Below are 56,201 nucleotides of genomic sequence, written 5' to 3' on the forward strand. Positions count from 1 at the left end.
CTGTCCCATACGCAGACGCGCCGCCGGGCGAGCGGCGGCACCGGGCGGCGGGTCAGTGCTGGGCGTAGCCCTCCAGGAACTTCCCGATCCGCGTCACCGCGTCCGCCAGGTCCTTCTTCGCCGGGAGGGTCACGATCCGGAAGTGGTCGGGCTCCGGCCAGTTGAAGCCTGTGCCGTGCACGATCATGATCTTCTCGGAGCGCAGCAGGTCAAGGACCATCTGCCGGTCGTCCTTGATCTTGTAGACCGAGGGGTCGAGCCGGGGGAACGCGTACAGCGCGCCCTTGGGCTTGACGCAGGACACCCCGGGGATGCGGGTCAGCAGCTCGTACGCCGTGTCGCGCTGCTCCAGCAGCCGGCCGCCGGGCAGCACCAGGTCGTTGATGGACTGGCGGCCGCCGAGGGCCGCGGCCACCGCGTGCTGGGCGGGCATGTTGGCGCACAGCCGCATGTTGGCGAGGATCGTCAGGCCCTCCAGATAGCTGGAGGCGTGGGCCTTGGGGCCGCAGATCGCGAGCCAGCCGCTGCGGTAGCCCGCGACCCGGTAGGCCTTGGAGAGCCCGTTGAAGGTCAGGGTCAGCAGGTCGGGGGCGACGGCCGCGGTGGGGGTGTGGGTCGCGCCGTCGTAGAGGATCTTGTCGTAGATCTCGTCGGAGCAGACGACCAGGTTGTGGCGGCGGGCGATCTCGGTGAGGCCGCGCAGCATCTCCTCGTCGTACACCGCGCCCGTGGGGTTGTTGGGGTTGATGATGACGAGGGCCTTGGTGCGGTCGGTGACCTTGCGCTCGATGTCGGCCAGGTCGGGCAGCCAGTCGGACTGCTCGTCGCAGCGGTAGTGCACGGCGGTGCCGCCGGAGAGCGAGACCGCGGCGGTCCACAGCGGGTAGTCGGGGGAGGGGACCAGGACCTCGTCCCCGTCGTCGAGCAGGCCCTGCATCGCCATCTGGATCAGCTCGGAGACGCCGTTGCCCAGGTAGACGTCCTCGACGTCCAGGTCGATGCCCTTGGTCTGGTAGTGCTGCATCACCGCGCGCCGGGCGGACAGCAGCCCCTTGGCGTCGCCGTAGCCGTGGGCGCCGCCGAGGTTGCGCAGCATGTCCTCCAGGATCTCCGGCGGGCACTCGAAGCCGAAGGTCGCCGGGTTGCCGGTGTTGAGCTTGAGGATGCGGTGACCGGCAGCCTCCAGCCGCATCGCCTCCTCGAGTACCGGGCCCCGGATCTCGTAGCCGACGTTGGCGAGCTTCGCGGACTGGATCACCTGCATGTCGGCCACCTTACGGGGGCGCAACCGGGACCGCTCGGTGTTCTTCGCCACGTGGACGGTGTAAGGGGGCGTCTTCGGGCGGACGGGACATGTCCGCGCGCCGGGTAACGAGTCTGTTTCCGGGGTGAATTTCCGCGTCCGGAGGGTTGGCCCGGGCGGGGCGGCTGGCTATCGTTCACGCACTTCAACGAATCGTTCCGCTGAACGAATAGCGGAGAAGGGTGGCCGGCCCATGCCTGACACCTCACCCCGACACGCCCCGGGGGCGGCGGCGATACCGCGCCGGTCGGTGCTCGCCGCCGCGGCCGCGGGCGGCGCCGCGCTCGGCGCGTCATGGCTGCTCACCGGCTGCTCCGGCGCGGCCTCCGCCTCCCCCGCCGACGCCCTCCCCAGCGGCGCCCCCGCCGGCCGCCCCGACCGCGGCGGCACCCTGCGCATCGCCCGGCCGCCCGCCTCCGACGCCGAGACCCTCGACCCGGCCAGCTCCCTGTCCGCGTACGAATACCTGGGCGCCCTCTACAACCGGCTGGTGCGGATCGGCCCCGACGGCACCCTCGTCCCCGACCTCGCCGAGTCCTGGGAGCCCGACAAGGAGGCCCGCACCTGGACCTTCCGGCTGCGCCGCGGCGTCACCTTCCACGACGGCCGCGCCTTCACCTCCGCCGACGCCGCCTACACCCTGCGCCACATCCTCGACCCGAAGACCGGCTCCCCGCAGGCCGGCGTGCTCGCCCCGCTGGTCGATCCCGAGCGGCTGCGCACCCCGGACCCGCACACCCTGGTCGTCCCGCTGAAGAGCCCGAACGCCGAGTTCCCGAGCCTGCTGACCAACTACAACTGCTACGTCGTCCCCGACGGCAGCGCCGCCTCCATCGGCCGCACCGGCATCGGCACCGGTCCCTTCAAGCTGGTCTCCTTCACCGCCGCCGGGCCCGGCCGGATCGCCGCGTGCGAGGACCACTGGGCCGGCCGCCCCGTCCTGGACGCGATCGACTTCTACTCCGTCGCCAACATGCAGGCCCGCTCCAACGCCCTGCTGGCCGGCCAGGTCGATCTGCTCTCCCAGACCAACCTGGACTTCGCCACCGCCCGCGTGGTCGCCAACTCCGACCGGGCCACCCTCGCCCGGGTCAGGAACGCCCAGTGGTACGTGCTGCCGATGCTCACCACCGAGAAGCCCTTCACGGACGTGCGGGTGCGGCAGGCCATGAAGCTCGCCTACGACCCCGAGCACGTGCTGAAGGTCGCCCTCCAGGGCGCGGGCACCGCCGGCTGGGACAACCCCGTGCCGCCCGGCACCCCCGGACACCTCGCCGCCCACCCGGCGCACGACCCCGAAAAGGCCCGCCACCTGCTGAAGCGCGCGGGGTACGAGCGGCTCGCGGTCGACCTCTACACCTCCGCCTACGACCCGATCTTCACGCCGATGGCCCTCGCCTACCAGGAGTCCGCCCGGCGGGCCGGCATCCGGATCCGGGTCAGGACGGCGGCCGCCGACTCGTACTACACCCAGATCTGGATGAAGAAGCCGCTGATGGCCACCTACTGGTACACCGGCCGCCCCGTCGACCAGCTCCTCAACCAGGTCTTCCGGGGCGGCTCCTCGTACAACGAGACCGCCTGGGCGGACAAGGACTTCGACGCGGCTCTGGACCGGGCCCGCCGGGAGACCGACGACGGGCGGCGCCGCGAGCTGTACCAGGAGGCGCAGCGCGCTGTGGTCGAGCGGGGCGGGGCGATCACCCCCATGTTCGCCGACCGGCTCGTCGGCATCTCCCGCAAGGTGCGCGGCTACGCCGAGCACGGCTTCGAGTTCGACTACCTCGGCATCGGGCTGAAGGGGGCGTGAGGGGCGTGCTCTCCTTCCTGCTGCGCCGCGTCGTGGCCGCCCTCGGCACGCTGGTGCTCTCCTCCGTCCTGGTCTTCCTGGCCGTCCAGTCCCTGCCCGGCGACGTCGCCACCCAGGTGCTCGGCAAGGACGCCACCCCCTCGGCCGTCGCCGCGCTGCGCGACAAGCTCCACCTGGACCGGCCCGCCTGGGAGCGTTACGCCGAGTGGGTGAACGGCGCGCTCCACGGCGACTTCGGCACCTCCCTGGTGAGCGGCAAGCCGGTGGGCGGCGAGGTCGGCCAGTACCTCGGCAACTCCGCGCTGATCGCCCTCGTCACCGTCCTGTTCGCGGTCACCGGCTCGCTCGTGCTGGGCGTCCTCGCCGGCCTCTACCGCGACCGCTGGCCCGACCACCTCATCTCCACCGTCAGCCTGATCGGCATGAGCGTCCCCGAGTTCGTGGTGGCCACCGTGCTGGTGCTGCTCTTCTCCATCGCCGTGCCCGTCCTGCCCGCCGTCGTGCTCTACGGGCCCGAGGCGACCGTCGGCCAACTGCTCCCCGCCGTCTGGCTGCCCGCCGCCTCGCTCGCGATCGTGATGGCCGCGTACATCGTGCGGATGGCCCGTACCTCGGTCATCGACGTCATGGCCGGCGAGTACGTCACCACCGCCCGGCTCAAGGGCCTGTCCACCTGGCGCGTGGTCACCCGGCACGCCCTGCCCAGCGCCCTGCTGCCCACCCTCCACGTCATCGCGCTCAACGTGGCGTGGCTGGTCGGCGGCGTGGCCGTCGTCGAGAACGTCTTCAACTACCCCGGCATCGGCAAGCTGATGCTCTCCTCCGTGCAGAACCGCGACCTGCCCGTCATCCAGGCCATCGCGCTGATCAGCGCCGTCGTCTACGTCTGCTGCAACCTGGCCGCAGACCTCGGCGCCATGGCCCTCAACCCCAAGCTCAGGACCCGAGGAGGGCGGACCCGATGAGCACCCTGGAGATCCCCGACGCTGCCGTTCCGGTCGAACCGCCCGCCGTCCGGCCGGGCTTCGCCGCCCGCACCTGGCGCACCGTACGCTCCTCCCGCGCCGCGGCCATCGGCCTCGCCATCGTCGCCGTGCACGTCCTGATCGCGCTGCTCGCACCCGTGCTCACCCCGTACGCGCCCACCGTCGGCGACGCCTCCCACGCCCTGCTCGGCCCCGGCGCCGACCACTGGGCCGGCACCGACAGCTACGGCCGCGACGTGCTGGCCCGCGTGCTGTACGGCGGGCGGTACGCGCTCGGCGTCTCGGTCGCCGCCACCGTGCTGACCCTCGCGCTGGGCACCGTGCTCGGCTGCGCGGCCGCGCTGCGCGGCGGCTGGCTGGACGACGTGCTGATGCGGGTCCTGGACGCCGTGCTGGCCATCCCCTCGATCCTCGCCCTGCTGGTCGTCGTCACCGCGCTCGGCACCGGGCCCGCGGTCATCGTGCTCGCCGTCGCCGTCGTCTACGTCCCGCAGGTCGTGCGGGTCGTGCGCGGCGCCGCGCTGGCCGTCGTGCCCGCCGACTACGTCACCGCCGCCCGCGCCCGCGGCGAGGGCACCTGGTCGATCCTGCGGCGCGAGGTGCTGCCCAACATCACCGACGTGGTGTGCGTGGAGTTCGCGATGCGCGCCTCGTGGGTGGTGCTGCTGATCAGCTCCCTGTCGTTCCTCGGCTTCGGCGCCAACCCGCCCACCCCCGACTGGGGGCTGATGGTCGCCGAGAACCGCACCGCCATCACCGTCGTGCCCATGGCGAGCCTGGCGCCCATCATCGCCCTGGCCACGCTCGTGGTCGGGCTCAACCTCGCGGCCGACGGCCTGTCCAAGGCGTGGGGCGTGGACCGGATCCGGGAGGGCTCCTGATGACCGCCATCGTCTCCGTGGCGGGGCTGTCCGTCGCCTACCGCTCAGGCGGCCGGGACGTGCCCGTCGTCCACGAGGTCGGCTTCGAGCTGCGCCCCGGCCACACCCTCGCCCTGGTCGGCGAGTCCGGCAGCGGCAAGTCGACCGTCGCCGCGACCCTGCTCGGGCATCTGCGGCACGGGTCGCGGATCACCGCGGGCACCGTGCGCGTCGACGGCGCGGACGTCTTCGCGCTGCCGCCCCGGGAGCTGCGGCGGCTGCGCGGCGGCACGGTCGCCATGGTCGCGCAGAACGCCGGACACGCGCTCACCCCCTCCATGCGGGTCGGGCGGCAGATCGCCGAGGCGCTGCGCGGCGACGCGGCGGCCGGCCCCGCCGCCGTCACCGACCTCCTCGACCAGGTGCGCCTGCCGCGCCCCGCCGAACTCGCCCGCCGCTACCCGCACGAGCTCTCCGGCGGACAGCAGCAGCGCGTCGCCATCGCCATGGCCATCGCCGCCCGCCCCAAGGTACTCGTCCTCGACGAGCCCACCACCGGCCTCGACGTCATCACCCAGCGCGGCGTCCTGGACCTGCTCGCCGCGCTGCGCGAGGAACTCGGCCTCGCCGCCGTCCTGGTCAGCCACGACCTGGGCGTCGTCGCCCACATGGCCGACGAGGTCACGGTGTTGCGCGCCGGGCGGGTCGTCGAGACCGCCCCCACCCGCCGCCTGTTCACCGCGCCCGCCGACCCCTACACCCGGCGGCTGCTGGCCAGCGTGCCCCGGCTGTCCGACGCCGGGCTCGCCGTCGTCGCCGACGACGGCAGCCGCGAGATCCGGCCCAGGGCCCAGGTGCCCGCCGACGCCCCCGAGGCCGTCGCCGTCCGCGACGTCACCATCGACTACGGGGCCAGCCGCGCCGTCCACGGCGTGTCGTTCCGGGTGCGGCGCGGCGAGGTGCTGGCGCTGGTCGGCGAGTCGGGCAGCGGCAAGTCCACGCTCGCCTGGTCGCTGGCGGGCCTCCGGGCGCCCTCGGGCGGCACGATGACCGCGACCGGCGCCGAGGGGGGTTCCGGCGGGGGCGCCGGGGTCGACGGCGACCTGGCCCGCCCGGCGCGCAAGCGGCCGCTCGCCCTGCGCCGGAAGGTCCAGCTCGTCTTCCAGAACGCCGACACCTCTCTCAACCCCCGGCGTTCGGTGGGCGACGCGGTACGGCGGCCCCTGCGCTTCTTCGGCACGGTCGGCTCCCGCACCGAGGCCGCCGCCCGCGCGCGGCGGCTCATCGCCGACGTACGCCTCGACCCGGCCTTCGCCGACCGGCTGCCCGCCCAGCTCTCGGGCGGGCAGCGGCAGCGGATCGGGATCGCCCGGGCGCTGGCCGGCGAACCGGACGTGCTCATCGCCGACGAGATCACCACCGCCCTCGACGTCTCCGTCCAGGCCGAGGTGCTGCGCCTGCTGGACGACCTGCGCCGGGACCGGGAGCTGGCCTGCCTGTTCATCAGCCACGACCTGGCCGTGGTGCGCGGCATCGCCGACCGGGTCGTGGTGCTGCGGCACGGCGTGGTGGTCGAGGAGGGCCCCACCGAGGCGGTCTTCGCGGCCCCCGGCCACCCGTACACCCGCCGGCTCATGGCCGCCGCGCTGGAGCCCGGCCCGGACCCCGGCCCCGACCCGGACCCCGGACCCGGACCCCGGTCCCGACCCAGACCCCGGCCCCGACCCGGATCCCGGCCCCGACCCGGACCCCGGTCCCGACCCGGACCCCGGTCCCGAGGCGGAGCCGCCCGGGGCGGCCGACGACTGGCAGGACGCGGCCGAGCCGCACGACACCTGGACCGACCTGGGCGGCGGCCACCGCGTCCGCCGCTGGAGCCCACGAGTGAGGAGCGTCAACCCGTGAGGTACCGCGAGCGGTTCGACCGCGAGGTGCGGGTGGAGGACGTCTGGATCCCCACCCGCGACGGGACCCGGCTGCACGCGCGGATCTGGCGCCCCGCCGACGCCACCGCCGACCCCGTGCCCGCCCTGCTGGAGTACCTGCCGTACCGCAAGGGCGACTGGACCGCCCCGCGCGACGCCCAGCGCCACCCCTGGTACGCCGGGCACGGCTACGCCTCCGTACGGGTCGATCTGCGCGGCAGCGGGGACTCCGAGGGCGTGATGCTCGACGAGTACACCGAGACCGAACTCGCCGACGGCGTCGACGTCGTGGAGTGGCTGGCCGCCCAGCCGTGGTGCACGGGCAAGGTCGGCATGTTCGGCATCTCCTGGGGCGGGTTCAACTCCCTCCAGATCGCCGCCCTGCGCCCCGGGCCGCTGAAGGCGATCGTCACCGTCTGCTCCACCGACGACCGCTACGACAACGACGTCCACTACACCGGCGGCGCCGTCCTCGGCATCGACATGCTCGCCTGGGCCGGCACCATGCTCGCCTTCACCGCCCGCCCGCCGGACCCGGCCACCGTGGGCGAGGACCGCTGGCTGCCCATGTGGCGGCAGCGGCTCGGGGCGCTGGAGCCGTATCTGCACACCTGGCTCGCCCACCAGGAGCGGGACGACTACTGGCGGCACGGCAGCGTCTGCGAGGACTACGGCGCCATCGACGCGGCGGTCCTCGCGGTCGGCGGCTGGGCCGACCCGTACCGGGACACCGTGCTGCGGCTGGTCGAGCACCTCGACGCGCCCGTACGGGGGCTGATCGGGCCCTGGTCGCACCAGTACCCCGACCGGGGCCTGCCGCCGGGCCCCGCGATCGGCTTCCTCCAGGAGACGCTGCGCTGGTGGGACCACTGGCTCAAGGGCGTGGACACCGGGGTCATGGCGGACCCCGCCCTGCGCTCCTGGATCAACGACCCCGTGCCCCCCGCGACCCACCACACGACCATGCCCGGCCGCTGGGTCACCGACGACGCCTGGCCCTCCCCGGCCGTGACCTGGGACGAGCGGCCGCTGGGCGGCCCCGGCGCGGGGCCCGCGGTGGTCCGCTCCCCGCTGCACACCGGCGTCGACGCGGGCCGCTTCTTCCCCTTCGGCAACGCCACCGACCTGCCGCCCGACCAGCGCGAGGAGGACGGCCGCTCGGTCTGCTTCGACTCCGCGCCGCTGACCGGGCGCGTGGAGATCCTCGGCCGCCCCCGGGTCCGGCTGCGCCTCGACAGCGCCACCCCCCGCGGCCACGTCATCGCGCGCGTCTGCGACGTCGCCCCCGACGGCTCCTCCACGCTGGTCAGCCGGGGCGTGCTCAACCTGCTGTCCCGGCACGGCCGGGACCGGGCCGTGGAGTGGCGGCCCGGCACGTACGAGGACGTCGAGGTCGAACTGACCGCCACCGGCTACGCCTTCCCGCCCGGCCACCGCGTCCGCGTCGCCCTGTCCGACCAGTACTGGCCGTGGGTGTGGCCGCACGGCGAGCGCGGCGCCCTGACCGTCCTGCCCGCCGACAGCGCCCTGCTGCTGCCCGTACGGGACCCCGGCGCCGACGCCGGCCGCCCGCCGGTCGCCTTCGAGGAGCCGGAACAGGCCCCGCCGCTCCCCGTGACCAGCGAGCCGCCCGCCAGGCCCCGGCCCGAACGGATCGTGCGGCACGACGTGGCCACGGGCGAGTGGACCCTGGAGGTGGACCCCAACTACGGCGGCTCCCGCACCTACCCGGACGGCCTGCGCTACGGGGAGAGCGCCCTGGAGACGTACCGGATCCGCGGCACCGACCCGCTGTCGGCCGTGGCAAGCTCCCAGTGGACCATCCGGCTGCGGCGCGGCGACTGGGACGCCACCGTGGTGACCACCACCGAACTCCGCGCCACCGCCACGGAGTTCATCATGGACAGCGGCCTCGAAGCACGGGCGAACGGAGAGACAGTGGCCAAGCGCACCTGGCACCACACCACCCCCAGGACCTCGGCATGACGACGTCCGTGCCCGACCGGCCCGGCCGCCGGCCCAAGGCGCCCCGCAGGGCCGTCGCCGCCTCCGAACGCACCCGGCAGCCCACCGAGGTGCGCCGCCGGCTGATCGTGGAGGCCGCCGTCCCGCTCATCGTCGAACGCGGCTCGGCGGCGGTCGGCGTGCGCGACGTGGCGGCCGCGGCGGGCGTCTCGGTCGGCACCGTCACCTACCACTTCGACAGCGTCCAGGAAGTCCTCTCCGAGGCGATGGTGCTGCACATCGAGCGCTACTACGCGGCACTCAGCGAGGCCGCCGACCGGGCCACCAGCGGCGCCGAGGGCCTGCGGCTGCTCATCGACGCCCTGTTCACCGACGACACCGACCGGCACTGGCGCATGTGGTTCGACTACTGGCACGCGGGCGACCGCGACCAGGCCTTCGCCCGCGGCCAGGCCGAGCGCTACGCCAGCTGGCACGGCGAGATCCGCTCCCTCGTCGAACGCGGCGTCGCCGAGGGCGACTTCCGCACCGTCGACCCGGCCGACTTCGCCGTCCGCTTCGCCGCCCTCGCCGACGGCCTGGCCCTGCAACGGCTGCGCCAGGCCCCGCCGCTGACCACCGAGGCCGCCCGCGCCCACCTCTACCGGCTGGTGGAGGTGGAGCTGGAGGCGGCGGCGACGGGCTGACGCCGCACCGAGCGCCCGGCCAGGACGTCCGTGCGCCGCCCGTCCTCGATGACGAAACGGCCGTCGATGAGGACGTGCGGGACCCCCGTCGGCAGGGTGCGCGGCGCCTCGAAGGTGGAGCCCGCGGCGACCGTGTCCGGGTCGAAGAGGACCAGGTCGGCGCGGTATCCCTCGCGGACCAGGCCCCGGTCGGGGAGGCGGAGACGGGCCGCGGGCCGCGCGGTGAGGTGGGCCACGCACTCCTCCAGCGACAGCACGCCCAGCTCGCGGACGTAGCGGCCCAGGTAGTGGGGGAAGGTCCCGTACGCGCGCGGGTGCGGCTTGGCGCCCTGGAGGAGGCCGTCGCTGCCGCCGGTGTGCACCGGGTGCTTCATGATCGCCCGCACGTTGTCCTCGTGCCCCACGTGCTGAAGGATCGTCGAGCCGAGCCGGTCCTCCAGCAGCAGCCGGCGCGCGGTGTCCCACGGCGCCTCGCCGCGCTCGCGCGCCGACCGGGCGACCGTCTTGCCGACGTACGGGGCCAGGGCCGGATCGGCGACCCCGGAGATCTCGATGGTGTCCCACTCGATGGGCACGCCATGGCAGCCGTCCGCGCCCTCCACCTCCATGACGTGCCGGATCCGCTCGGCGGTCGGCTCGTCCCGCAGCCGCTCCAGGACGGCATCGGGCCCGCCCTCGGCGGCCCAGCTCGGCAGCATCGCGGCGAGCGTGGTGGAGCCGGGGAGATAGGGGTAGGTGTCCAGGGTGATGTCGGCGCCCTCCGCCAGCGCCCGGTCGAGCAGCGCCAGCAGCTCGGGCGCCCGGCCCTTGTTCACGCCGAAGTTCATGGTCGCGTGCGCCAGGTGCAGCGCGCAGCCCGCCTCGCGGGTGAGGGCCACCATCTCCTCGTACGCCCGGAGGGCGCCCGCGCCGTACGAGCGGTGGTGCGGGCAGTAGTACCCGCCGTACGCCGCGACGACGCGGCACAGCTCGGTCAGCTCGGCGTCGGACGCGTACATCCCGGGCGTGTACGTCAGCCCCGACGACAGCCCCACCGCCCCCTCCTCGAGACCCTCCGCGACCAGCCGCTTCATCCGCTCGACCTCGTCCGGGGCGGCCTCCCGGTCCGCCCAGCCGACCGCGAGCATCCGGACGGTGCCCTGGGGGATGAGGTACGCGGCGTTGACCGCGATGCCCTGCCCGTCGAAGCCGTGGTCGAGGCGGTCCAGATACCCGCCCACGGTGCGCCAGTCGAAGTCGATGTCGGAGCCGTCGCCGTTCCAGCCGGTGATGGCCGTGCGGATCTCGGCGAGGGTGCGGTCGTCGACAGGCGCGTACGACAGCCCGTCCTGGCCGATCACCTCCAGGGTCACCCCCTGCGCGACCTTGGCCGAGTGGTCGGGGTCGCGCAGCAGGGCGAGGTCGCTGTGCGCGTGCATGTCGATGAACCCGGGCGCCAGCGCGAGCCCGTCGGCCTCCACCACCCGCCGCCCCGCCGGCCGCGGGCCGGCCCCCTCCGGCACGATGGCGGCGATCCGCCCGCCGTCGATGCCGACGTCCGCCCGGTAGCGGTCGCCGCCGCTGCCGTCGACGACCCGCGCGTCGCGGATGACCAGGTCCATGTGCGCTGCCTCTCGCTCAGTGGTCTCGGAAGCCTCGGCGGTCTCAGAGCCTCGGCGGTCTCAGAGCCTCAGTGGTCTCATCAGTGGTCTCAGAAGAACGTGCGGATGTAGTCCGTGACCGTGCCGTCCGCCTCGGCCACGGGGATCAGCTGCCACTTGTCGAAGCTCGTGCACGGGTGGGAGAGGCCGAGGCCCACCCAGTCGCCGACCTCGAGCCGCGTGCCCTCCGCGACCGCCAGCCAGGCGTGCTGGTCGGACAGCCCGGTGACGGTGAGTCCGGTGGCGGGGCGCTCGGTGCCGTCGAGGGAGCGGATGACCTGCGCTTCGGGGAGGTCGAGGTCGTACGCCGCGTCGCGCTTGCCCGCGTTGAGGAACGCCTGGCCCGGTTCGGGGCGGGAGACGACCTGGGCCCACAGGCGGAAGGCGGGGCGCAGGGTGCCCTCCTCGGGGACGCGGTTGAAGGGGGTGACCTCGCGGTAGCGGCCGTCGTCGTGGGAGACGTACGCGCCGGAGCGCAGCAGCTTCAGCACCGGGCCGGACAGCTCGGGCAGCTCTTCGAAGACGTCCGCGACCGCGTCGAACCACGCGCTGCCGCCCGCGCTGACCACGATCTCGTCCGCTTCCGCGAACCGGCCCTCCCGGTCGAAGGCGACGGCCAGCGCGATGAGCCGGCGCAGCCACGCCCGGACCCGCTCGCCGTCCGGCTCCGGCACCTCGCCCTCGTAGCCGGCGACGCCGACGAGGCGCAGGGTCCCGGTGGCCGCGACCGCGTCGGCGACGGCCGCGCAGTCGGCTTCCGTACGGGCGCCGGTCCGCGCGCCGGGCCCGGCGCCGAGTTCGACGACCACGTCGACCGGGCGGCGGGCGCCCGCCTCCCGCAGGGCCGCGTCCATCAGCTCGACGCCGCGCGGGGAGTCGACGTACGCGAGGAAGCGGAAGTCGGGGTCGGCGTCCAGCTCCCCGGCGAGCCAGTGGAGGGCGGCGGCGTCCACGACCTCGTTGGCGAGGAAGATCCGCTGGATGCCGAAGGCGCGGTACAGGCGCACCTGGGTGGGCACGGCGGCGGTGATGCCCCAGGCGCCACGGTCGAGTTGGCGCTCGAAGAGCTGGGGGGCGAGGGAGGTCTTGCCGTGCGGGGCGAAGGCCAGGCCGTGGGCGGCGGCGTAGCGCTCCAGGGCGGCGAGGTTGTGCTCCAGGGCCTCGGCGGACAGCACCAGCACGGGGGTGGTGAACCCGCCGGTGAACAGGGAGCGGCGCTCGGCCGCCAGCTCGCCGACCGTACGGCCTTCGGCGCTCGGGGGCAGGCCCTTGAAGCGGTGGTCGACGCGCTCGCGGGCGAGGCGGGCGACGGGGGAGTCGGGCGTGGCGGGCGTGGCGGCGGCGGGGTCGGCGGCCGTTTCGGCGGGGCGGTCGGCGGTGGGGCGGTCGGCGGCGGAGTCGGCGGCCATGGAGCCTCCCATGAGCATCGGGGTTGCAGCATGTGCAACGTTCATTGCGTATAACGCTTAGCGCTGTCTAACATCCCGCCAAGCACCCGGTCAACGGTGTGCGCCACACCCCCGACGCCCCAGCGAGGAGCGAGTACGTCGTGTCCGCAGCCCCCCATGCCGACGACGCCCGAGACGTCGACGTCGTGTGCCTCGGCGAGTCGATGGTCACCTTCGTGCCCTCCCGTCCCGGCCGCCTCGCCGACGTACCGGCGTTCTCTCGCGGGATCGGCGGCGCGGAGTCCAACGTCGCGTGCACACTCGCGCGGGTCGGACACACCGCCCGGTGGATCAGCCGGGTCGGCGCGGACGGCTTCGGCGACCACCTCGTCGCGGAGATCGCCGCCGCCGGCGTGGACGTCTCGTACGTGCGGCGCGACCCGGACCGCCCCACCGGCGTCTACTTCCGTACGGCGGGGGAGCGGGCGCTCGGCGAGACGGACGGAGGGGACGGCAGAGGCGAAGGGGGCGGAGAGGGCGAAGGGGGCGGAGAGGAGCTGTCCGAGGTCGTCTACTACCGGGCCGGGTCCGCCGCCGCGGCCATGTCCCCGGACCTGGTGCCCCGGGAACAGACCTGGTCGGGCCGCGTCCTCCACCTCACCGGGATCACCGCCGCCCTCTCCGACGGCTGCCGAGCCCTGCTGCGGGAGCTCACCACCCGCGCGCCCGGCCGTCCCCTCGTCTCGTTCGACGTCAACTACCGCACCGCCCTGTGGCGCGGCGGCGGCGCGGGGCGCCTGCTGGACCTCGCCCGCGGCTGCGACCTGGTCTTCGTCGGCGAGGACGAGGCCGGGGCCGCCTGGGGGCTGCGCGGCGCGGCGGCGATCCGGGCAGCCCTGCCCGAGCCCGAGGTGCTGGTCGTGAAGCAGGGGAGCGCGGGCGCCACCGCGTACGCCCGGCGGCCCGCCGGCGGCGACGAGGTCACCTGCGAACCGGCCCCCCGGGTCGAGGTGGTCGCGGCCGTGGGCGCGGGGGACGCCTTCGCCGCCGGGTTCCTGTCCGGCACCCTGCGCGGCCTGCCCGTCGCGGAGCGGCTGCGCCACGGCCACCTGATGGCGGCCGCCGCCCTCACCGTCCCCGGCGACCTGGGCGCCCCGCCCGCGCGCGAGCACGCCGACGGGCTGGTCGCGCTCGACGCCGGGGCGTGGGGCACACTGCGACTCGCCCCCGGCTGGACGGACGCCGGACCCGTGAGCGCGGAGGTAGCCACCCCATGAGCCAGACCGTCGACCGAGCGCTGACCATCCTGCCGCTGCTGGCGGAGGGCCCGGCCAACCTGGAGCAGGTGGCCACCCGGCTGGGCGTGCACAAGACGACCGCGCTGCGGCTGCTGCGCACCCTCCACGAGCACGGCATGGTCTACCGCCAGCAGGACCAGCGCTACCGGCTCGGGGCGCGCCTCTTCGCGCTCGCGCAGCAGGCCGTGGAGAACCTGGACGTGCGCGAGATCGCCCACCCGTACCTCGTCGAGCTCAACGAGCGCTGCGGGCACACCGTCCACCTCGCCGTGTACGAGGAGAACGAGGTGCTCTACATCGACAAGGTGGAGAGCCGCTACCCGGTCCGGATGTACTCGCGGATCGGCAAACCCGTGGCGATCACCGTGGCCGCGGTCGCCAAGGTGCTGCTGGCCGACCTGCCGGAGGCGGAGCGGCGCGCGGTCGCCGAGAAGCTGCGCTACCCCGCCTACACCCCGCGCTCCACCCCGAACGCCGCGGCCTTCCTCAAGGAGCTGGCGATCGTGCGGGAGCAGGGCTGGGCCACCGACCTCGGCGGCCACGAGGAGTCGATCAACTGCGTCGGGGCACCCATCCGGGGAGCGGACGGGCGGGTGGTCGCGGCCTGTTCGGTCTCCGCGCCGAACGTCGTGGTCAGCGCCGGGGAACTCCTCGCGCTGCTGCCCGAGGTGCGGCGCACGGCGGACGCGATCAGCCACGAGTACTCCGGTGGCGGCCCGCTCGGCGAACGGGCCGCCACCGCACCGGACCCCGTCGAACCCCATCCGGAACCAACCGACAGCCGAACCGAGGAAAGCACCCCATGAGCGAGAAGCTTCAGAAGACCGCGATCACCCCGGACACTCACACCACGCCGCCCGCCAAGTTCTCGCACGGCGTCAGGAAGGGCAACATCCTCCAGGTCGCCGGGCAGGTCGGCTTCGGCCCCGCGGTCCCGGGCCAGGCGCCCGCCCCCGTCGGGCCCGGCCTGCGCGAGCAGACGCTCCAGACGCTGCGCAATGTGCAGGCCGTCCTGGAGAAGGGCGGGGCGAGCTGGGAGGACGTGGTGATGGTGCGCGTCTACCTCACCGACACCGGCCACTTCGCCGAATTCAACGAGATCTACAACGAGTTCTTCGCGGACCTGAAGGAGGCCCCGGCGGCCCGGACCACCGTCTACGTCGGCCTTCCGGCCGGTCTGCTGGTCGAGATCGACGCGCTCGCCGTCCTCGGCTGACACCCCCGGCACGCGCCACACCTCGTACGGCGCCCGCCGCGCCGTACGAGCCGCGGCGGGCGGGACACCCCCGGCCCCGCCCGCCGCACTCCACCCTCCCCTCCCCTTCCCCTCCCCCTCCCTCCCTCGCCCCTTCGCACAGTCGTCGGACACAGCGCTCTGAACCCCCGCCGCCATCCCCGTTCCCCCCGCGCACGCGGCCCCCCGCCGTGCGGCGCCACCCCCTACCCGGAAACCGGAGTTCCCCATGCTGCTCGCGGCCGCCCCCGCTGCCGAGACCCCACCCCACACCGGTGGTCTACTCGCGATCATCGACGGCACCGCCGGTCTGCTGACCGTCGCCGCCCTCGGCATCGCGCTGCTGCTCTTCCTCATCATCAAGGCCCGGCTGCAGCCCTTCGTGGCCCTGCTGGCCGTGTCCATCGCGGTGGGCCTGGCCGCCGGCCTGTCGGTCACCGAACTCTTCGGCACGGTCCAGCGGTCCGACGCCGTCTCGCTCATCGAGTCCGGCATGGGCGGCATCCTCGGCCACATAGCCATCATCATCGGCCTGGGCACCATGCTCGGCGCGATCCTCGAAGTCTCCGGCGGCGCCGAGGCGTTGAGTTCCCGGCTGCTCGGTCTCTTCGGCGAGCGGCGGGCGCCGCTCGCGATGGGCCTGACCGGCCTGATCTTCGGCATACCCGTCTTCTTCGACGTCGGCATCTTCGTCCTGGCGCCGATCGTCTACGCGGCGGCCAAGCGCAGCGGCAAGTCGATCGTGCTGTACGCGATGCCGCTGCTGGCCGGCCTGTCCATGACCCACGCCTTCCTGCCCCCGCACCCCGGCCCGGTGGCCGCGGCCGGACTGCTCCACGTCGACCTGGGCTGGGTCATCCTGATGGGCATCCTCGTCGGCGTCCCCTCCGTGCTCGCCGCCTGGGCGTACGCCGCGTGGATCGGCAACCGCCTCTTCGTCCCCGTGCCGCAGGACATGGTCGAGGCGGCCGAGGAGGCCAAGCAGGCCGTCGCCGCCGAACAGCGCGCGGCGGGCACCACCCCGGCGGAGCGGCCGGTGCCGGTCGGCACCGTCCTCGCCATCATCGGCACCCCGCTGGTCCTCATCCTCTGCGCGACGTTCTCCTCCATCGCCCTGGACCCCAGCACCGGCCGCTCGGTGATCGAGTTCTTCGGCCACCCCTTCGTGGCGCTGACCATCGCCCTGCTGCTCGCCTACTACCTGCTGGGCATCCGCCGCGGCTGGTCCCGCAAGTCCCTGGAGACCGTCTCCACCGCCTCCCTCAAGCCGATCGGCAACATCCTGCTGGTCGTCGGCGCGGGCGGGGTCTTCGGCGCCGTCCTCAAGGGCAGCGGGGTGGCCCAGGCGCTCGCCGACGCCTTCGACAGCGCGGGCCTTCCGGTCATCCTGCTGGCCTGGCTGATCTCGGTGGTGCTGCGCGTCGCACAGGGCTCGGCGACGGTCGCGATCGTCACCACGGCGGGCATCGTCTCCCCGATGCTGACCGAGGGCCACTACTCGCAGGCGCACCTGGCGCTCGTCATCATGGCCATCTCGGCGGGCTCGATCTTCGCCTCGCACGTCAACGACGGCGGCTTCTGGATGGTCGCCAAGTACTTCGGCATCTCGGAGCGCGACACGCTCAAGTCGTGGACGGTGCTGGAGTCGGTGCTGTCGGTGGCGGGTTTCGTGGTCGCGGGGCTGCTGAGCCTGGTCATCTAGGTCACATCCGCCAACTGGCCGTCCGGGGAGGGCAAGTCGGCGTACGGGGCGGTGGACCGGCCGCTTCCGCGCGGCCGGTCCAGCGTGCGCGCCGCCCTACCAGGCCACGTAGGCGAGGTGCACGATTCTCGCGTTCAGGTCGCACCACACGGTGGAGACCTGGCCCGTCTGGACGATGTTCCCGTCGTGTCGGTACTCGTATCCGTTGTCCCACCGCTTGCATGTGACGGCGACGTTGAACTTGTCGTCCCAACTGTTGCCGAAGCACTGGAGCGAGGCGCCCGCGTGGCCGCCGCTGCCCGTCATGTACGTCGGCGCGTTGCACGTCCAGATGCCCTGGGCGGAGGCGGAGGCGGGGGCGGCTGCCAGGAACAGCCCGCCCGTCGTGATGCCGAGCGATGCCACGACCGTCGCGGCACGTCGTTTGATGGACATGCAGATACCTCTCTTTTCCGTGCGCGTCTGAGGAATTGCACGCCCAGTGTGGCGCCGGAACGAGGGTGCGGCTTCGCACTCCGTGCGCAGTTGCTTGTGTTTCAGCGCAGAGGGCAGTTATCCGGCATCCGCCATCCGCCATCCGCCATCGGTCGTCCGTCATCTGTCAGATGGCGATGCGGTCTTCCATTTCTGAGCGTCGCCTTCATCGCATTCGCTCGTCTGCAGTTGATAGCCTTTCTCCAAAGGGGAGTCGGTGTCTTTCAGGCAGAGACGTGTCTTCATGTTGTGCAGAGTGGAATTCTCGCCGGAAATATCCCACCGTTGATAATCGCCTTCATTGCATGAAAACGTGTAGACCTGGCCGGATTCGTTACTCTCCAAGCAGAGGTCAGTCGTCACGTCACGCAGTTCGAACTCTTCCTCGGAGATCTTCCACTTCCCCTCCTCGCTCCCATTGTCGGAGCAGTCGCTCAAGTGCGGGCCACCGGAGCCGCTGCCGCTCAAGCAGCGATCAGACGCCACATTGCGCAGAACGGAACTGTCGCCGGAGACGGTCCACTTCTGGCGATCGCTGCTGTCGCATTCGATCGTGCGCAACGTGCCGTCGTCGCCGCCGTCCAGGCAGCGATCGGTCGCCGCATTGCGCAGTACGGACTTGTTGGATATGTTCCACTTCTGCTGATCGGTGCGATCGCATGTGGACATACTCAGCTCACCGGCATCGTCGCTGCCCATGCACATATCGCCTGCTGCATCGCGCAGACTGAACGCCTTCCCGGACGCAGTCCATTTCTGGTAACCGCCACCATTGCAATCGAATGCGTAAGCTTCTTCGTCGCCGTTACTGTCCAGGCAACGTCCGGTCGCCGCGTTGGTGAATGTTTTTACGGTCGAGTCTAATGCTTTTGGGGGTGCCGCGGCCTTCGCCGGGGGTTCGCGGGGGACGTCTTTCCCTGTGAGGACTCCTCCGACGGGGTTTTCTGCGGTGTACTGCTCTGTGAGGCGTGCGACGGGGAGGCGCCGTCGTTCTTGTCGTCGCCTCGGTTCGGGAGCCAGATGAGGGCGACGGCGACGGCGATCGCGACGACGGCGAGCGCCGCAATGCCCGTTACCAGTCGGCGCTTCCGGGGATTCCCCGGCCGCCCCCCGGATTGCGGGTCGTAGACGGTTCTCGGGGGTATGGACGGCGAGGCGGGCGTCGCGGAAGGCGTCGCGGAAGGCGTCTGGGCCGACTGGGTCGACGGCTGAGGTTGCATGGGCAAGGAAGGCCGGGGGTAGCCATCCGGCGGTCGGAAGCACCTCGGTCAGGCCGAGCTTGGCTCCGGCCTGTCGGCAGAGGGCCACCACCTCGGCGGGCGTGGGCCGCGCCGCGGGGTCCTTCGCCAGGCAGCGGCTGATGACGGGCCGTATCTCCGCCGGGCAGGCGGAGAGATCGGGCACTTCGCGATCGATGCGGTAGAGCACGGCGGGGCCCGGCCCGTCGCCGAAGGGGTGGACACCGGTCGCGGCGACGTACCCGGTCAGGCCGAGCGCGAAGACGTCGATGGCCGGGGTCACCGGAGTGGTACCCCTGAGCTGTTCCGGAGACATGTACAAGGGGGTGCCGATACGCATGTCGGTGCCGGTCAGCGGAGTGGCCTCGGCGGCCCGCGCGATCCCGAAGTCGATGACGTCGGGGCCGTCCGGCGCCAGGATGACATTCCCCGGCTTGAGATCCCGGTGGGTGACCTGCACCGCGTGGATGGCCTCCAGTGCGTGGGCCACGCCCGCGATCAGCCGCAGGGCCGCGTCCGGCGGCAGCGGCCCGTGCGTGGTCACCGCCGCCGCGAGTGACAGGCCCGGGGCGTTGGCGAGAATACTCCGGGACGTCGGGTAGCTCCCAACGGGACGACGGCCCCCAGGCAGGGGTCCGCTCGCTCCGTTGGCCGGGTGCGGGGTGGGTCGAGCCGCCCGAGCGCGACGCGGTCCCCGCCCATCAGTCACGCGCCCGGGAGCGGGCCTCGTGGAGCCGCACCTTGGTGCGGTTTCCGCAGCGGCTCATCGAGCACCAGCGGCGGTTGTGTGCGGGCGAGCGGTCCACGAAGCGCAGGGCGCAGCGCTCGGAGCCGCAGGTACGGACGCCGTACCAGAGCCATGCGTCATCCGGCCTGCTTTCGCTGGGCATCAGAAAGCCCCGTACTGTGATCGATAGACTGCGGTCGAGGTGAACATGGAGGACGAGACAGAGACCGTCTGCCGGGTCTGCGGATACGAGGATGAGGTGTTCTGGGAGGGGGGCTGGCCGACGGCGGCCATCTGCCCGTGCTGCGGCAATGAGTCCGATGTCGGCGACGCCAGTGTCATGGGCTTGCGCAACTACCGCGGTTACTGGGTAGGGCGCGGGGCCCCGTGGAACGACTCGTTGGAAGAGCGCAGGCGAAAGAGCCAAGGCTGGGACTTGCTGAAGCAGATGGCCAACGTCCCGCCGCAGTGGCGCTGATCAGGGCGAGTGTGGCCGCCTCATGCGGCGAGTCGTCGGCAGCGGATGAGGGCGGCGGCAATGCGAGTACGGTGCCATCTCCGCAGGTGGTCGTATTCGTAGCCCTTTTCCGCATGGAGTTTGGCGGGTTTGCGCCGTCTTGGTCCGCGGCGGGAGCGGATCGGTGGTATGCCCCGGACCAGGGGCTCCAGTCCCGTACCTCCCGGTCCCCGTACCGCCGTCGGCCGCCGCCCTGCGGACACCGGCGCCACCGGAACCACCCGCTGAAACAGTTTCCCTAGCCCGTCAGGGACCAGACGATCCACGATCGTCACACTCGAACACTACCGACCGGCGCCAAATGCAACGCCGTCTTAGTAGGGCACCGTGTCGCACCAGGTCTCCGCCCAGGCGGAGGCGCCGTGGGTGTTGGCGGCGCGCACCGTGACGCAGATCTCGTCGCCGGAGAACGGGCCCTTGATCGTGTAGCTGGTGCCCCCGGTGGAGTAGACCGTGTTGACGTTCTTCTCCGTGTAGTTGCTGCCCTTGTTGGTGTAGTGGATGTCGTACCTGGTCGCCCGGGAGATTGCCGACCAGCTCACCTTGAGCGGCATGTCACACGCGCCGACACACGAGTTGGTGTAATCAAGCCGGTAGCTCTTCATGGCAGGCGGCGGCGAGCCGGAGGAGGTGCCGCTGGAACCGGATGAACCTCCGCCGCCCGCTGTTGACTTACCGCCGCCGGAGCCCGGAGAAGAGCCGGACCCGCCGTTGTCGGAACCACTGTCGCCACTGGACGAACTGCTGCCGCCGTCGTCACTGTCCGACGACCCGGAGCTACGGCTGCTCTTCTGGGTGTTCGGCTTATCCGTCTCCTTCTTACCGCCATCGCCCGTGTTCTTCTTCTTGACACCCTTGGAAGGTGAACTGCTGGGCGTGCTCGGCGAGGTGCTGTCACCAGGAGCTGCACTCGTGCCACGGCTTGGTGACTGGGCATGCGTTCCGCCCCCGTCGCCACCCCCAAAGGGCTGAAGCAGGGCGACCGTGCCGCCGCCTGCGGTGATGACGACGACGATGGGCAGCGCGATGAGCCTGCGGCGCCGACGAGACTCCCTCTCCCTCTCCCTCTCCCTCTCCCGGTCCCGCTTCGCGGCTCCGGCGCCCGGGTCGGCCGGAGCGCCTGGGTCGGCCGGAGCGCCTGGGTCGCCCGGGGCGCCTGGGCCGGCTTCGGGAGGCCCGTCCTTCGGCCGTAGCCCGAGGGTCGCCAGGTCCGTGGACCCCTCCCGTAGTGGCGCCGCCTCGGCGTCGAGCAGCCGTGCGGACTGCCGCGCGAGGTGCGCGACGACGTCGGCAGGCAGCCAGGCGCCGCGCGTGGCGCGGGGACGGACCCGCTCGGTGTCCTCCAACAAGGCGTCCACGTCCGGCCGTTGATCGGCGTCCTTCACCAGACAACGGGCGATGAGCGCCCGCAGCGAGGCGTCCTCGACACCCGTCAGATCGGGTTCGCCCTCCACGATCTCGAACATCACCGCGTGCTGATTGCCCGCGCTCTTCCCGAACGGCAGTTGCCCGGTCGCCGCATACGTCAGCACGCACCCGAGGGTGAACACGTCGCTCTTGACCCCCGCGCGCTGCCCGCGCACCTGCTCCGGCGACATGAACCCGGGAGACCCGACGACCATCCCCGTACTGGTCAACAAGGAGTCGACAGACGTCTCCAGAGCCCGCGCGATCCCGAAGTCGATGACCTTCGTGCCGTCCATGGTGAGCATGACGTTGGACGGCTTCAGATCGCGATGCACGATCCCGGCGCCGTGAATGTCCTTGAGCGCCTTCAGCAGCCCGTCGGCGAGGGCGTGCAGGGTCGCCGTCGGCAACGGCCCGTGGCGTCGTACGACTTGCTCAAGCGAGAGCCCGGCGACGTACCCCGTGGCGACCCACGGCGGTTCGTCGTCCGGACCCGAGTCGAGTACCGGCGCCGTGTACCGCTCCCCGACCTTCCGCGCCGCCTCGATCTCCCGCCGGAACCGTGCCCTGAAGTGCGCGTCGGACACATGCTCTTCGTGTACCACCTTCACGGCTACGGTCCGACCGCTGTCCGACCGCGCGAGGAAGACCCGCCCCATGCCGCCGGCACCAAGCCGCCCAAGCAGCAGATACGGGCCTATACGCGCCGGGTCGCTCGCCGCGAGCGGCTTGATGGCCCCATCGACATCGTCGTCCCGCATTGGCTCCCCCGTCATCTTCGCCTGGTCCACGGCGCAACCCGGATGAGGATAGACGGTGCGGGGCGGGTCAGGTGATCGGGAACTCCCCGCGCTTGACGGCGGAGACGAACGCGGACCACGCGGACGGCTCGAACGCGAGCGCCGGGCCCTCGGGGGCCTTGCTGTCGCGGACGGGTATGTCGGCGTGGCCTCGGGCGACCTCAAGGCATTCGCCCTGATCGCCGCCGCTGTAGCTCGACTTGTACCACCCGGTGAGGGTGGACGCGTCGGAGACGGTGTGCTCACTGCTGACCATGCGCGTGTTCCTCCGCTGCCGCTCTGACGAGGGCCACTGACTCCTGGTGCGACAACGCGTCGCCCAGGGCCAGAGAGTAGGCGGTCTGGCTGGCCTTCACCAGTGACGGATCGTCCATCAAGTTGCCAGTGAGGAAGCCCTCGACGTAGGCCACCGGGGCCGAGTCCTCAAAGCTCAAGAGAGTGAGCAGACTCTGCTGGAGCGCGTGAGCCCCAGCGCTGTAGGGCAGTACGTGCAGCGGCAGCCGTCCCGCTTCGGCCATATCCGCGATCTTGTGGAGCTGTTCCGCCATGACCTGGGGGCCACCGACGGTACGTCGCAGTACGGCTTCGTCGAGAAGCGTCCACACGACAGGATTCAACGGCCCATCCAAAATCCAGGCGCGCTCCGTTCGGATGACGACGTCCTCGTCAAGCTCCTCCGCCGTGTGGTTGGGCCGGTACGCGCTGAACAGGGCCCGTGCGTAGGCGGGAGTCTGGAGCACCCCAGGAACAAGGGTGAGCGCGAACTGCTGGATCAGTGTGGCCTGTTGCTCCAACTCTGCCACGGACGCGAAGTGGTCGGTCCACTTCGACTCCAAGTCCTCCAGCCACCGCGCGAAGAACCCATCCGTCCCCAGCGCCTGATCGATCCGCACCGCGTCGTCCGGCCTGGGCAACCGGCGTCCCGCCTCCCAGTGGCTGATCAGCGTGGGGGAGCACACCACGATCTCGCTCAGCGCCTCCTGCGTCATGCCGGCCGCGATGCGGCGGAGCTTCAGCTCCTCCCCGTACTTCTCCCTGGGTGTGCGTGGCCTTCGATCCATCTTCATGGGCTGTGACTCCCCGAGTTGAAAGGTGCGAGGTCAGGCTTGCCCTGCTAGCAGCGTAGCCAGAACAGCCACCACTCTGTGAGGAAAGCGCCACACAGCGTGAACCGAACCTCAATGGAGCTGATGAACGTGAGTACCGGGCTGCGCCTGCTGCCGTGGTCGGACCCCGACGGCAAGCCGTGTTATCTGGCGTCGGACGGCGGGGACAGCCCGCTGAGTCGGCGTGCGGACGTGATCGAGGCCATGCAGCTGTCCATGGGTGCGGAACTCCTCCGGCACGCCAGGGCGCTGCTGGACGCGCCCAAGGCAGACGCGCGAGAGCTCCGCTACCTCGCGGAACGCCTGTGTGAGGCGTTGCGCGATGTGCTGCGGGTCGCCGAGAGCAGGGGCGCCCGCCTGCCCTCGTACGACGAAGGCGACGGCCCGGCACCCGCCGGGGGCGGCCGTGACTGACTGGCAGATCGGTCCCGTTCCGGGCCGGGGCTTGCGTCGGGCCGATGGGGAACTCACGTTGCCACTCCACATCAGCCAAGGCGGACAGCATCGCGCCATCCCCGAACTGGAGCTGACCTCCGCTGAGGCGGAGCAGTTGCACGCGGCCCTGTGCTACGCGCTCGGTGAGCAGCCGCCTCCGCTCGATGCGCCCGAGTGCCGTCAGCCCGTCCACTACCCAGGCGGCCGACAGCGGTACTGAAGTCGGCCGCTTGAGCGCTCCGCGCTGGGTACGCAGTGGTTCCGCTCCGCTGCGCTACGCGGTGGGCTCCGCTGCGCTCCGCCGCAGCTGCTGCCGCGCGGTGGCCGACCGGTCAGCCCAACGGTGCGCTCGATCGGGGCGCGGGAGCGCGACGGACAGGCGACTGTCGCAGGTCTTATTTGTGGTGAGTATGAGACGGCGACACGCCGAAGCGACGGCGTGTCGCTGTCTCATACTCACCACAAATGCACGCGGCACGCGGGGCGCCGGCCCGGCGGGTCCCCCCGCCGGGACGGCGCTCACGGCGTGCCGTACGGCCCCGGCTCAGGAGCAGTACTGGGCCTGCTTGCCGATGGAGCGGTACATGCAGTCCGCGTTCTCCAGGAGTTGGAGCACCGCGTCGCGGTTACGGGCGGTCTCCCGCTCGATCACCTCGTCGGGCGGGTAGAAGCCGCCCGCGCCGCTGGAGGGCGGGTACATCTCGAAGGTGTACGCGAAGACCTTCTGGTTGCCCCACAGCCAGTCGTCGATCGTCCCGTCCGTGATGTAGAGGTCGCTCGACTGCTCGGGGGTGTAGCCGTTGCTCGCGGCCATCTTCTTGCCGACGGCGGCGAAGGCGTCCCGGTCGTCCTGGGTCATGCCGGTCGTGGTGTCGTTGTACGTCCAGCCGAACGGCCACAGCACCAGCTCGCTGTAGGTGTGGAAGTCGATGGCGGCCTTGATCTGCTGTTTGCCGCCGACGACGCGGCTGCGGGCGAAGTCCGCGACGACCTTGACCTCGGGGGCGGACTCGGCCTTGGCGCCGCGGTAGGTCTCGGAGCCGGTGGAGCCGGAGGAGCCGCCGCAGCAGCCCCACTTGTAGTCCCAGTTGCGGTTGAGGTCGGTGCCGACGCCGGAGGAGCCGGAGTTGGGCTGGCGGTTCTTGCGCCAGCTGCGGTAGGACCCGGTGGCGATGTCGTACTCGCCGCCGTCCGGGTTCACGTCCGGGACGACCCAGATCTCGCGGCTGTTGACCAGGCCGGTGACCCGGGCGTCGCTGCCGTAGCCCTGGGTGAACTCGCGCACCAGGTAGAGGGCCATCTCCACGGTGAGGTGCTCGCGGGCGTGCTGGTGGGCGGTGAAGAGCACCTCGGGCTCTGACTCGTCCGTGGCCACGTTGTCGCTGATCTTGAGCGCCACGATGTCGCGGCCCTCGTACGACTTGCCGATGACCCGCTTGCTCAGGATGTTCGGGTACGTGGCGACCGCGTTGTTGATCTCGGTCGTGGCCTCGGCGTAGTTGTGGTACTTCGAGTCCGCGGAGGGGAAGTCGAAGGGCCGCACGGCCCGGCCGCCGGTGCGGGCCGGCGGGGTGGCCAGGGGGGTGAGCCGGTAGCCGAGGGAGCGCAGCTTGCGGGCCTGGGCCGCGTCGGCGGTGACCACGACGGAGCGGGCGTCCACCTCGTCGATCGACACGCCGGTGGCGGCGACGGCGCCGCGCTGGGCCGGGGTGGCGGGGCCCGCGATCTCGTACTGCCGCACGCTCTCGTCGGCCGAGGTGCCGGCCGAGGAGGCGGCCGCCCGGGACCCGGAGCCCGAGCCGTCGGCCTGGGCCGCGACGGGCGCCGCGAGGGCGAGGGTCAGCAGGGCGGTGAGGGCGGTGGCCCGTCTGCCGCGAATGCGAAGTCGCATGAAATCTCCTGTGGGGTGGTGAGAGGCGAGCGACTGCTGCGCCAGTGTTCGGCCATGCGCATGACACGGTCAAGGGTGGGAAATGGTCGAAGCCGAAGGAACATTCGAAAGGCTCCGGTCCCGGCCGTCGCCGACGTGATCCGTCGCGGTCCGGTCCGGAGCCTCGTCAAGTGAGGGGAACCACATGCGCAGACCTCTCATCGGCGCGCTCTCGGCGCTGCTGCTCGGCGGCGCGGGACTCGCCACCGCGGGTGTCGCCCCGGCCGCGGCCGTCTCCGACACGCCCAAGGCCAAGGCCGTCGACTTCGCGGGCACCGTGGCGCTGAGCAACTGCTCCGGCTCGGTGGTGCGGATGCCGAACTCGGCCGACAGCGACCTCGCGTTCGTGCTCTCCAACGGCCACTGCCTGGAGTCCGGTATGCCGTCCGCCGGACAGGTGATCGTCGACAGGGCGTCCACCCGGAGCTTCACCCTGCTGAACAGCTCGGGCAGCGGCGTGGCCACGCTCCGCGCCACCAAGATCGCGTACGCGACGATGACCGACACCGATGTGTCGCTGTACCAGCTCAGCTCGACGTACGCCCAGATCCAGCAGAGGTACGGCATCAAGGCGCTGCCGCTCGCGGACACCCATCCGGTCCAGGGCACTGCGATCAATGTGGTCTCCGGCTACTGGAAGAAGATCTACTCCTGCAATATCGACGGATTCGTCTACCGTCTTAAAGAGGATGAATGGACCTGGAAGGATTCGGTCCGCTATACCTCCGCGTGTAACACGATCGGGGGAACCTCGGGCTCGCCCGTCGTGGACTCAGCCACCGGCAAGGTCGTCGCCATCAACAACACGGGCAACGAGGACGGCGGGCGGTGCACCCTCAACAACCCGTGCGAGGTGGACGCCAACGGGACGGTGACGGTGCGCCAGGGCATCAACTACGCCCAGCAGACGTACGGCATCACCAAGTGCGTGGCCGCGGGGAACAAGATCAACCTGAGCCTGGCGGGGTGTGAGCTGCCCAAGCCGTGACCCGTACGCCGTAACACCTGAGCCCCTGCGCGCCCGGACCCCGGTCCGCCCCGGCCCGGCCACAGGCTTTCCCGAGGCCGGACCGGGGGCCGGGCGCAGCATGAACCCGGGGGCTGGCACCAGTGTGCGAAGGGTGCGCCCCACGCGAGGCTGAGGTCCTCATCGTTGATCACCGAGGAAGAGAAACGGGGACCTCATGCTCAACTCGCCACGCCGCACCCGACCGGGTCGTGCCCAGGCCGGGCCGGGGCCGAGGACCGGCGCCCTGGCGGCGGCGCTGTGCGCCGCGCTGCTGCTGGCCGGATCCGCCGCCCCGGCCCTCGCCGCCGCCCCCGGCGCTCCCGGCGGTACGGCGGACGCCGGAGCCCAGGCCACCGCGGCGTCGGCCCCCGGCGGTACTGCGGCCTTCGGCGGTACGGCGGCCGTCGGCGGTACGGCGGCCGACGCGGCGCGCCCCGGCCGGGGCGCCCTGGTGTCCCACACGCTGCTCTACACGCTGGAGAAGCCCGGCGACGTCGCCACCTGGCTGACCGACGCCGAGTTCGACCCCGGCACCGTCCGGTACGGCGTCGACGCGTACCGGCTGGTCTACCGCACGGTCGACCCGCACGGCCGCCCCACCACCGCCAGCGGCCTGCTGGTCCTGCCGCGCGGCCACGAGGGCCGGCTCCGCCCGGTGTCGTTCACCCACGGCACCGGCGTCCACAAGGACGACTCGCCGTCCATGAAGACGGGCGGCTTCCTGCCCGCGCCGCCGGTCACCTACGCCTCCGCCGGATACGCCGCCGTCGCCCCCGACTACCTGGGCATGGGCCTCGGCCCCGGCCCGCACCCCTGGATGGACGTCCCCTCGGAGACCACCGCGTCCCTGGACATGCTGCGCGCCGCCCGCGCCTTCGTGTCCGGCACCGGCCGCACCCTGGACCGGGACGTGGCGGTCACCGGCTTCTCCCAGGGCGCCTCGGCCGCCCTGGGACTCGCCCGGGCCCTGGAGTCCGGCGAGGACCGCCGGTTCCGGCTGGGCGCGCTGGCCCCGGTCAGCGGGGCGTACGACTTCGGCGGCGCCGAGCTGCCCGCGCTGCTCGCCGGCGAGCTCGAACCCAAGTCGAGCGTCCTGTACGCGGCCTACACCCTGGTCGCCTTCAACCGGCTGCACCACCTCTACGACAGCCCCGAGGAGGTGTTCCAGGGCCCGTACGCCGACACGATCGAGGCGCTGTTCGACGGTACGCACACCGGCCCGGAGCTCATGGCGGGCACCCCCGCTACCCTCGACGAGCTGCTCACCGGCCCCGGCCGCGAACTGCTCGCCGACCCGGCCGGCCCGATGGCCGCCGCCCTGCGCACCACCGACGACGTGTGCGACTGGGCGCCCCGGGCCCCGGTCCGCCTCTACCTGGCGCGCGACGACGAGCAGGCGACCGTCGCCAACACCGCCCACTGCCGGGCGGCGTTCGCCCGCCACGGCGTGGCCGCGCCCGTCGTCGACCTCGGCGCGGTCGACTACCACGGCTCCCGCCACCTGGGCTCCAACGTCCGGGCCACCACGGCCGTCGTGCGCTGGCTGGACAGCCTGCGGTAGCCGCGGCGGGCTCAGCGGGCGCGCGCGAAGACCGCCAGAGCGGCGTCCCTGGCGTGGTGGACCGCCCCCGGAAAGGCCCCGATGCCGTGGGCGACGAGAGCACCCTCGTGCAGCAGCATGAGGGTGCGGGCCGTCTCCTCGGGGGCGGTGAGGCCGGCGTCCCGGCACAGGCGCCGGAACAGGCCGAGCATCCAGGCCTTCTGGTCGACGATCACCCGATGGGCGGGGTGCGCCGGATCGCTGATCTCGGCGTGTGCGTTGACCATGCCGCACCCCTTGCCGCCGGCGTCCCGCATCCAGGAGCCGGAGGCGTCGAAGACGGCGGCGAGCCTGGCCTCCGGCGTGTCGGGGGTCTCGGCGAGGCGGTGGTCCAGGAACTCCCGCCAGCGCTCATCCCGGTGGCGCAGGTATTCCACGACGAGCCGCTCCTTGGAGCCGAAGCGGTCGTACAGCGTCTTCTTGGTCACGCCGGCCTCTTCGGCGATCAGGTCGACACCCACCGCGGCGATGCCGTGTGCATAGAACAGCCTCGACGCCGCCTCCAGGATCGTGCGCGCCTTCGGCGTCCACGCGATCTCCGCAACCGCCTCTCCCATGAGCCGATTCTATACCGATCTGTATAGTCGCCCGAAGAGGCGGGTATACAGATCGGTATAGCTTGGGAGGTGTCGTGATGACCGTCGTCCTGTCGGTGCTGTTCGTCCTGTGCTGGGCTTCGGGGTTCGTCGGCGCCAAGCTCGGCGCCGGGGCCGCGCCCGTGACGACGCTCCTGATGTGGCGCTTTCTGCTCCTCGCCGCCGTCCTGCTCCCCGTCGCCTGGGTGACGCGGAAGCGCGGGAGCCGGCCGTCCGGGCGGGTGCTCGGGCGCCAGGCCGTGATCGGAGCCCTGTCCCAGGGCGGCTATCTGCTCACGGTCTACGCGGCGATCCAGCTCGGCGTGAACACGGGCACGACAGCCCTGATCGACGGCATGCAGCCGCTGGTCGTGGCGGCCCTCGTCGGCCCGCTGCTCGGCGTCTCCCCCTCGGGGCGGCAGTGGCTGGGCCTGGTGACCGGCTTCCTCGGCGTGCTGGTCGTCACCCTCGGGGACGCCTCGGCCAATGGATCCGTGCCGTGGTGGGCCTACCTCGTCCCGTTCGCCGGAATGCTGAGCCTGGTGGCGGCGACCTTCATCGAACAGCGCTCCCCGGCCCCCGTGCGCCCCCTGGCCGGACTGACGGTCCACAGCACGACGAGCGCCGTGGTCTTCACCGCGCTCGCCCTGGCCACGGGCGGCGCGGTGCCGCCGGCCGACCCGCCGTTCTGGATCGCGACCGGCTGGCTCATCGCCCTGTCGACGCTGGGCGGTTACGGCCTGTACTGGACGCTCCTCGCGCGCCTCGGCGTCACCCGGGTGAACGCGCTCATGTTCCTCATGGCCCCGGTCACGTCCGTGTGGGGAGCCGTCATGTTCGGCGAGCCCTTCACCCCCGTCACCGCGGCCGGCCTGACGGTCGGGCTGCTCGCGGTCGTCACCGTCGCCCACCGCCGACCGCGTGAACAGCCCGCGGCCGGGGCCCGCGAGAAGCGGCCCCGGCCGGTGAGCCGCCCGGCCGGCGGGCCTGCCGCCTGAGGTCCGGCGGCGCCCGTCGTGCCCGGGCGGGACCCCTACGGCAGGCCGTGGACCTTCGGCCCGACCGCGCTGGACCAGGCGTTGCCCGCCAGCGCGTCCCAGTTGGTCGACCAGGTCATGGCGCCGCGCAGGCCCGGATAGGTCTTCGCGGGCTTGAACGAGCCGCAGCCGGTGCCCCGGGCCAGGCAGTCCAGGGCGTTGTTGACGACCGTCGGGGACACATAGCCGCTGCCCGCGCCGCGCGTGGAGGCGGGCAGGCCGAGGCCGACCTGGGACGGGGACAGGCCGCCCTCCAGCTGGATGCAGGCCAGGGCGGTGAGGAAGTCGACGGAGCCCTGGGAGTAGACCTTGCCGTCGCAGCCGAGCATGGAGCCGCTGTTGTAGTACTGCATGTTGACGACGGTGAGGATGTCCTTGATGTTGAGGGCGGTCTGGAAGTAGGCGTTGGACGTGGACTGCATGTCAATCGTCTGCGGGGCCATGGTGATCACGAGCTTCGAGCCGGCCTTGGCGGAGAGCGAGCGCAGGGCCTGCGTCATGTAGGTGGCGTTGAGGCCGTTCTCCAGGTCGATGTCGACGCCGTCGAAGCCGTACTGCCGCATCAGCGCGTAGACGGAGTCGGCGAAGTTGGCCGCGGAGGCGGAGTCGTTGACGGAGACCGTGCCGTTCTGGCCGCCGATGGAGATGATGACGGACTTGCCCGCCGCCTGTTTGGCCCTGATGTCGGCCTTGAACTGGTCGACCGTGTAGCCGCCGAGCCCGGCGGAGTCGAGGTTGAAGGTGACCGCGCCGGGGGTGCCGGTGGCGTCGGCGAAGGCGACCGCGATGATGTCGTACTGGTCCTGGACATCGCTGATCTTCTGGACGGTCGCGCCGTTGTTGAAGTTCTGCCAGTAGCCGGTGACCGCGTGCTTGGGCACGGTTCCGCCGTCTCCGCCGCCGCCGGCCGAGGTGGTGCCGGTGACGGCCGCCGATCTGGGCGACTCGCCCGCCGCGTTGGTCGCGGTGACCTGGAACTGGTACGAGGTGGAGGCGGCGAGCCCGGTCACCGTCGCGGAGGTGCCGCTGACCGCCTGCACCTTGGTGCCGTCCCGGTAGACGTTGTAGCCGGTCGCGCCGCTGACCGCGGTCCAGGACAGGGCGACGGACGAGGAGGTGACCGCGCCCGTCCTCAGACCGGTGGGGGCGGTCGGGACGGGGTCGCCGGGGGTGGAGCCGCCGGGGCCGGTGAGGCTGATGTCGTCGGCGTAGTAGGCGGGCTGGCCGTACCAGCCGTGGGTGTAGACGGTCACCGAGGTGGTGTTGGGGCCGGTCTTGAAGCTGGTGGTCAACTGCTGCCAGCCGGTCGCGGACGGCGTCCAGGTCGACACGTCCGTCGTGCCGGTGCCGCTCGCGCCGAGGTAGACGTAACTGCCCTGCACCCACGCGCTGAGGGTGTACGAGGAGTCGGGCTTGACGCCGACGGTCTGCGCGCACCGGGCGTTGTCCTGCCCGGCGGGGGTGGCCTTGAGGGCGGCGGAGCCGCTGCGCGCGGGGCTCGCGACCGCGGCCCCGGAGGCGGCGGAGCAGGTCCAGCCGCTCAGCCCGGACTCGAAGCCCGGGTTCTGCACGAGGTTGGCGTCCGCCGCGCCGGCCGTGCCGCCGCCGAGGGCGACCAGGGCGGTCGCCCCGAGCACGGCCGCGGCGGCGGCGGAGAGGAAGCAGGTGAGTTTGCCGCGTCTTGGGCGTCCTACCGTCCTGCGGGGGGATATCGGGGCACGGTCCACGACTGCCTCCAGTGGGGGAAGAGGTGAAGGAGGAGCTCTGGGGACGGCGGCCACCGTATGGCGTCAAAAATGGTCCAGACCAATGGGGTTGTCAAGGGTTCGCGCATGCGCCCGTAACCCAGGGGAACTGTTCTCTCACGCGGCATTCGTGGATAAAGTGCTGCTGCACCAGGACAGCAGCAACGACCTGCGGCCGCCGCTCTCCCCGGCGCCGACGTGAGACGGGGTAGCCGACGTGCCCACCGCGATAGCAGTCACCAGCCGGGAGCTGGTGCTTCCGCCACCCGACGGCCAGACCCCGTCCGCCGTCGTGCTGATGCCGCCCGACGCCCAGCCGCTGGACGACGCGCTCGCCGAGACCGCGGCCCTGCTCGACCAGCAGGGCTATCTCGTCGTGGTCTACCCCGCGGCCACCCCCGCGCCCTTCGTCCGCCGGCTGCACACCGTACGGTCGGTCCTGGAGAGCGACCGGATCGCGCTGCTGCCCCTCGAACTCCCGCCGCTCGGCGTCGCGGTGGTCGCCCGTCAGCTGCGCCAGCTCTCGGTGTGCGACTTCAGCCCCGGCGTGCTCGCCTGCGCCGCGCGCCTGCTGACGCACTACGTGCACGCCGGCGCGCTCCTGGGCAGCGTCGCCAAGCTGGACCGGGTGCCCGTCAGCCTCACCTCACACGTCAAGTCCTGGGTGCCGGGTGCCCAGTTCGCCGTACTCGCCCACCCCACCCCGCGGCTGGTCAAGGTGGGCGGCGAGGCCACACTGCCGGGCCCCGGCTACGCCACCCACCTCACCGTCGCCCGCGGCAATCTCAACAGCCACGGCCACGGCCACGCGGGCGGCGACTGGGTGGCCGCCAGACTCGCCCCCGCCTGGGGCGTGCAGGGCACCCAGGAGGTGCCGCTGCCGCAGGAGTCGGCCCACTGGTGGGGCACCCCCAAGCTGATCGAGTTCGCCGCCGCCATCCCCGACCTCTCCGTCCTCTACCAGCTGGTGGCGTCCGTACGCAGGGAGGAGTGCCACTGGTGCGGCTTCGAACTCATCGGGGACCGCTGCGCGTTCTGCTCCGCGCCGGTGCCGCGCGGCGATGACATCCTTGCCCTGACCGAGACCCAGCGACCCGCTCTGACGAGCCGGTAACGTCCCCCAACGAGGTTGTGCGTCCATGAATTCACGCCAGCGCCGCGGAGTCATCCTGCTGCTCCTGTCGGTCCTGTGCGCCGGCGGCGCGTTCGCCGGAGTGCTGTCCGTCATCCGCGACGTGCAGTCGAAGGTCGGTCCCGAGACCACCGCGTACAAGCTCAAGGCGGACGTCCCGGCCTACCAGGCGCTGGACGCGGGCAAGTTCGAGAAGATATCGATGCCGGAGCGATGGCTGCCGTCCACGGCCGTCACCGACCTCGCCGACGTGCGCGGCAAGATCGCCGTCACCCCGCTGCGCAAGGGCTCGCTGCTCCAGGCCGACATGATCGTGGAGCGCCCGGCGCTCAAGGCGGGGCAGCAGGAGATCGCCATCATGATCGACGCGGCGACCGGCGTCGCGGGCAAGATCAACCCCGGCTCGAGGGTGAACATCTACGCGACCTTCGAGGGCAAGGGCCGCAACGACGAACCCGTCTCCAAGCTCATCGTCGCGGACGCGGAGGTCATCGACGTCGGCAAGCTCACCGCGCTGGAGCCGGACCAGGACGACAGCCGGCGTCTCGACAAGGCCGTGCCCATCACCTTTGCGCTGGACACCGGCGACGCTCAGCGGGTGGCGTACGCCGAGTCCTTCGCCACCCACGTACGGCTCGCCCTCGTCGCCCCCGGCGACGACGACACCGTCTCCCCCCGCGACCGCACCTACACCCTCGACGGCGACAAATGACAAGCGGCGCGGCGACCAGCGGCGCGCCGCGGGACCATGAGTGAGGCGGTGCCCCGGTGACGATCAGAATCCTTCCGGCCGTCGGTGACGCCGACGCCGCCCGCGCGCTCAGCGGGCTGCTCGGCCAGCTCCCCGGCGTCGAACCGGCCCCGCCGGTCGGCGACTCCACCCGCCTGCTCGACTCGCTCGCCGCGCTGGCCGCCGCCTCCCTGGAGGACCTGCCGGAGGTGGTGCTGGTCCATGAGCGCATCGGACCGGCCCCCGCGCTCGAGCTCATCCGGGAGATAGCGCTGCGCTTCCCGGCGGTGGGCGTGGTGCTGATGACGGGGGACGCCGGGCCCGCCCTGTACTCCGCCGCCATGGACTCCGGCGCCCGCGGCGTCGCCGGGCTGCCGCTGTCGTACGACGAGCTGGCCGCCCGCGTCCAGGCCGCCGCCCAGTGGGCCGGCGGCGTACGGCGCCACCTGGGGGGCGGTGGCGACGCGCTCGCCACCGGGCCCGGCGGGAAGCTGGTCGCCGTGGCCGGCGCCAAGGGCGGGGTCGGCACCACGGTCACCGCCGTCCAGCTCGCGCTGGCCGCGCAGGCCGCGGGCCGCAGGGTCGCGCTCGTCGACATGGACCTCCAGTCCGGCGACATCGCCTCCTACCTCGATGTGCAGTTCCGGCGGTCGATCGCCGACCTGGCGCAGATCAACGACATCACCCCGCGCGTCCTCCAGGAAGCGGTCTTCACCCACCAGACCGGCCTCGGGCTGCTGCTCGCGCCGGGGGAGGGCGAGCGCGGCGAGGAGGTCACCGACCGCGCGGCCCGGCAGGTCGTCAGCGCGCTGCGGTCACGCTTCGAGGTGGTGATCGTCGACTGCGGTACGCAGATGACCTCGGCCGGCGCGGCCACCGTCGAGGTCGCGGACCTCGCGCTGCTGGTCACCACCCCCGACGTGGTCGCGGTGCGGGCCGCCAAGCGCATGGTCCGGCTCTGGGACCGGCTGCAGATCCGCAAGGCCGAGGACACCATCGGCGTCGTCAACCGCCACACCCGCAGCGCGGAGATCCAGCCCCAGCTGATCGAGCGCGCCACGGGCACCCGCATGGCCCGCACGGTGGTCCCCGCCGGGTACAAGGAGCTGCAGCCGGCCGTCGACTCCGGCCGGATGCAGGACCTGGACGCCAAGTCGGCCGTCAAGCAGGCGCTGTGGGGGCTGGCCGGCGAGCTGGGCCTGGTCGAGGCGCCCGGCGCCGCCGAGGGCAGGGGCGGCGGGGGACGCGGCGGCGCGGGCGCGGGCGGCGGCGGCCGGGCGCACCGCGGCGGCCCACCGGGCCCCGCCGACCGCACGCTGACGGGCATGCGGCGCCGCCGTGCCATAGGGGCGGGCGGCGACGCGCCAGGCGCCGACCCCGCGACGGGCGCCGGCGCCGGCACGGGCACCGGCCCGGACTCGCTGCGCGAGGTCCCCTCCACGCCCTCCGGGCGCTTCCTGCGCAAGCGGGGCGGCGACCGCGGCCAGGTCGCGGTCGAGTTCCTCGGCGTGCTGCCGCTCGCGCTGGTGGTGCTGGCCGTCATCTGGCAGTTCGTGCTGCTCGGCTACACCTACTCGCTCGCGGGCAACTCCGCCGACAAGGCCGCCCGCGCGGGCGCCGCGGTCGGCGGCGACGCGGCCACCTGCCAGGCGGCGGCCCTCGACGACCTCCCGAGCGCCTGGCAGGAAAGCGCGCAGATCACCTGCGGGCAGGGCGCCGACGGCGTGTGGAAGGCCACGGTGAAGGTGCACGTCCCGGTGCTCTTCCCCGGCGCCGCGGACTTCCCCTGGCCGGTCACGGGCACCGCGGGCGCGGCGGACGAGCAGGCGGAGGGGGTGTGAGGCGGTGACTTCCGAGGCGGTGACGCGCGGGGCGGCGGCCCGGTGTGGGGTGCGCACTGCGCGCGAGCGGGACCGGGACCGGGAGCGGGGCTCGGCCTCGATCGAGTTTCTCGGGTTTCTGCCGGTCCTGCTCCTCGTCGCGCTGGCCGCCGTCCAGTTGGGCCTGGCCGCGTACGCCGCGCAACAGGCGGGGACGGCGGCCCGCGCGGCGGCGCGTACGGCGTCGCTGGACGAGGTGCGGACCAGCCCGGCGGCCGCGGGGGTCGCGGCGATGAGCGGCTGGCTGGCGGACGGCGCGGACATCAGCGTGGTCCCGTGCGGGGACGGCCGTGCGCGGGCGACGGCGACGGTGGCGATCCCGTCGGTGATCCCCGGAGCGAGCTTCGGAAACGCGAAGAGGAGCGCGACGATGCCGTGCGACGACGGCTGACCCGGCGCCCGGGGCCCACCACGCGGCACCCCCGCACCCGCGCCGGGACCGCAAGCGCACCCGCCCCCGCCCCCGTACACCGACACCGAGACCACCGACACCGAGACGACCGACACCGAGACGACCGGCACCGAGACCACCGGCCCCGAGACGACCGGCACGAGGAGGACACCGATGAGCCTGCGGGCACGCATCACCGCGCCCGAAGGGCCCGGTGAGGGGCGGGAGGACGGGCATCTCGTCTCCGTCTACCGCGCCAAGCTGCTCGAGGAGATCGACCTCGCGGAGATGTCCTCGCTGGCCGCCGGGGAGCGCCGCTCCCGCCTGGAGCGCGTCCTCGGGCACATCATCAGCCGCGAGGGCCCGGTCCTGTCCACCGCCGAGCGGTCCCAGCTGATCCGCCGCGTGGTGGACGAGGCGCTGGGCCTCGGCGTGCTGGAACCGCTCCTGGAGGACGCCTCGATCACCGAGATCATGGTCAACGGCCCGGACCAGATCTTCGTGGAGCGCGCGGGCCGGGTCGAACTCGTCCCGGTGCGCTTCGCGTCCGAGGAACAGCTGATGCAGACGATCGAGCGGATCGTCTCGACGGTCAACCGCCGCGTGGACGAGTCGAATCCGATGGTGGACGCCCGGCTCCCGTCGGGCGAGCGGGTCAACGTCATCATCCCGCCGCTCGCGCTCACCGGCGCCACGCTCACCATCCGCCGCTTCCCGCGCGCCTACACCCTGCACGAGCTGATCGGCATGGGCACGCTGGACGAGCAGATGCTGCTGCTGCTCGCCGCGCTGGTGCGGGCGAAGTTCAACGTCGTGGTGTCCGGGCCCACCGGCTCCGGCAAGACGACGCTGCTCAACTCCCTCTCCGGGCTGATCCCGGAGGGCGAGCGGATCATCACCGTGGAGGACGCGGCCGAGCTGCAGCTCCAGCAGACGCATGTCATCCGGCTGGAGTCCCGCCCGCCCAACGTCGAGGGCAAGGGCCGGATCACCATCCGCGACCTGGTGCGCAACTCGCTGCGCATGCGCCCCGACCGCATCATCGTCGGCGAGGTGCGCGGCGGGGAGACCCTGGACATGCTCCAGGCGATGTCCACCGGCCACGACGGCTCGCTGGCCACCGTGCACGCCAACAGCGCGGAGGACGCGCTGATGCGGCTCCAGACGCTCGCCTCGATGTCGGATGTCGCCATCCCGTACGAGGCGCTGCGGGACCAGATCAACAGCGCGGTCGACTGCATCGTGCAGCTCGTCCGGCACGCCGACGGCTCGCGGCGGATCAGCGAGATCGCGCTGCTGGACAGCCACGGCCACGAGGACTACCGGATCGCGACCGTGTGCCGGTTCGACGCCGAGCCGATGGGCGGGGACCGGGTGGTGCGAGGGCGGTTCTCGTACTTCCCGCTCCCGGAGCGGGCCGCCGAGCGGCTGCGGCTGGCGAGCGAGTCGGTGCCGCCCGCGTTCGGCGTCGCCGCCTTCCCGGCGCAGCTGAGCGTGCGCGGCGCGGCGTACGGCCCGACGGAGCGGAGGTAGCCGGACATGGACCGACTGGCGGTGCTGACGGTCGGGGCGACGCTGGTGTGCGGCGCGCTGGGCGTCGCGGGTGTGCTCACCTACGCCCGGGGCAGGGCGGCCCAGGAGGCCCTGTTCGACCGGCTCTCCGATACCGGGCGGCTGCCGCTGTCCGGCCGGCGGCGCCGGTTCGCGCGGGTGGACCGGTGGCTGCGCGCCACCCGGCTCGGGCGGAGGCTGGAGCTGCGGCTGGCCTCGACGGGTCTCGAGCTCACCCCCGGCGAGTTCTTCGTCTACACGGCGGGGGCGGCCCTCGGGCTGTGGGTGGTGGCGGCGTCGCTGCTGGCGGCGTTCTTCGGGCCGATCGCGGCCGTGGTCGCCGTCTGGTCCGCGTTCGCCTTCCTCAACTGGCAGCGGCAGAAGCGGATCGAGAAGTTCATCAACCAGCTGCCCGAGCTGTCCCGGATCCTGGCCAACGCCACCCAGGCGGGGCTCGCGCTGCGCACCGCGCTGGGCATGGCGGCCGACGAGATGGAGGCCCCGGCCGGGGAGGAGCTGGCCAAGGTCGCCGACAAGCTGGCCGTCGGCCACTCGATCGACGACGCGCTGGGCGAACTCACCGAGCGGCTGCCGTCCCGGGAGCTGGTCGTCCTGGTCACCACGCTGGTCCTGTCCAACCGCGCGGGCGGGACCGTCGTCAGCTCGCTGCGCAACCTCACCCAGACGCTGGAGGAGCGCAAGGAGACCCGGCGCGAGGTCCGCACCCAGCTGTCCCAGGTCACCGTCACCGCGTATGTCGTCCCGCTGATGGGGGTGGGCACGCTGCTGCTGATGAACAGGATCGCGGCGGGCTCCCTGGACCGGATGACCTCGTCCTTCTGGGGCCAGGCCGCGGTGGTGGCGGCCTTCGCGCTGTACGGGATCGGCTTCTTCCTGATCCGCCGCATGTCGAAGATCGACGTCTGAGAGGGGGCGGCGGACATGACGATCGGTGTACTGCTGGCGCTGGCGGCCGGGCTGTCGGTGGCGGGGGTCGCGTACGGCGTACGGCTCTATCGCAGCGAGGCCAAGCTGCCCGCCGATCTGGCCGTGGCGCTGGAGGTCGGGGCGACGCGCACGACGGCGGTCGGCTCGGCCGTCGACCGGCTGGGCATGCGCTACGCCCCGTTCGTGCTGCGGCTGATGGGGGAGAAGCGGGTCGCGAAGGTGCGCCGCCGGATCGACCTGGCGGGCAATCCGGCCGGGTTGACGGTCGACCGCTACGCGGCGCGGCGCGCGGTGTACGGCGCCCTCGGCTTCGGCGGCGCCCTGGTGATGCTGATGAAGGGGCAGCTCCTGCTGGCCCTGCTGCTGGTCGCCTTCGGGCTGTTCTGGATCGAGGTCGGCATCTGGGCGGCGGTGCGGGAGCGCAGGGCCGCCATCGAGCGGACGCTGCCCGACTTCCTGGACGTGCTGGCGGTGGTGGTGAGCGCCGGTCTTGGCTTCCGGCAGGCGCTGGACCGGGTCGCGGAGAAGTACGAGGGCCCCTGGGCGGATGAACTCCGCATCACACTTCGGCAAATGGACATGGGGGTGAGCCGCAGACAGGCGTTCGAGGAACTGCGGAAGCGGAACGACTCGGAGCAGGTCGCCCAGTTCGTCACCGCGCTCCAGCAGGGCGAGGAGCTCGGCGCTCCGATCGTCGAGACATTGATCGCCATTGCGAACGACATGCGGCGCACCGACGCACAGAACGCCCGGCGGCGCGCGGCCCGCGCGGTGCCCAAGGCGACCATGGTGGTCACGACCTTCATGGTGCCCGGCACGATGATCCTGCTCATCGCGGGGTTCTTCATCGGCTCGGGCACGGACTTCGGCTCCATCACGGGGGATTGAGGGCGCCGGATTCGCCGAAGTGCCTTCGCGATTGCAATGGGATGTGGGACAGTCGGTCACGGAGAACTCCTCGGGGCCGGGAGGGGGTGAATCGCATGGGCCGCGCCCGCCGGAACGCGAAGCTGTCGTTCGAACGCTTCGAAATGGGCAGGCAATGGTGGATGAGGCACTGTTCCCGGGCAGGTATTCCGGCGTACTTTGCTCGTGTCGCGAGCGGCACCACGGGGGTTGAGTCGCCGGACCTGAGCGGTAAGGCCACCCATGGAGGGGAACACAATGGGGAAGCGCGTCATGCGGAACGACCGGGGGCAGACCTCGATCGAATACCTGGGCATCATCGCCGTGGTGGTCGCCATCGTCCTCGTCCTGTCGACCACGGACTTCGGCAGCATGATCGCGAACGCCATCTCCGACAAGATCTCCGAGGTCGTCGACATCTGACCGGGCCCGTGACCGCTCGCCGCTCCCGCCTCGCCGGTGACGCGGGGCAGGCGTTCCCGATCTACATCACCGCCGTGGCGGCCCTGCTCTTCCTCGCCCTCGCCCTCTTCGCCGTCGGCCAGGCGGGCGCCACCCGCAACGGCGGGCAGACCGCGGCCGACGCGGCGGCGCTCGGCGCGGCCGAGGACTTCCGCGACCAGGTGCGCAAGGGCCTGCTCGACGCGATCGCCGACGGCGCCTCCTGGGAGGAGCTGCTGACCGGCCGGGGCTTCGACCCGCCGCACGACCCGTGCGACCAGGCGCAGTGGTTCGCCGGCGAGAACGACGCGGACGTCGTTTCCGGCGGATGCGTCCCGGGCTATCTGCCCGTCTCCTTCACCGTCACGGTCAAGACCCGCAAGGCGGTCGGCAAGTCCGTCATCCCCGGTACGGAGACCAAGCACGCGACCGCGAAGGCCAAGGCGGTGGTGGAGCCCCGCTGCGTCCTCGACGAGCCGTCCCCGCTGCCCGACCCCACCGGGGACGGCAAGGGCGACGACGGCGGCAAGGACGACGGCGGCAAGGACGGCGGGGGCAAGGGGGACGGCGGCGGCAAGGACGATGACGGCAAGGACGATGACGGCAAGGACGACGACGGCAAGGACGAGAAGCCCGTCATCGACCTGGTCTGCGAGGGCGAGGACATCGCCATCGACCCCGAGCGCCTCGACCTCTTCCCCGACGCCAAGGACCTGTTCTCCGTACATCTCGCCGACTGAGGCACCGACTGAGGCACCGACTGAGGCACCGACTGAGGCACCGACTGAGGCACCCGAAGAGTAAAGGACAGCGAGTGATGAGCATTCGGCACACGACGAAGGCCCGGAGGGGGGCCGCCATGGGGGCACTCGCGGCAGCTCTGGCCCTCGCCGTGGCCGGGTGCGGCAGCGACGACGGCGGGAAGCGGGACGACGGCGCCTCGCCGAAGTCCACGGCCGCCAAGGACGACGGACGGGCCGGGGACGACGGCGGCAGCGACGGCGGGGACGACAACCGGAACGAGCCCGCGGCCGACTCGGACAAGACCATCGGCGAGATCAAGGGCCCGAACGGGATCGTCGTCACCCTGCACTCCGCCGTCCGGGACAGCGGCGGGTTCGTCACCGTGAACGGGACCGTGACCAACCACGGGGACCAGCTGTTCAACGCGGTGGACTGGCGCTCCAAGGAGACCGAGATGAAGTCCCGGTCCTCCGTGTCGGGCGCCTCGCTCGTCGACGAGGCCGGCAAGAAGCGCTATCTGGTGCTGCGGGACACCGACGGGGAGTGCCTGTGCACGACCGGGCTCTCGGGCATCAAGCCGGACGAGAGCCGCCCGCTGTTCGCCCAGTTCCCGGCGCCGCCGTCGGGTGTGACCAAGGTCGACTTCCAGATCCCGACCATGCCGTCGGTCAGCATCGAGCTCACGGGATGAGCGGGCGATGACCACACTCCACGACGGCCGAGCCGGGCGCCGCGCCCGCGCCCGCCGGGGCTCCGTCCTCGTCGCGCTCGCCTCCACCGCGCTCCTGGTCACCCCGTCCCCGGCGGCCCGCGCCGACAGCGGCCCCGGCGCCCCCGCCGACACCACGCCCCCCACGAAGATCGACGCCAAGGACCCCGACCTGCGGATGCCCGGGAGCGCCAAGCTGGCCCCCGGCCGGGTGCTGGACATCAAGTCCGTCGTCGAGACCGACGACGGGGACGAGCGCCGCGAGGACACCAACGCCAAGGTCAAGTTCGCGCTGCAGGCCGAGGTGCTGTTCGACAAGGACAGCTCCAAGCTGGGCGGCGAGGCCGGCGCGCGGATCAAGGCCATCGCCCAGGAGATCGAGAAGCAGAACGCGACCACCGTCCGCGTCTTCGGCTTCACCGACGACCTCGGCTCCGCGCTGCACGGCCTCAAGCTGTCCAAGGAGCGGGCCGACGCCGTCCAGCGCGCGCTCTCGGCGAACCTGGACTCCTCCGTCCACTACCAGATCCGCGGCTACGGCGAGCAGTACCCGATCGCGGACAACTCCACGGAGGAGGGGCGCAAGAAGAACCGCCGGGTCGAGGTCAGCTTCGGCCGCGCGGGCTAGCTCGGTTCGCGCCGACTCGGTTCGCGCCGGCTCGGTGCTCGGTTCGCGCCGGCGCGGTTCGCCGGGGGCCCCTGGATGTCCGTCCGGGCGCATGTCCCATGATGGTTGCGTTTGTCGCACCCGGACCGGGAGTCCCCCTGAGCACCGCCCTCGCCGAGACAGTCTCCGTCGCCCTGTTGCTGTGCGTGCTCGCCTTCGCCGTCGTACGGCCCCGAGGGTGGCCCGAGGCGGTCGCCGCGGTGCCCGCCGCCGGGCTGGTGGTGGCGGTCGGGGCGGTCTCCGTCCCGGACGTGTGCCAGGTGACCCACAGGCTGCTGCCGGTCGTCGGGTTTCTGGCCGCGGTGCTGCTGCTGGCCCGGATGTGCGCCGACGAGGGGCTGTTCGAGGCCGCCGGGGACGCGGTGGCCCGGGCCTGCCGGGGCCGTACGGACCGGCTGCTGGCCGGGGTCTTCGCGGTGGCCGCGGTGGTCACCGCCGTGCTCAGCCTGGATGCCACCGTGGTGCTGCTGACGCCCGTGGTGCTCGCCACCGCCGGCCGGCTCGGCGCCCGGGCGCGCCCGCACCTGTACGCGTGCGCCCACCTGGCGAACTCCGCGTCCCTGCTGCTGCCGGTCTCCAACCTGACCAATCTGCTGGCCCTGAAGGCCAGTGGGCTGTCGTTCACCCGGTTCGCCGTGCTCATGGCGCCCGCGTGGCTGGTGGCCATCGGCATCGAATACCTGGTCTTCCGCCGCTACTTCGCCGCCGACCTGGCCGCCGGGACCTCCCAGCCGCCGCCCGGCCGGCGGCCCGGGGTGCCGGTCTTCGCCCTGGTCGTGCTGGCGCTCACGCTCTGCGGGTTCGTCGTCACCTCGCTGGTCGGCGCGGATCCGGCCTGGGCGGCCTGTGCGGGCGCCCTGGTGCTGGCGGTGCGCGCGGTGGCGCGCGGCCGGGAGACCGTACGGGGCGTCGTCTCGGCCGCCGCGCCGCTGTTCTGCCTGTTCGTGCTCGCGCTCGGGATCGTGGTCGAGGCGGTGCTCGCGGGCGGGCTGCGCACCGGCCTGGCGCACCTGCTGCCCAGCGGGGACGGTCTGCCCGCGCTGCTCGCGATCGCCGGGGTGGCGGGCGTGCTGGCCAACCTCGTCAACAACCTGCCCGCGGTGCTCGCGCTGCTGCCGATCGCCGCCGCGGGCGGGCCCGGCCCGGTCCTCGCCGTGCTGATCGGCGTCAACCTGGGCCCGAACCTCACCTACGTCGGCTCGCTGGCCACCCTGCTGTGGCGGCGGGTGGTGCGCGGCGCCGGCGTGACCGGCCGCTCCGGCGAGTTCGGCCTGGGCGACTTCACCCGACTCGGGCTGCTGACCACCCCGGCCACGATGGCCGCGGCCACGGTCGCGCTGTGGGCGATGCTGCGGGCCACCGGCGGCTGAGCAGAAGGCCACCGGGGGCTGAGCCGAGGGCCACCGGCGGCTGAGCTACGGGCCACCGGCGGCTGAAAAGGAACCGCCGCGCGGGGAGGCTCCCCGCGCGGCGGTTCGGATACGGCGCTGCCGGCCGCTCAGGACTCGATCCAGTTGTGCGCCTGGGCCAGCTCGATCACCCGTCGGCGGATCTGCTTGATCTGGTCGGCGGTCAGGGTGCCGCCCACCTCGACCAGCGCCTCGGTCAGCTCCTGCCGGAACTCGGACACCGACAGCACGTCGCACATGGTGTCGTCGCCGGAGTCCGGGGACGGGCCCGGCACGTGGGTCCGGACGACGCCCCGCTGGATGATCCGGACCTCGGACGCCTTGGGGCCCTTGTCGCCGTACTCCGGGATGAACTCCACCTTGCTGCCCGGCTGGAACAGGTGCTTCTCGTCCAGCAGGTCGTTCGCGTGCATGAAGACGTCCTCGCCACCGTCGTCGGGAGCGATGAAGCCATAGCCGCGGAACTCGTCAAACCGCAGAATCTTGCCCGTGGTTGTCACCGTGCAACCCCTACCCCTGTACCTCTACCTCAACGACCCCGATACGCGATCGAGGGTGTCCAACCATGACACCGAGGCCTCAGCGTACAGCTCGGCCGGTGCCGCGGCCATGCGTCGGGCGGGCGGCTACGCGGCGGGCGGATGGACGGCGACGCGGGCTCCGGCCCGTATCCCCCAGCGTTCCATCGCCCCGGCTTCGGCCTCCAGGACATGGCGCGCGCGGGGCCGGGGCAGCCCGAGCCGGCCGGGGCGCATGGTGCGCACGGCCAGCACGGTCAGCCGGCGGTCCAGGTAGGCGACGTCGATGGCGAAGCGCATCCCGAAGGTGTGGACGCTGCTCGCGGGGGTGAGCAGCAGCGCGCCCGCCACCCCGTCCCGGCCGAGCAGCCCGCGGGTGCGGGCCCGGTAGGAGGCGGCGACCTCCAGGGGGATGTCGGTGGCGCCCACGCGCAGCGTTCCCGTGCCGTCCCGCCAGCGCCCCATCCCCGCCCGCCCTTCCGCCCGTCGCCGATGCCCGTCGCCGATGCCCGGCGGCCCGTGCCCGTCGCCGCCGGTGCCGCTGTGTCGCCGCTCCCGGTTGAGTCGGGTCGAGTGTCGCACCCGCCCCCGCTTCCGTAGGCTCGGCCCGTGCTTGTGCCCCTGGTCCTCCTGGCCGCCGGCTACGGCGCCGCGGCCGGACTGCTGGTGCCCCGAGCCCGCTATCGGCTGGCCGTGGAGCCCGAGGAGCCGTGGCGGACGGCCTGTCCGCGCGGCCACGCGCTCACCGGGGCGGCCCGGGGCTGGCTGGGGCTCGCCCGCTGCCCGGGCTGCCGGGCGGGGGAGCGGGACTACGGGGCGGGCGCGCCCGTGACCGCCGCCCTCACCGCGCTGGTGTGCGCGGCGCTCGCGGCGGCCGTCGGGGCGCGCCCCGAGCTGGCGGTGTGGCTGCTGCTCGCGCCGCCGATGGTGCTGCTGGCGGGCGTGGACCGGGCGGTGCACCGGCTGCCGGACGTGCTGACGCTGCCGCTGGCGGCCGGGGCGGCCGCGCTGCTCGGCGTGGCGTCGCTGCTGCCGCACAGCGCCGGGTCCTGGCGCCGGGCGCTGCTGGGCGGGGCGGCGCTGGGCGGGGCGTATCTGGTGCTCTTCCTGATCAGGCCGAGCGGGATGGGGTTCGGCGATGTGAAGCTGGCCCTGGGGCTGGGGATCGCGCTGGGCTGGTACGGCTGGGCGGTGCTGGTCCTGGGCGCGTTCGCCGGGCTGCTGCTGGGCTCCTGCTACGCCGTCGTCCTGCTGGCGACGCGCCGGGCGACGCGCGGGACCGGGATGGCGTTCGGCCCCTTCATGATCCTCGGCGCCTGCGCGGGCCTGCTGCTCGGGGGACTCGCCGCCTAGGGAGTGCCGGACGACACTCATTCTCTTGCTCGTCGGTGCCTGGACTATCCCTCACAAAGCGTTATGGTGGAAGCCCCCCCTCGGGCCGGTCCGTATCCCCCCCACGGACCGGCCCGCTTCTTTTGTGGGTGATTCCGGGGCGTACCGGCCGCCACCCCCGACGGAGCGCTCACCGGATGGTCACGGAGCGTAATCCCTTGGGGGGTGGGTAGTAGCGCCAGGGGGCGCATCCGGTTCGCCAGCGCCCCCCACCCGCAGTAGGGTGTCGGCCTTGGGCGGACCGCCATCGCAAGGCATTGCAAGGCACTGAGGGGCTGGAAGACGTGAAGTTGCGCGACCTGGTGTACGGCCTCTACGCACGCCGGGTGGAAGGCCGCCTCGACCACGCCCAGGTGCCCAAGCACATCGGCGTCATCCTCGACGGGAACCGCCGCTGGGCCCGCGCGGCCGGGGGAACCACCGAGCAGGGGCACAAGGCGGGCGCGAGCAAGATCCAGGAGCTGCTCGGCTGGTGCGACGAGACGGACGTCGAGGTCGTCACGCTCTGGATGCTGTCCACCGACAACCTCGACCGCCCCGAGAAGGAGCTGATCCCGCTCCTCGGCATCATCGAGGACGCGGTCCGCGACCTGGCCGCCGACGGGCGCTGGCGGATCCACCACGTCGGCACCATGGACCTGCTGCCCGCCCGTACCCAGGTGGTCCTCAAGGAGGCCGAGCAGGCCACGGACCACGTCGACGGCATACTCGTCAATGTCGCGATCGGCTACGGCGGCCGGCAGGAGATCGCCGACGCGGTGCGGTCCCTGCTGCTCGACCACGCGAGCAAGGGCACCAGCTTCGAGGAGCTGGCCGAGATCGTCGACATCGACCTCATCTCCGAACACCTGTACACCCGTGGGCAGCCCGACCCGGACCTGGTCATCCGCACCAGCGGCGAGCAGCGGCTGTCGGGGTTCATGCTCTGGCAGAGCGCCCATTCGGAGTACTACTTCTGCGAGGTCTTCTGGCCCGCCTTCCGCAAGGTCGACTTCCTCCGCGCGCTGCGTGACTACGCCGCACGTCACCGGCGGTACGGCTACTAGTCCCGTACGCGGTACGGCAGTCGGGCCCGGGCGGCTCACCCGTCCGTACGGTTTCCGCTACGCCCCCCGTCCCCTCCGGCTACGGGCGGGTCTCACAACGTTCATGTGCGCGCCGTCATATGCCATTGCATGGCCGCGCTCGTTCGAGGGAATATCCCTTCCAGGTCGACGCCCTGCCCCACCTGTCCTAAGGGGGTCGAACTGCCAGCGGGCGGCATGCGCCGTCCGTCCGGGAGGCCCTTTGCACACGGACGACTGTGCGGATCGTGCGTATGACGCGGAGGGCCGGCGCTCGGCCCTCCCCGCAGGGCCTGAGCCCGGTCCGTCCCCCGCCTGCGGGCCGGGGGACCCGTTCCCGCGACGCCGTCGCACCCCAACCTCTCCCGAGGGGGTTCGTCCACCCGTGGTGACCAGCAAGAAACGCCGCGAGCACGACCGGCGCACCTATGTCCTCGACACCAGCGTCCTGCTCGCCGACCCGAATGCCATGGCCCGCTTCGACGAGCACGAGGTCGTGCTGCCGGTCGTCGTGGTCACCGAGCTGGAGTCCAAGAGGCACCACCCGGAGCTGGGTTACTTCGCCCGCCAGGCGCTGCGCCTGCTGGACGAGTACCGGATCCGGTACGGCCGGCTGGACGCCCCGATCCCGATCGGCGATCTGGGCGGCACCTTGCGTGTCGAGCTCAATCACTCCGACCCGGGCGTGCTGCCCGCCGCCTTCCTGACCCACGGCGGCCGGGTGGGCGACAACGACTCGCGGATCCTCGCGGTCGCCAGGAACCTCCAGGCCGAGGGGTACGACGTCACGGTCGTCTCCAAGGACCTGCCGCTGCGCATCAAGGCGTCGTCGGTGGGGCTGCTCGCCGAGGAGTACCGCGCGGAACTGGCGATAACCGACTCGGGCTGGACCGGGATGGCCGAGCTGACGGTCTCCGCCGAGCAGGTGGACGACCTCTTCGCGGCCGAGACCGCGTACATCCCCGAGGCGGCGGAGCTTCCGGTGCACACGGGCCTGGTGCTCCAGTCGGAGCGCGGCAAGGCGCTGGGCCGGGTCACGCCGGACGGGCAGGTGCGGCTGGTGCGCGGCGACCGCGAGGCGTTCGGGATCCACGGGCGGAGCGCCGAGCAGCGCATCGCGCTCGACCTGCTGCTCGACCCGGAGATCGGGATCGTCTCGATGGGCGGCCGGGCCGGCACGGGCAAGTCGGCGCTGGCGCTGTGCGCCGGCCTGGAGGCGGTGCTGGAGCGCCGGCAGCACCGGAAGGTAATGATCTTCCGGCCGCTGTACGCGGTGGGCGGGCAGGAGTTGGGCTATCTGCCGGGCACCGAGGCGGAGAAGATGAGCCCGTGGGCCCAGGCGGTGTTCGACACGCTGTCGGCGGTGACCACCTCGGATGTGATCGAGGAGGTCGTGGGGCGCGGGATGCTGGAGGTGCTGCCGCTCACCCACATCCGGGGCCGCTCCCTCCATGACGCCTTCGTGATCGTGGACGAGGCTCAGTCACTCGAAAGAAACGTCCTGCTGACCGTTTTGTCCCGCATCGGCGCCAACTCCCGGGTGGTACTCACCCATGACGTGGCACAGCGGGACAATCTCCGCGTCGGGCGCTATGACGGCGTGGTGGCGGTGGTCGAAAAGCTCAAGGGACACCCGCTGTTCGCGCATGTCACCCTCACCCGCTCCGAGCGGTCGCCGATCGCGGCGCTGGTGACCGAAATGCTCGAAGACGGCCATATCTGAGGCAGTTGACCGGACGCCGCGCCGCCGAGCCGAAAGAGCTTAGCGGCGCGGCGTCTTGGCGCGCCTGGTTTTCCGGAAATCCTGGGGAGTAAACGGCGTGTGAGCTTTCACACGCAACGAAGAATTGCCTCCGGGCGTCCGCTTCCGGCAGTGTGTGGGTCCTGTCAGGCCCCGCGTACGGCACACCAGTACCCCCAGCGGTACGGAATCACAGCAGTATCAGAACTAAACAGCGTTCGCCGTACGCCGCCCGAGCACCTTGCGGCCCTCCCTGGGAGGGTCCACCGGGCCAGCGCCTCCCGTGGCCAGCCATTCCCCTGTACGACAGGGGGACGGAACAAGGGGAGGCCAGCGTCAGGGGGCACGATTGCGTCCGCGAGGTCACCTAAGCGGGCGATGCTGGAAGGAAACCGTGTGAGCCGGATTTCGGTCCGGGGATTCGCAGTGGCCTCCGCCACCGCGGTCACCACTGTGGGCGCTGTCGTCGGTGTCGCCGCGGGGGGCGAGCAGAGCTCGACCGACCCCTCGTACGAGGCGACGGCCGCCGACTCGACGCTCCTCGCGGACATACCCGCCGGCCAGCAGGCCGTGGCGCAGACCGCGTCCCTGACGCAGCAGGCGGACGTCCAGTCCACCGCGGCGGACGCGGAGGCGAAGAAGTCCGCGGAGGAGGCCGCTCGCAAGCAGGCCGCCAAGGACGCGAAGGCCAAGAAGCTGGCCGCCGAGAAGGCGGCCGCCGAGGCCAAGGCCGCCAAGGATCGCGAGGAGGCCAAGAAGAAGCTCGCCGCGAGCCGTTCGGCCACCCGCGACGCCGGCAGCTTCACGCAGCAGGCCTCGTACACCATCGCCGAGGTCCAGTCCATGGCGCGCCAGATCGTGCCGGCGGACCAGTTCCAGTGCTTCAGCAACATCGTGAGCCACGAGAGCGGCTGGAACTACAAGGCCACCAACGCCTCGTCCGGCGCATACGGTCTGGTGCAGGCGCTGCCCGGCTCCAAGATGGCCTCGGCGGGCGCCGACTGGCGCACCAACCCGGCCACCCAGATCAAGTGGGGCCTGAACTACATGAACGACCGCTACCAGAGCCCCTGTGGCGCCTGGTCGTTCTGGCAGGCCAACCACTACTACTGATGCCTCTCGGCTCACTCGGTCGCCCCCGGCGCTCGACCTCGCGAAACCCCCGACCGCAACCGGCCGGGGGTTTCCCGCGTCCCCAGCCTGTAACGTCTTCCCGACGACCGCGGGGGAACTGGGGGTAGGGGAAGCGAGATGTCCGCATTGCCACACTGGGTCGGCAGAATGGGCGCCGGCCTGACGCGGCTGGCCGAACGGCTGGAGCATCGTGCCGGGGCCGCCGACACCGACCCGTACGACCCGTACGACCCGTACGACGCGCAGGCCGCCGCGAGCCGGGACCAGGCCGCCGGCCACGGCCGCGCCGTGGGCTACGACGGCTACGACCGCGCCGTGCCGGGCGACGGCAGCGGCAGCGGCAGCGAGAACAGCCTCGGGGGCAGCGGCAGCGGCAGCGAGCACAGCCCCGGCGGCAGCGACAACAGCGGCGACAACAGCAGCGCCGACGGCGGGGCCCGGCCGGCGCCGGAGCCCGGGTCCCCCGGCGCGGCCCTCCCCGACGGAGCGGCCGAGCCCCCGGCCCGCCGGGAGCCGGCCAGCGTGCCCGCCCCGCCCGCCTACGCCCCCGCCGTCGCCGCCAGGCCCGACCCCGTCGCCGCCGTCCCCTGGGGTGTCCGGGTCGCCGCCGAGGTCGGCTGGCGGCTGCTGGTGCTCGCCGGCACCGTCTACGTCCTGATGACCGTCATCAGCGCGGTCGAACTGGTGGTGCTCTCCTTCACCGTCGGCCTGCTGATCACCGCGATGCTGGAGCCCACCGTCACCCGGCTGCGGAACCGGGGCGTCCCCCGCGGCCTGGCCACCGCCATCACCTTCATCTCCGGCTTCGTCATCATGGGGCTGGTCATCTGGTTCGTGGTCTGGCAGGTCATGGAGAACGTCGACGACCTGTCCAGCAAGGTCCAGGCGGGCATCGACGACCTGCGGCGCTGGCTGCTCAACAGCCCGTTCCACGTGACCGAGAAGCAGATCAACCAGGTCGCCAACAGCCTGCGCGACGCGATCGGCGCCAACACCGAGGAGATCACCTCGGCCGGCCTGGAGGGCGTCACGGTCGTCGTGGAGGTGCTGACCGGCATCCTGCTGGCGATGTTCAGCACGCTCTTCCTGCTGTACGACGGGCCGAAGATCTGGTCCTGGTTCCTCAAGCTCGTCCCGGCCCCGGCCCGCGAGGGCGTGGCGGGCGCCGGCCCCCGCGCCTGGACCACCCTCACCGCCTATGTGCGCGGCACGGTGCTCGTGGCCTTGATCGACGCCATCTTCATCGGCGTCGGCATCTTCTTCCTCGACGTCCCGATGGCCGTCCCGCTCGCCGTGTTCATCTTCCTCTTCGCCTTCATCCCGCTCGTCGGCGCCGTGGTCTCCGGCGCCCTGGCGGTCGTGGTGGCGCTGGTCACCCAGGGCGTGTGGACGGCGGCGATGGTGCTCGTGGTGGTGCTGGCCGTGCAGCAGATCGAGGGCCACATCCTCCAGCCCTTCATCCTCGGCCGCGCGGTGCGGGTCCACCCGCTCGCCGTGGTGCTCTCGGTCGCGGCCGGCTCGCTGATCGGCGGCATCGGCGGCGCGGTGGTGGCCGTACCGCTGGTGGCGGTCGCCAACACGGTCGTCGGCTATCTGCGGTCGTACAACCAGGAGGCCGCGCTGCGCCGGACCCAGGGGCCGCACGGGGCGACGGCGGTGGAGATCGCGCCGGCGCGGCGCGACGGGAGCGGCTAGCGGCAGGCCGTACACGTGCGCACGCGCGAGGGGCGGCCCCACCGGGTGGTGGGGCCGCCCCTCGCGCGTATACGGCGTACGTACGTACCGACGTAACGCCTGAGCCGTCAGCCGTCAGCCGTCAGCCGTTCGCGGCCAGGGCCGCCTCGGCGTCGAGCGTGGTGCCGACCGCCTGCACCACGGCGGCGATCTTGAAGGCCTCCTGGATCGTGTCGCGGTCCACGCCGGCCTTGCGGAGCACCTGCTCATGCGAGTCCAGGCACTGCCCGCAGCCGTTGATCGCGGACACCGCGAGCGACCACAGCTCGAAGTCGACCTTCTCCACGCCCGGGTTGCCGATGACGTTCATCCGCAGGCCCGCGCGCAGGGTGCCGTACTCCGGGTCCGACAGCAGGTGCCGGGTCCGGTAGAAGACGTTGTTCATCGCCATGATGGCGGCGGCCGACTTCGCGGCGCTGTAGGCCTCGGGCGTCAGATTGGCCTTCGCCTCCGGCTCCAGCTCCGTCAGCACGCGCGGCGAGCGCGAGGCGATCGCGCACGCGAGCACGGTGCCCCACAGCTGCTGCTGCGGCAGGTCGGAGTTGCCGATGACCGAGCCCAGGTTGAGCTTGAGGTCCTTGGCGTAGTCCGGCAGGGCGGACTTCAGGTCGTCGAGTGCCATGTCGGATCAGCTCACTCGCCCGAGAGGAGCTTGACCGGGTCCAGGGTCTCCTCGCCCTTGCTCCAGTTGCAGGGGCACAGCTCGTCGGTCTGGAGGGCGTCGAGGACCCGCAGGACCTCCTTGGGGTTACGGCCCACGGAACCGGCGGTCACCATGGTGAACTGGATCTCGTTGTTCGGGTCGACGATGAAGACGGCGCGCTGCGCGAAGCCGTCCTCGCCCTCGACGCCGCAGTCCCGCATCAGGTCGTGCTTCGAGTCGGCCAGCATCGGGAAGGGCAGGTCACGCAGGTCGGCGTGGTCCTTGCGCCAGGCGTGGTGGACGAACTCGGAGTCACCGGAGACGCCGAGGATCTGCGCGTCGCGGTCGGCGAACTCGTCGTTCAGCTTGCCGAACGCGGCGATCTCGGTCGGGCACACGAAGGTGAAGTCCTTCGGCCAGAAGAAAACCACGCGCCACTTGCCCTCGTAGGACTTGTGGTTGATCTGCTCGAACTCCTTGCCGCTCTCCAGCGACACGCAGGCGGTCAGGTCGTACTCGGGAAACTTGTCACCGACAGTGAGCACGTGCTCTCCTTGCAGCTTTCGCTTCGCGTAAGGAAACCCTTATGTGGCGGTTTCCTCGGGGTTGGACTCAGCAACCGTGCCACACCGGGCATTGATCAGTGAAATAGGCAAGCGATCGACTGTTGATAGCGGGTACCTATCAGTGCGGGCTCTGTCCTGGTCGCGAGCTTATTCTGAGGTGACTGTGACCTGGGCCAACGGCCCGGCTGGCTCCATGGCCGGACACGAAAGAGTGAGGCTCCCACCACGATCCGGTGGGAGCCCACTCGCCTAGGGAGGTCGGGCCTGGTCTGCCTGAGGCAGCTACTCTGCGTTGCCCCCGATGATCGGCCACCCGCCCTGGAACCGCTACGCGCTCAGCAGATGACCATGATCGTGAAGCAGGTTGTCTACCTCCGGCACTTCTTGGAAGTCCTGGAGTCGCCGGAGTACGGCACGGGCCCGCGATGCGGTCCGGTCGCTCGCCATATCGACGGACGCGGAGACGACGCGGCGGGCTTCCCCGGCCGCTTGCTCGGGTTCGTTGGCGTCGGCCAGGGCGATGGCGAGCCATGAGCGGTACAGGGCGACTTCGCGGGCGTGCGTGGCGTCGTACCGGCGGAGAACGTCGGTCAACAGCGGAACGGCGCGCAACGGGCGGTGAAGCTCGGTGAAGACCCGAGCATCCATCACCTCAAGCTCCTCCCTGCTCACCCAGTACGCCCATTGGGGAGTCTCTTCATTATCGGCTTCGGTCAACGCCTCGTGCGCCTGACCGAGCGCCTGAATGGCGGGCTGCGCCTGTTCGGCACGCGTGTACGCCCACGCGACGCGGTCGAAGAACAGCGCACGCGTCCTGGGCGGGGCATCCGGCCCGGCTTCCTCCACGGCGGCGCGGGCCAGGTCGAGCCCTGCGCGTTCTTGCCCGGTGTTGCTGAGCTGGTAGGCGAGGCTTCCCGCGAGATGCGCGACCAGGGGACTGTCACCTGCCTGCCGCGCCGCTTCGATGCCAAGGCGATACGCGCGTTCCGCTTGTTCGTGTCGCCCGGCGTCGCTGGCGATCCATCCGGCGATTTGGGCTAATTCGCCTATCTGGACGAGAAGCGCGCGGCCGACGGCTTCTGTGTGTGCGCTCTCTCGGTACAGCCGCATTGCTGCATTGAGTTCCCGGAACACGGGCGCCATGAGATCGCCCCCGGCGAGCACATCGTCAGCGAGTCGGAAGCCATGCACACGAGCAGCGAGTCTCGCCACGTCATCGCCTCCGATGCGGCGGCCGGTCCGGGAGGCAAGTGGCGCTAGCGGGTCGCCCGCCGGGATGACCTCAGAGAGGGTCGCGGCGGCTCCGATCGGCGGCCCTTCCAACTCACCCCGGGCGTATGCGGCGGCCCGCTCCAGCTCCCCGACGGGAACGCCCAGGACGTCCGCGATGCATGGAAGCCAGGTCTCGGGGATGCGCCCTCCGCGCTCCCATCGGGAGATCTCGTTCCGCGTGAGGGACTGAGTGCCCGAGACGGCACACAGCATTGCGGCAAGCTGCGGCTGACTCTTATGGGCATCGCGCCTCAGACGTGCCAGGTACGCGCCGAACTGCCGTCGCCGATCATCCGTCACCGCAGGCCCCCTCTCCCCTTCAGTGTGGCCCCTCCCTGGCCCCCTGTGCGGCTCCTCCCCGAGGTTTCCTCCGAACGGTTCGATGGATTTTCTGCCAACGACAGACCCCCGCGACCGCGCGAACGGCCCGGGGGCGTGGCTCCTCAACCCCTTGGAGGTTGATAAGCATGGCCCACGTTATCGCGTGGATCTTCGAAGCGCTGCTACGGCTGTTCTTGCCGTCGTCCGGCCGTCACCGTGCGGCCGGCGCCACCGACGGCCGCCCCGCAGTACAGCGCCAGAACACACCGACGGTGCCCACGGCGCGGGTACCCGACGCGCGCACGTGGCGCACGGCGGCCGAGTGCGTGACCGATTCCACCACTGAGGCTCACCGGATCTCCGGTCCGTCGGATGGCTATGGGACGGCCATGGTTCGGCCCTACTTCGTCGCGTGCGAACAGCAGTGCAACAGCCGTCCACGACTGAAGTTGCTGTGTGCTCCGCGCGGGGTGGCGGTGATCCGGTGACGGCCGAACGACGGACCGCCCCCGCCCTCTCCCATGGGTGCGCCCTGTGCGCCGCCCCCGGCGACTTCGGGCCCCATAACCCCACCGAGCCACGTTCGGGCCTGTGCCCTGCCTGCATCGCGGCCGGAAAGCCCACCCGCAACGGCCTTGAACAGGCCGTCGTGATTGTCGCCGGGCAGACACTTTCAGGAGTCGAAGCCTTCGACCTGGCCAACGCGACGCCCGAGGAACTGGCCTACCACCTTGGGGGAGTGAAACGGAGTCTGCGCAGCCTTCTTCAACTCTTCGCCCCGGTCGAGGGAGAGGGGGACCGTTGATGGCCGACGACCAACCGGACCGGGACGAGCGGCCGAAGATGACGATGCGCGTCTACACCGTGGCGCGCAATGGGATCGTCACCACCCGGCGCGCGATGGTGGCCGTCCTCGCCGGTGAGAAGAGCGATGCCTACTCTTTGGGGCAGGCGTGGCCGCCTTGCCAGTGCCCCCGTCATCGCGACCACAACAATCCCGACCGCTTCAAGCGGTTCTGAGACCGCCGTCTCCCCCCTGCCTCCGACTCCCGCAGAGGCAGGGGGGAGACGGTTCGACCTTCGATTGCCCCGTCACCGTTCACCACTGCGAGGCCACCGGGAACCCGCCCGCCTTGCCATGAAGTCCGGCCAGGTTGACCGGCACTAGCACACATCACTCGACTCACTGCCCGATGCACGGGGCACTCTCTTGGCGCATGAGGAATTGATTAGTGAAATAGCTAGACTGGGTGTTGTTGATTGGAGGTGCTTATCAGTTGGCCGCTTCATCCATACCCGGGGCGCCCGGGGGCAGGGCGCCCGTGCCCGGGGGCAAGCCGCGTCAGCCCAGCCTCTCCCAGCTCAGAGCGTTCGCCGCGGTCGCCGAGCATCTGCACTTCCGCGATGCCGCGGCCGCCATCGGCATGAGCCAGCCCGCGCTGTCGGGGGCCGTCGCCGCGCTGGAGGAGGCGCTCGGGGTGCAGCTCCTGGAGCGTACGACGCGCAAGGTGCTGCTCAGCCCGGCAGGGGAGCGTCTGGCCGCCCGCGCCCGCACGGTGCTGGAGGCAGTGGGCGCGCTGATGGAGGAGGCGGAGGCGGCGCGGGCGCCGTTCACCGGGGTGTTGCGGCTCGGAGTGATCCCGACCGTGGCGCCGTATCTGCTGCCGACCGTGCTGCGGCTGGTGCGGAAGCGCTATCCGCTGCTCGACCTCCAGGTCCACGAGGAGCAGACCGCCTCGCTGCTGGACGGGCTGGCCCACGGCCGGCTCGACCTGCTGCTGCTCGCGGTCCCGCTGGCCGCCCCCGGGGTGGTCGAGCTGCCGCTGTTCGACGAGGACTTCGTGCTGGTCACGCCCCGGGACCACTGGCTCGGCGGGCGGAGCGACATTCCGCGCGCGGCCCTGAAGGAGCTGGATCTGCTGCTGCTCGACGAGGGCCACTGCCTGCGCGACCAGGCCCTGGACATCTGCCGCGAGGCGGGCCGCACGGAAGGCGCCCCGGTGACCACGAGCGCCGCCGGCCTCTCCACGCTGGTCCAGCTCGTCGCGGGCGGACTCGGGGTGACCCTGCTGCCCCGCACGGCGCTGCGCGTGGAGACCGGGCGCAGCGAGCAGCTCACCACCGGATACTTCGCCGACCCGGCCCCCTCACGCCGGATCGCGCTGGCGATGCGGGCGGGGGCGGCGCGGCAGGAGGAGTTCGAGGCGTTCGCGGGGGCGCTGCGGGAGGCGCTGGGGCCGCTGCCGGTGCGGATCGCGAAGGGGTGAGGCGGGCGCCTCAGTGGCGGCCTATGGCCAGGATCGCGGCCACGTCCAGGGTGACCTCGGCGCCGATCGAGCCGGGGAGGGTGATTTTCTCACCCGGCGCGTAAATACGGTGCCTGTCGTACCCGCTGTCAGCGAGGTCCGTCAGCAGATGTACGCGGCCGTGCTTCCGGTTGACGATCACATAGACCGGGATCATGGCCTGTGCGTATGCGACGACCTTGTTCCGCAGGTCGTTGTTGTGATTGGACGAGGTGACTTCGACGACCAGGCGGAACACTGCCGGGTCATAGCAGTTGTTCCCGCGGGGGTGCTCCTTGTAGTCGGCGTCCACGATCGAGAGGTCCGGAATCGCATAGTCCTCCGGCCCGTTCGGCAGCCACAGACCAATCCCTTGGATCACCTTCGTTTCCTGCCCGTGGAGGCCCGCTGTGAGGAAAGGGAGCATGAGGTCGGTCAGCGTCACGGCATGCGACGCATCGGGGAGAGGGGTCACGGTGAGCACGCCGCCGATGATCTCGACTCGCCACCCCGGGAGCCGGTCCATGAGCTCGTTGGCTGCATCGAGCAGAGTCATCGCCTTTCGCCCTCCCAGTGGCCGGTGTCGAGAGCATCCTCGTAGGCCGCGCCACCGTCCTGTGTCCCGT

The 56,201-nt window shown here is 71.9% G+C and carries 53 protein-coding genes and 2 pseudogenes; 36 read left to right on the forward strand and 19 right to left on the reverse strand.

The genetic code is table 11. From position 1 onward, the window contains the following. Positions 1-52: 52 nt before the first annotated feature. Positions 53-1,264: a pyridoxal phosphate-dependent aminotransferase gene (locus BBH68_RS18440; RefSeq protein WP_065963834.1), complete on the reverse strand. Its 1,212-nt coding sequence runs from the start codon at positions 1,262-1,264 to the stop codon at positions 53-55. A 232-nt stretch (positions 1,265-1,496) separates the two neighbouring features. Between BBH68_RS18440 and BBH68_RS18445 the strand changes: the two genes are divergently transcribed. The 6 genes and pseudogenes from BBH68_RS18445 to BBH68_RS18465 all read left to right on the forward strand — a co-directional run bounded on the left by BBH68_RS18445 (position 1,497) and on the right by BBH68_RS18465 (position 9,535). Beyond that, the gene (locus tag BBH68_RS18445) at positions 1,497-3,113 is read left to right on the forward strand and encodes an ABC transporter substrate-binding protein (RefSeq protein ID WP_065963835.1); all 1,617 of its coding nucleotides are present in this window, start codon (positions 1,497-1,499) and stop codon (positions 3,111-3,113) included. A gap of 5 nt (positions 3,114-3,118) precedes the next feature. Next, positions 3,119-4,078 (forward strand): ABC transporter permease, encoded by a 960-nt coding sequence (locus tag BBH68_RS18450; protein WP_065963929.1) that lies wholly within the window; start codon positions 3,119-3,121, stop codon positions 4,076-4,078. After that, entirely contained in the window at positions 4,075-4,980 is a 906-nt protein-coding gene (locus tag BBH68_RS18455) for an ABC transporter permease (RefSeq protein WP_065963837.1), read from the forward strand. Before BBH68_RS18450 ends, BBH68_RS18455 begins: the two co-directional genes overlap by 4 nt. Then, positions 4,980-6,611: pseudogene (locus BBH68_RS39495) on the forward strand (dipeptide ABC transporter ATP-binding protein); the annotation flags it as partial. The gene BBH68_RS18455 and the pseudogene BBH68_RS39495, both read left to right, overlap by 1 nt. 249 nt (positions 6,612-6,860) lie before the next feature. Next, positions 6,861-8,870 (forward strand): CocE/NonD family hydrolase, encoded by a 2,010-nt coding sequence (locus BBH68_RS18460; RefSeq protein ID WP_065963931.1) that lies wholly within the window; start codon positions 6,861-6,863, stop codon positions 8,868-8,870. Beyond that, entirely contained in the window at positions 8,867-9,535 is a 669-nt protein-coding gene (locus BBH68_RS18465; protein ID WP_065963839.1) for a TetR/AcrR family transcriptional regulator, read from the forward strand. The genes BBH68_RS18460 and BBH68_RS18465 overlap by 4 nt, the downstream gene beginning before the upstream one ends. Here BBH68_RS18465 and BBH68_RS18470 read toward each other — a convergent pair. Together BBH68_RS18470 and BBH68_RS18475 are read right to left on the reverse strand one after the other, a co-directional pair. Next, complete coding sequence (locus BBH68_RS18470; RefSeq protein ID WP_065963840.1) at positions 9,490-11,136, reverse strand: N-acyl-D-amino-acid deacylase family protein; 1,647 nt, start codon at positions 11,134-11,136, stop codon at positions 9,490-9,492. The two genes, BBH68_RS18465 and BBH68_RS18470, sit on opposite strands and share 46 nt — an antisense overlap. Positions 11,137-11,225: 89 nt before the next feature. After that, a complete protein-coding gene (locus BBH68_RS18475; protein WP_065963933.1) occupies positions 11,226-12,584 on the reverse strand; it encodes an alanine racemase in 1,359 nt (452 codons plus the stop codon). A 203-nt stretch (positions 12,585-12,787) separates the two neighbouring features. On the opposite strand from BBH68_RS18475, the gene BBH68_RS18480 reads away from it, so the two are divergent. The 4 genes from BBH68_RS18480 to BBH68_RS18495 all read left to right on the forward strand — a co-directional run bounded on the left by BBH68_RS18480 (position 12,788) and on the right by BBH68_RS18495 (position 16,797). Continuing rightward, entirely contained in the window at positions 12,788-13,840 is a 1,053-nt protein-coding gene (locus BBH68_RS18480) for a sugar kinase (RefSeq protein WP_245738117.1), read from the forward strand. Continuing rightward, positions 13,837-14,667: an IclR family transcriptional regulator gene (locus BBH68_RS18485; RefSeq protein WP_065963843.1), complete on the forward strand. Its 831-nt coding sequence runs from the start codon at positions 13,837-13,839 to the stop codon at positions 14,665-14,667. The genes BBH68_RS18480 and BBH68_RS18485 overlap by 4 nt, the downstream gene beginning before the upstream one ends. Next, positions 14,664-15,077, forward strand: a complete 414-nt coding sequence (locus tag BBH68_RS18490) for a RidA family protein (RefSeq protein WP_065963845.1) — start codon at positions 14,664-14,666, stop codon at positions 15,075-15,077. Before BBH68_RS18485 ends, BBH68_RS18490 begins: the two co-directional genes overlap by 4 nt. 247 nt (positions 15,078-15,324) lie before the next feature. After that, a complete protein-coding gene (locus tag BBH68_RS18495) occupies positions 15,325-16,797 on the forward strand; it encodes a GntP family permease (RefSeq protein WP_065963848.1) in 1,473 nt (490 codons plus the stop codon). A gap of 96 nt (positions 16,798-16,893) precedes the next feature. Here BBH68_RS18495 and BBH68_RS18500 read toward each other — a convergent pair whose 3' ends face one another. The 3 genes from BBH68_RS18500 to BBH68_RS39510 all read right to left on the reverse strand — a co-directional run bounded on the left by BBH68_RS18500 (position 16,894) and on the right by BBH68_RS39510 (position 19,399). After that, positions 16,894-17,232: a hypothetical protein gene (locus BBH68_RS18500; RefSeq protein ID WP_065963849.1), complete on the reverse strand. Its 339-nt coding sequence runs from the start codon at positions 17,230-17,232 to the stop codon at positions 16,894-16,896. A gap of 159 nt (positions 17,233-17,391) precedes the next feature. After that, positions 17,392-19,218: a ricin-type beta-trefoil lectin domain protein gene (locus BBH68_RS39505; RefSeq protein ID WP_076970802.1), complete on the reverse strand. Its 1,827-nt coding sequence runs from the start codon at positions 19,216-19,218 to the stop codon at positions 17,392-17,394. After that, complete coding sequence (locus BBH68_RS39510) at positions 19,211-19,399, reverse strand: CGNR zinc finger domain-containing protein (protein ID WP_342673137.1); 189 nt, start codon at positions 19,397-19,399, stop codon at positions 19,211-19,213. Before BBH68_RS39510 ends, BBH68_RS39505 begins: the two co-directional genes overlap by 8 nt. Before the next feature lie 45 nt (positions 19,400-19,444). Here BBH68_RS39510 and BBH68_RS18515 point away from each other — a divergent pair, with 45 nt between their 5' ends. Continuing rightward, entirely contained in the window at positions 19,445-19,714 is a 270-nt protein-coding gene (locus tag BBH68_RS18515) for a hypothetical protein (RefSeq protein ID WP_065963859.1), read from the forward strand. 41 nt (positions 19,715-19,755) lie between these two features. On the opposite strand, the pseudogene BBH68_RS39515 reads toward BBH68_RS18515, so the two are convergent. The 4 genes and pseudogenes from BBH68_RS39515 to BBH68_RS18530 all read right to left on the reverse strand — a co-directional run. Further along, a pseudogene (locus tag BBH68_RS39515) lies at positions 19,756-19,905 on the reverse strand (IS5/IS1182 family transposase); the annotation flags it as partial. A gap of 162 nt (positions 19,906-20,067) precedes the next feature. Next, positions 20,068-21,936, reverse strand: coding sequence for a protein kinase domain-containing protein (locus tag BBH68_RS18520; protein ID WP_065963934.1), 1,869 nt, complete (start codon positions 21,934-21,936; stop codon positions 20,068-20,070). A 52-nt stretch (positions 21,937-21,988) separates the two neighbouring features. Beyond that, positions 21,989-22,216 (reverse strand): DUF397 domain-containing protein, encoded by a 228-nt coding sequence (locus BBH68_RS18525; protein ID WP_065963862.1) that lies wholly within the window; start codon positions 22,214-22,216, stop codon positions 21,989-21,991. Then, positions 22,203-23,027, reverse strand: coding sequence for a helix-turn-helix domain-containing protein (locus tag BBH68_RS18530; RefSeq protein WP_065963865.1), 825 nt, complete (start codon positions 23,025-23,027; stop codon positions 22,203-22,205). The genes BBH68_RS18525 and BBH68_RS18530 overlap by 14 nt, the downstream gene beginning before the upstream one ends. Positions 23,028-23,150: 123 nt before the next feature. On the opposite strand from BBH68_RS18530, the gene BBH68_RS18535 reads away from it, so the two are divergent. Both BBH68_RS18535 and BBH68_RS18540 read left to right on the forward strand, forming a co-directional pair. After that, on the forward strand, positions 23,151-23,480 hold the full coding sequence (locus tag BBH68_RS18535; protein ID WP_065963935.1) for a hypothetical protein: 330 nt from the start codon (positions 23,151-23,153) through the stop codon (positions 23,478-23,480). A 58-nt stretch (positions 23,481-23,538) separates the two neighbouring features. Then, a complete protein-coding gene (locus tag BBH68_RS18540; RefSeq protein WP_245738116.1) occupies positions 23,539-23,721 on the forward strand; it encodes a hypothetical protein in 183 nt (60 codons plus the stop codon). 324 nt (positions 23,722-24,045) lie between these two features. On the opposite strand, the gene BBH68_RS18545 is transcribed toward BBH68_RS18540, so the two are convergent. Continuing rightward, the gene (locus tag BBH68_RS18545) at positions 24,046-25,392 is read right to left on the reverse strand and encodes a M14 family metallopeptidase (protein ID WP_104531341.1); all 1,347 of its coding nucleotides are present in this window, start codon (positions 25,390-25,392) and stop codon (positions 24,046-24,048) included. A gap of 184 nt (positions 25,393-25,576) precedes the next feature. Here BBH68_RS18545 and BBH68_RS18550 point away from each other — a divergent pair, with 184 nt between their 5' ends. Further along, positions 25,577-26,419: a S1 family peptidase gene (locus BBH68_RS18550; RefSeq protein WP_065963871.1), complete on the forward strand. Its 843-nt coding sequence runs from the start codon at positions 25,577-25,579 to the stop codon at positions 26,417-26,419. 196 nt (positions 26,420-26,615) lie between these two features. After that, a complete protein-coding gene (locus tag BBH68_RS18555) occupies positions 26,616-28,001 on the forward strand; it encodes an alpha/beta hydrolase family protein (protein ID WP_218029719.1) in 1,386 nt (461 codons plus the stop codon). Positions 28,002-28,012: 11 nt separating this feature from the next. On the opposite strand, the gene BBH68_RS18560 is transcribed toward BBH68_RS18555, so the two are convergent. Next, positions 28,013-28,597, reverse strand: coding sequence for a TetR/AcrR family transcriptional regulator (locus BBH68_RS18560; RefSeq protein ID WP_065963872.1), 585 nt, complete (start codon positions 28,595-28,597; stop codon positions 28,013-28,015). A 77-nt stretch (positions 28,598-28,674) separates the two neighbouring features. On the opposite strand from BBH68_RS18560, the gene BBH68_RS18565 reads away from it, so the two are divergent. Next, positions 28,675-29,613 (forward strand): DMT family transporter, encoded by a 939-nt coding sequence (locus BBH68_RS18565; protein ID WP_065963874.1) that lies wholly within the window; start codon positions 28,675-28,677, stop codon positions 29,611-29,613. Between the two features lie 35 nt (positions 29,614-29,648). Here the strand turns inward: BBH68_RS18565 and BBH68_RS18570 are convergent, their stop codons facing one another. Continuing rightward, positions 29,649-31,379 (reverse strand): chitinase, encoded by a 1,731-nt coding sequence (locus BBH68_RS18570; RefSeq protein ID WP_065963875.1) that lies wholly within the window; start codon positions 31,377-31,379, stop codon positions 29,649-29,651. A gap of 235 nt (positions 31,380-31,614) precedes the next feature. Here BBH68_RS18570 and BBH68_RS18575 point away from each other — a divergent pair, with 235 nt between their 5' ends. The 12 genes from BBH68_RS18575 (at position 31,615) to BBH68_RS18625 (ending at position 42,866) form a co-directional block, all read left to right on the forward strand. Further along, complete coding sequence (locus BBH68_RS18575) at positions 31,615-32,511, forward strand: hypothetical protein (RefSeq protein WP_065963877.1); 897 nt, start codon at positions 31,615-31,617, stop codon at positions 32,509-32,511. Between the two features lie 25 nt (positions 32,512-32,536). Continuing rightward, positions 32,537-33,241: a Flp pilus assembly protein CpaB gene (cpaB, locus tag BBH68_RS18580; protein ID WP_065963879.1), complete on the forward strand. Its 705-nt coding sequence runs from the start codon at positions 32,537-32,539 to the stop codon at positions 33,239-33,241. A 56-nt stretch (positions 33,242-33,297) separates the two neighbouring features. Then, a complete protein-coding gene (locus BBH68_RS18585; RefSeq protein WP_065963880.1) occupies positions 33,298-35,100 on the forward strand; it encodes a CpaE/TadZ family protein in 1,803 nt (600 codons plus the stop codon). 4 nt (positions 35,101-35,104) lie between these two features. Continuing rightward, positions 35,105-35,530, forward strand: a complete 426-nt coding sequence (locus BBH68_RS18590; protein WP_079151065.1) for a TadE/TadG family type IV pilus assembly protein — start codon at positions 35,105-35,107, stop codon at positions 35,528-35,530. A gap of 174 nt (positions 35,531-35,704) precedes the next feature. Continuing rightward, positions 35,705-37,063, forward strand: coding sequence for a TadA family conjugal transfer-associated ATPase (locus tag BBH68_RS18595; protein ID WP_065963882.1), 1,359 nt, complete (start codon positions 35,705-35,707; stop codon positions 37,061-37,063). Positions 37,064-37,069: 6 nt separating this feature from the next. Then, the gene (locus tag BBH68_RS18600) at positions 37,070-38,008 is read left to right on the forward strand and encodes a type II secretion system F family protein (protein WP_065963883.1); all 939 of its coding nucleotides are present in this window, start codon (positions 37,070-37,072) and stop codon (positions 38,006-38,008) included. A 15-nt stretch (positions 38,009-38,023) separates the two neighbouring features. After that, positions 38,024-38,917, forward strand: coding sequence for a DUF5936 domain-containing protein (locus BBH68_RS18605; RefSeq protein WP_065963885.1), 894 nt, complete (start codon positions 38,024-38,026; stop codon positions 38,915-38,917). A gap of 276 nt (positions 38,918-39,193) precedes the next feature. Then, positions 39,194-39,358, forward strand: coding sequence for a hypothetical protein (locus BBH68_RS41995; protein WP_170066575.1), 165 nt, complete (start codon positions 39,194-39,196; stop codon positions 39,356-39,358). Positions 39,359-39,366: 8 nt separating this feature from the next. Beyond that, on the forward strand, positions 39,367-40,116 hold the full coding sequence (locus BBH68_RS18610; protein ID WP_065963887.1) for a hypothetical protein: 750 nt from the start codon (positions 39,367-39,369) through the stop codon (positions 40,114-40,116). A 77-nt stretch (positions 40,117-40,193) separates the two neighbouring features. Continuing rightward, a complete protein-coding gene (locus BBH68_RS18615; protein ID WP_065963889.1) occupies positions 40,194-40,811 on the forward strand; it encodes a hypothetical protein in 618 nt (205 codons plus the stop codon). Positions 40,812-40,818: 7 nt separating this feature from the next. Continuing rightward, a complete protein-coding gene (locus BBH68_RS18620; RefSeq protein ID WP_079151066.1) occupies positions 40,819-41,457 on the forward strand; it encodes an OmpA family protein in 639 nt (212 codons plus the stop codon). 101 nt (positions 41,458-41,558) lie between these two features. Next, complete coding sequence (locus BBH68_RS18625; protein ID WP_174589049.1) at positions 41,559-42,866, forward strand: SLC13 family permease; 1,308 nt, start codon at positions 41,559-41,561, stop codon at positions 42,864-42,866. Between the two features lie 128 nt (positions 42,867-42,994). Here the strand turns inward: BBH68_RS18625 and BBH68_RS18630 are convergent, their stop codons facing one another. Then, positions 42,995-43,405, reverse strand: a complete 411-nt coding sequence (locus tag BBH68_RS18630; RefSeq protein WP_065963890.1) for a cold shock domain-containing protein — start codon at positions 43,403-43,405, stop codon at positions 42,995-42,997. 126 nt (positions 43,406-43,531) lie between these two features. Beyond that, the gene (locus BBH68_RS18635; RefSeq protein WP_065963892.1) at positions 43,532-43,888 is read right to left on the reverse strand and encodes a DUF192 domain-containing protein; all 357 of its coding nucleotides are present in this window, start codon (positions 43,886-43,888) and stop codon (positions 43,532-43,534) included. Positions 43,889-44,032: 144 nt separating this feature from the next. Between BBH68_RS18635 and BBH68_RS18640 the strand changes: the two genes are divergently transcribed. The 5 genes from BBH68_RS18640 to BBH68_RS18660 all read left to right on the forward strand — a co-directional run bounded on the left by BBH68_RS18640 (position 44,033) and on the right by BBH68_RS18660 (position 50,449). Further along, entirely contained in the window at positions 44,033-44,776 is a 744-nt protein-coding gene (locus BBH68_RS18640; RefSeq protein ID WP_065963894.1) for a prepilin peptidase, read from the forward strand. A gap of 323 nt (positions 44,777-45,099) precedes the next feature. Next, a complete protein-coding gene (locus BBH68_RS18645; RefSeq protein ID WP_065963895.1) occupies positions 45,100-45,861 on the forward strand; it encodes an isoprenyl transferase in 762 nt (253 codons plus the stop codon). 403 nt (positions 45,862-46,264) lie between these two features. Then, on the forward strand, positions 46,265-47,602 hold the full coding sequence (phoH2, locus tag BBH68_RS18650) for an RNA 5'-3' helicase PhoH2 (protein ID WP_065963898.1): 1,338 nt from the start codon (positions 46,265-46,267) through the stop codon (positions 47,600-47,602). A gap of 414 nt (positions 47,603-48,016) precedes the next feature. Continuing rightward, entirely contained in the window at positions 48,017-48,733 is a 717-nt protein-coding gene (locus BBH68_RS18655; RefSeq protein ID WP_065963899.1) for a lytic transglycosylase domain-containing protein, read from the forward strand. A gap of 138 nt (positions 48,734-48,871) precedes the next feature. Continuing rightward, positions 48,872-50,449, forward strand: coding sequence for an AI-2E family transporter (locus tag BBH68_RS18660; protein WP_065963901.1), 1,578 nt, complete (start codon positions 48,872-48,874; stop codon positions 50,447-50,449). A gap of 121 nt (positions 50,450-50,570) precedes the next feature. Here the strand turns inward: BBH68_RS18660 and BBH68_RS18665 are convergent, their stop codons facing one another. From BBH68_RS18665 to BBH68_RS18675, 3 genes are all read right to left on the reverse strand, one after another. Continuing rightward, on the reverse strand, positions 50,571-51,110 hold the full coding sequence (locus tag BBH68_RS18665) for an alkyl hydroperoxide reductase (protein ID WP_065963903.1): 540 nt from the start codon (positions 51,108-51,110) through the stop codon (positions 50,571-50,573). Positions 51,111-51,121: 11 nt separating this feature from the next. Then, entirely contained in the window at positions 51,122-51,676 is a 555-nt protein-coding gene (locus tag BBH68_RS18670; RefSeq protein WP_065963904.1) for a peroxiredoxin, read from the reverse strand. 348 nt (positions 51,677-52,024) lie between these two features. Continuing rightward, positions 52,025-53,269, reverse strand: a complete 1,245-nt coding sequence (locus BBH68_RS18675; RefSeq protein ID WP_079151067.1) for a helix-turn-helix domain-containing protein — start codon at positions 53,267-53,269, stop codon at positions 52,025-52,027. 167 nt (positions 53,270-53,436) lie between these two features. On the opposite strand from BBH68_RS18675, the gene BBH68_RS41515 reads away from it, so the two are divergent. From BBH68_RS41515 to BBH68_RS18685, 3 genes are all read left to right on the forward strand, one after another. Further along, positions 53,437-53,778 carry a hypothetical protein gene (locus tag BBH68_RS41515; RefSeq protein WP_076970796.1) on the forward strand — a complete coding sequence of 114 codons (342 nt, stop codon included), beginning with the start codon at positions 53,437-53,439 and terminating at the stop codon, positions 53,776-53,778. Between the two features lie 316 nt (positions 53,779-54,094). Next, complete coding sequence (locus BBH68_RS18680) at positions 54,095-54,310, forward strand: hypothetical protein (protein WP_065963946.1); 216 nt, start codon at positions 54,095-54,097, stop codon at positions 54,308-54,310. A 257-nt stretch (positions 54,311-54,567) separates the two neighbouring features. After that, positions 54,568-55,557, forward strand: a complete 990-nt coding sequence (locus BBH68_RS18685; RefSeq protein ID WP_425428823.1) for a LysR substrate-binding domain-containing protein — start codon at positions 54,568-54,570, stop codon at positions 55,555-55,557. Positions 55,558-55,567: 10 nt separating this feature from the next. Here BBH68_RS18685 and BBH68_RS18690 read toward each other — a convergent pair whose 3' ends face one another. After that, on the reverse strand, positions 55,568-56,131 hold the full coding sequence (locus tag BBH68_RS18690; protein ID WP_065963907.1) for a Uma2 family endonuclease: 564 nt from the start codon (positions 56,129-56,131) through the stop codon (positions 55,568-55,570). Between the last annotated feature and the right edge of the window lie 70 nt (positions 56,132-56,201).

It is taken from the genome of Streptomyces sparsogenes, assembly GCF_001704635.1.
Taxonomy (GTDB): Bacteria; Actinomycetota; Actinomycetes; order Streptomycetales; family Streptomycetaceae; genus Streptomyces; species Streptomyces sparsogenes.

What these genes read in the sequence shown, in the direction of transcription:
- BBH68_RS18665 (WP_065963903.1), bottom strand. Translation starts at nt 51,110, where the DNA reads ATGGCACTCGACGACCTGAAGTCCGCCCTGCCGGACTACGCCAAGGAC.
- BBH68_RS41515 (WP_076970796.1), top strand. Translation starts at nt 53,437, where the DNA reads ATGGCCCACGTTATCGCGTGGATCTTCGAAGCGCTGCTACGGCTGTTC.
- BBH68_RS18620 (WP_079151066.1), top strand. Translation starts at nt 40,819, where the DNA reads ATGACCACACTCCACGACGGCCGAGCCGGGCGCCGCGCCCGCGCCCGC.
- BBH68_RS18465 (WP_065963839.1), top strand. Translation starts at nt 8,867, where the DNA reads ATGACGACGTCCGTGCCCGACCGGCCCGGCCGCCGGCCCAAGGCGCCC.
- BBH68_RS18525 (WP_065963862.1), bottom strand. Translation starts at nt 22,216, where the DNA reads ATGGTCAGCAGTGAGCACACCGTCTCCGACGCGTCCACCCTCACCGGG.
- cpaB (WP_065963879.1), top strand. Translation starts at nt 32,537, where the DNA reads ATGAATTCACGCCAGCGCCGCGGAGTCATCCTGCTGCTCCTGTCGGTC.
- BBH68_RS41995 (WP_170066575.1), top strand. Translation starts at nt 39,194, where the DNA reads ATGGGGAAGCGCGTCATGCGGAACGACCGGGGGCAGACCTCGATCGAA.
- BBH68_RS18480 (WP_245738117.1), top strand. Translation starts at nt 12,788, where the DNA reads ATGGTCACCTTCGTGCCCTCCCGTCCCGGCCGCCTCGCCGACGTACCG.
- BBH68_RS18485 (WP_065963843.1), top strand. Translation starts at nt 13,837, where the DNA reads ATGAGCCAGACCGTCGACCGAGCGCTGACCATCCTGCCGCTGCTGGCG.
- BBH68_RS18535 (WP_065963935.1), top strand. Translation starts at nt 23,151, where the DNA reads ATGAACGTGAGTACCGGGCTGCGCCTGCTGCCGTGGTCGGACCCCGAC.
- BBH68_RS18600 (WP_065963883.1), top strand. Translation starts at nt 37,070, where the DNA reads ATGGACCGACTGGCGGTGCTGACGGTCGGGGCGACGCTGGTGTGCGGC.
- BBH68_RS18555 (WP_218029719.1), top strand. Translation starts at nt 26,616, where the DNA reads ATGCTCAACTCGCCACGCCGCACCCGACCGGGTCGTGCCCAGGCCGGG.
- BBH68_RS18625 (WP_174589049.1), top strand. Translation starts at nt 41,559, where the DNA reads ATGGTTGCGTTTGTCGCACCCGGACCGGGAGTCCCCCTGAGCACCGCC.
- BBH68_RS18495 (WP_065963848.1), top strand. Translation starts at nt 15,325, where the DNA reads ATGCTGCTCGCGGCCGCCCCCGCTGCCGAGACCCCACCCCACACCGGT.
- BBH68_RS18500 (WP_065963849.1), bottom strand. Translation starts at nt 17,232, where the DNA reads ATGTCCATCAAACGACGTGCCGCGACGGTCGTGGCATCGCTCGGCATC.
- BBH68_RS18660 (WP_065963901.1), top strand. Translation starts at nt 48,872, where the DNA reads ATGTCCGCATTGCCACACTGGGTCGGCAGAATGGGCGCCGGCCTGACG.
- BBH68_RS18440 (WP_065963834.1), bottom strand. Translation starts at nt 1,264, where the DNA reads ATGCAGGTGATCCAGTCCGCGAAGCTCGCCAACGTCGGCTACGAGATC.
- BBH68_RS18545 (WP_104531341.1), bottom strand. Translation starts at nt 25,392, where the DNA reads ATGCGACTTCGCATTCGCGGCAGACGGGCCACCGCCCTCACCGCCCTG.
- BBH68_RS18635 (WP_065963892.1), bottom strand. Translation starts at nt 43,888, where the DNA reads ATGGGGCGCTGGCGGGACGGCACGGGAACGCTGCGCGTGGGCGCCACC.
- BBH68_RS18680 (WP_065963946.1), top strand. Translation starts at nt 54,095, where the DNA reads ATGGCCGACGACCAACCGGACCGGGACGAGCGGCCGAAGATGACGATG.
- BBH68_RS18475 (WP_065963933.1), bottom strand. Translation starts at nt 12,584, where the DNA reads ATGGCCGCCGACTCCGCCGCCGACCGCCCCACCGCCGACCGCCCCGCC.
- BBH68_RS18455 (WP_065963837.1), top strand. Translation starts at nt 4,075, where the DNA reads ATGAGCACCCTGGAGATCCCCGACGCTGCCGTTCCGGTCGAACCGCCC.
- BBH68_RS18560 (WP_065963872.1), bottom strand. Translation starts at nt 28,597, where the DNA reads ATGGGAGAGGCGGTTGCGGAGATCGCGTGGACGCCGAAGGCGCGCACG.
- BBH68_RS18515 (WP_065963859.1), top strand. Translation starts at nt 19,445, where the DNA reads ATGGAGGACGAGACAGAGACCGTCTGCCGGGTCTGCGGATACGAGGAT.
- BBH68_RS18520 (WP_065963934.1), bottom strand. Translation starts at nt 21,936, where the DNA reads ATGACGGGGGAGCCAATGCGGGACGACGATGTCGATGGGGCCATCAAG.
- BBH68_RS18550 (WP_065963871.1), top strand. Translation starts at nt 25,577, where the DNA reads ATGCGCAGACCTCTCATCGGCGCGCTCTCGGCGCTGCTGCTCGGCGGC.
- BBH68_RS18445 (WP_065963835.1), top strand. Translation starts at nt 1,497, where the DNA reads ATGCCTGACACCTCACCCCGACACGCCCCGGGGGCGGCGGCGATACCG.
- BBH68_RS39510 (WP_342673137.1), bottom strand. Translation starts at nt 19,399, where the DNA reads ATGCCCAGCGAAAGCAGGCCGGATGACGCATGGCTCTGGTACGGCGTC.
- BBH68_RS18690 (WP_065963907.1), bottom strand. Translation starts at nt 56,131, where the DNA reads ATGACTCTGCTCGATGCAGCCAACGAGCTCATGGACCGGCTCCCGGGG.
- BBH68_RS18595 (WP_065963882.1), top strand. Translation starts at nt 35,705, where the DNA reads ATGAGCCTGCGGGCACGCATCACCGCGCCCGAAGGGCCCGGTGAGGGG.
- BBH68_RS18490 (WP_065963845.1), top strand. Translation starts at nt 14,664, where the DNA reads ATGAGCGAGAAGCTTCAGAAGACCGCGATCACCCCGGACACTCACACC.
- BBH68_RS18530 (WP_065963865.1), bottom strand. Translation starts at nt 23,027, where the DNA reads ATGAAGATGGATCGAAGGCCACGCACACCCAGGGAGAAGTACGGGGAG.
- BBH68_RS18615 (WP_065963889.1), top strand. Translation starts at nt 40,194, where the DNA reads ATGAGCATTCGGCACACGACGAAGGCCCGGAGGGGGGCCGCCATGGGG.
- BBH68_RS18470 (WP_065963840.1), bottom strand. Translation starts at nt 11,136, where the DNA reads ATGGACCTGGTCATCCGCGACGCGCGGGTCGTCGACGGCAGCGGCGGC.
- BBH68_RS18565 (WP_065963874.1), top strand. Translation starts at nt 28,675, where the DNA reads ATGACCGTCGTCCTGTCGGTGCTGTTCGTCCTGTGCTGGGCTTCGGGG.
- BBH68_RS18605 (WP_065963885.1), top strand. Translation starts at nt 38,024, where the DNA reads ATGACGATCGGTGTACTGCTGGCGCTGGCGGCCGGGCTGTCGGTGGCG.